At 57.9% G+C, this 57,671-nt stretch carries 50 protein-coding genes and 1 riboswitch (1 of these 51 running past the window's edge); of the genes, 22 read left to right on the top strand and 28 right to left on the bottom strand.

Going from position 1 to position 57,671, the window contains the following annotated elements; genetic code table 11:
* Nucleotides 1-957: the 5' portion of an enoyl-CoA hydratase/isomerase family protein gene (locus QRN55_RS05575; RefSeq protein WP_284775548.1), read on the bottom strand. The gene continues 114 nt to the left of window position 1, outside the view; 957 of the gene's 1,071 nt are visible here — the first part of the coding sequence; it begins with the start codon at nt 955-957; the stop codon falls past the left edge of the window.
* Nucleotides 958-1,237: 280 nt separating this feature from the next.
* On the opposite strand from QRN55_RS05575, the gene QRN55_RS05570 reads away from it, so the two are divergent.
* Nucleotides 1,238-1,474: a DUF2934 domain-containing protein gene (locus QRN55_RS05570; protein WP_111837456.1), complete on the top strand. Its 237-nt coding sequence runs from the start codon at nt 1,238-1,240 to the stop codon at nt 1,472-1,474.
* A gap of 92 nt (nt 1,475-1,566) precedes the next feature.
* Here QRN55_RS05570 and QRN55_RS05565 read toward each other — a convergent pair whose 3' ends face one another.
* Together QRN55_RS05565 and nspC are read right to left on the bottom strand one after the other, a co-directional pair.
* Nucleotides 1,567-2,805, bottom strand: coding sequence for a saccharopine dehydrogenase family protein (locus QRN55_RS05565; RefSeq protein WP_065701582.1), 1,239 nt, complete (start codon nt 2,803-2,805; stop codon nt 1,567-1,569).
* Between the two features lie 93 nt (nt 2,806-2,898).
* The gene (nspC, locus tag QRN55_RS05560) at nt 2,899-3,996 is read right to left on the bottom strand and encodes a carboxynorspermidine decarboxylase (RefSeq protein WP_284775545.1); all 1,098 of its coding nucleotides are present in this window, start codon (nt 3,994-3,996) and stop codon (nt 2,899-2,901) included.
* Nucleotides 3,997-4,346: 350 nt separating this feature from the next.
* Here nspC and QRN55_RS05555 point away from each other — a divergent pair, with 350 nt between their 5' ends.
* The 3 genes from QRN55_RS05555 (at nt 4,347) to galE (ending at nt 6,228) form a co-directional block, all read left to right on the top strand.
* Nucleotides 4,347-4,688, top strand: a complete 342-nt coding sequence (locus QRN55_RS05555) for an ElaB/YgaM/YqjD family protein (protein WP_111838384.1) — start codon at nt 4,347-4,349, stop codon at nt 4,686-4,688.
* 9 nt (nt 4,689-4,697) lie between these two features.
* Nucleotides 4,698-5,117 (top strand): hypothetical protein, encoded by a 420-nt coding sequence (locus tag QRN55_RS05550; RefSeq protein ID WP_284775542.1) that lies wholly within the window; start codon nt 4,698-4,700, stop codon nt 5,115-5,117.
* A 127-nt stretch (nt 5,118-5,244) separates the two neighbouring features.
* On the top strand, nt 5,245-6,228 hold the full coding sequence (gene galE / locus QRN55_RS05545) for a UDP-glucose 4-epimerase GalE (protein WP_284775539.1): 984 nt from the start codon (nt 5,245-5,247) through the stop codon (nt 6,226-6,228).
* A gap of 16 nt (nt 6,229-6,244) precedes the next feature.
* Here galE and QRN55_RS05540 read toward each other — a convergent pair whose 3' ends face one another.
* From QRN55_RS05540 to QRN55_RS05515, 6 genes are read right to left on the bottom strand one after another with little or no spacing between them, the layout of a single operon-like run.
* A complete protein-coding gene (locus QRN55_RS05540) occupies nt 6,245-7,354 on the bottom strand; it encodes a glycoside hydrolase family 88/105 protein (protein ID WP_284775538.1) in 1,110 nt (369 codons plus the stop codon).
* Nucleotides 7,335-8,876, bottom strand: a complete 1,542-nt coding sequence (gene pglA, locus QRN55_RS05535; protein WP_284775536.1) for a polygalacturonase PglA — start codon at nt 8,874-8,876, stop codon at nt 7,335-7,337. The genes QRN55_RS05540 and pglA overlap by 20 nt, the downstream gene beginning before the upstream one ends.
* An 11-nt stretch (nt 8,877-8,887) precedes the next feature.
* A complete protein-coding gene (locus QRN55_RS05530) occupies nt 8,888-10,159 on the bottom strand; it encodes an ABC transporter substrate-binding protein (RefSeq protein WP_284775533.1) in 1,272 nt (423 codons plus the stop codon).
* A 39-nt stretch (nt 10,160-10,198) separates the two neighbouring features.
* Nucleotides 10,199-11,308 carry an ABC transporter ATP-binding protein gene (locus tag QRN55_RS05525; protein WP_284775531.1) on the bottom strand — a complete coding sequence of 370 codons (1,110 nt, stop codon included), beginning with the start codon at nt 11,306-11,308 and terminating at the stop codon, nt 10,199-10,201.
* 5 nt (nt 11,309-11,313) lie between these two features.
* The gene (locus QRN55_RS05520; RefSeq protein WP_284775529.1) at nt 11,314-12,222 is read right to left on the bottom strand and encodes a carbohydrate ABC transporter permease; all 909 of its coding nucleotides are present in this window, start codon (nt 12,220-12,222) and stop codon (nt 11,314-11,316) included.
* A 2-nt stretch (nt 12,223-12,224) separates the two neighbouring features.
* Nucleotides 12,225-13,109: a carbohydrate ABC transporter permease gene (locus QRN55_RS05515; RefSeq protein WP_111837447.1), complete on the bottom strand. Its 885-nt coding sequence runs from the start codon at nt 13,107-13,109 to the stop codon at nt 12,225-12,227.
* Between the two features lie 291 nt (nt 13,110-13,400).
* Between QRN55_RS05515 and QRN55_RS05510 the strand changes: the two genes are divergently transcribed.
* A complete protein-coding gene (locus tag QRN55_RS05510; RefSeq protein WP_284775526.1) occupies nt 13,401-14,351 on the top strand; it encodes an AraC family transcriptional regulator in 951 nt (316 codons plus the stop codon).
* A 96-nt stretch (nt 14,352-14,447) separates the two neighbouring features.
* Here the strand turns inward: QRN55_RS05510 and QRN55_RS05505 are convergent, their stop codons facing one another.
* Nucleotides 14,448-15,005 carry a PRC-barrel domain-containing protein gene (locus QRN55_RS05505; protein WP_284775524.1) on the bottom strand — a complete coding sequence of 186 codons (558 nt, stop codon included), beginning with the start codon at nt 15,003-15,005 and terminating at the stop codon, nt 14,448-14,450.
* A 248-nt stretch (nt 15,006-15,253) separates the two neighbouring features.
* Between QRN55_RS05505 and QRN55_RS05500 the strand changes: the two genes are divergently transcribed.
* Nucleotides 15,254-16,957, top strand: coding sequence for a sensor histidine kinase (locus tag QRN55_RS05500; protein ID WP_284775522.1), 1,704 nt, complete (start codon nt 15,254-15,256; stop codon nt 16,955-16,957).
* A 244-nt stretch (nt 16,958-17,201) separates the two neighbouring features.
* Here the strand turns inward: QRN55_RS05500 and QRN55_RS05495 are convergent, their stop codons facing one another.
* On the bottom strand, nt 17,202-18,194 hold the full coding sequence (locus tag QRN55_RS05495; protein WP_111837443.1) for a sensor histidine kinase: 993 nt from the start codon (nt 18,192-18,194) through the stop codon (nt 17,202-17,204).
* A gap of 112 nt (nt 18,195-18,306) precedes the next feature.
* Complete coding sequence (locus QRN55_RS05490) at nt 18,307-19,101, bottom strand: response regulator (RefSeq protein WP_111837442.1); 795 nt, start codon at nt 19,099-19,101, stop codon at nt 18,307-18,309.
* A 139-nt stretch (nt 19,102-19,240) separates the two neighbouring features.
* Between QRN55_RS05490 and QRN55_RS05485 the strand changes: the two genes are divergently transcribed.
* Together QRN55_RS05485 and QRN55_RS05480 are read left to right on the top strand one after the other, a co-directional pair.
* Entirely contained in the window at nt 19,241-19,441 is a 201-nt protein-coding gene (locus QRN55_RS05485; protein ID WP_111837441.1) for a NepR family anti-sigma factor, read from the top strand.
* Complete coding sequence (locus QRN55_RS05480) at nt 19,441-19,998, top strand: sigma-70 family RNA polymerase sigma factor (RefSeq protein ID WP_111837440.1); 558 nt, start codon at nt 19,441-19,443, stop codon at nt 19,996-19,998. Before QRN55_RS05485 ends, QRN55_RS05480 begins: the two co-directional genes overlap by 1 nt.
* A gap of 57 nt (nt 19,999-20,055) precedes the next feature.
* Here the strand turns inward: QRN55_RS05480 and QRN55_RS05475 are convergent, their stop codons facing one another.
* Nucleotides 20,056-20,526 carry an Lrp/AsnC family transcriptional regulator gene (locus QRN55_RS05475; protein ID WP_111837439.1) on the bottom strand — a complete coding sequence of 157 codons (471 nt, stop codon included), beginning with the start codon at nt 20,524-20,526 and terminating at the stop codon, nt 20,056-20,058.
* Nucleotides 20,527-20,685: 159 nt separating this feature from the next.
* On the opposite strand from QRN55_RS05475, the gene putA reads away from it, so the two are divergent.
* The gene (gene putA, locus QRN55_RS05470; RefSeq protein WP_284775515.1) at nt 20,686-24,360 is read left to right on the top strand and encodes a trifunctional transcriptional regulator/proline dehydrogenase/L-glutamate gamma-semialdehyde dehydrogenase; all 3,675 of its coding nucleotides are present in this window, start codon (nt 20,686-20,688) and stop codon (nt 24,358-24,360) included.
* A gap of 46 nt (nt 24,361-24,406) precedes the next feature.
* Here the strand turns inward: putA and amaB are convergent, their stop codons facing one another.
* Nucleotides 24,407-25,942 (bottom strand): L-piperidine-6-carboxylate dehydrogenase, encoded by a 1,536-nt coding sequence (gene amaB, locus QRN55_RS05465; RefSeq protein ID WP_284775513.1) that lies wholly within the window; start codon nt 25,940-25,942, stop codon nt 24,407-24,409.
* 123 nt (nt 25,943-26,065) lie between these two features.
* On the opposite strand from amaB, the gene QRN55_RS05460 reads away from it, so the two are divergent.
* Nucleotides 26,066-26,968 (top strand): LysR family transcriptional regulator, encoded by a 903-nt coding sequence (locus QRN55_RS05460; RefSeq protein WP_284775511.1) that lies wholly within the window; start codon nt 26,066-26,068, stop codon nt 26,966-26,968.
* Nucleotides 26,969-26,985: 17 nt separating this feature from the next.
* On the opposite strand, the gene QRN55_RS05455 is transcribed toward QRN55_RS05460, so the two are convergent.
* Nucleotides 26,986-28,200, bottom strand: a complete 1,215-nt coding sequence (locus tag QRN55_RS05455; RefSeq protein WP_284775509.1) for an adenylate/guanylate cyclase domain-containing protein — start codon at nt 28,198-28,200, stop codon at nt 26,986-26,988.
* Between the two features lie 234 nt (nt 28,201-28,434).
* Between QRN55_RS05455 and QRN55_RS05450 the strand changes: the two genes are divergently transcribed.
* Both QRN55_RS05450 and QRN55_RS05445 read left to right on the top strand, forming a co-directional pair.
* Nucleotides 28,435-29,742: a UDP-glucose dehydrogenase family protein gene (locus tag QRN55_RS05450; RefSeq protein ID WP_284775508.1), complete on the top strand. Its 1,308-nt coding sequence runs from the start codon at nt 28,435-28,437 to the stop codon at nt 29,740-29,742.
* Nucleotides 29,743-29,755: 13 nt separating this feature from the next.
* Complete coding sequence (locus tag QRN55_RS05445) at nt 29,756-30,772, top strand: NAD-dependent epimerase (protein ID WP_284775506.1); 1,017 nt, start codon at nt 29,756-29,758, stop codon at nt 30,770-30,772.
* 30 nt (nt 30,773-30,802) lie between these two features.
* Here the strand turns inward: QRN55_RS05445 and QRN55_RS05440 are convergent, their stop codons facing one another.
* The 9 genes from QRN55_RS05440 to QRN55_RS05400 all read right to left on the bottom strand — a co-directional run bounded on the left by QRN55_RS05440 (nt 30,803) and on the right by QRN55_RS05400 (nt 40,748).
* Nucleotides 30,803-31,114 carry a hypothetical protein gene (locus QRN55_RS05440; RefSeq protein WP_233122034.1) on the bottom strand — a complete coding sequence of 104 codons (312 nt, stop codon included), beginning with the start codon at nt 31,112-31,114 and terminating at the stop codon, nt 30,803-30,805.
* 179 nt (nt 31,115-31,293) lie between these two features.
* Nucleotides 31,294-31,737, bottom strand: a complete 444-nt coding sequence (locus QRN55_RS05435; protein WP_284775501.1) for a pseudoazurin — start codon at nt 31,735-31,737, stop codon at nt 31,294-31,296.
* Nucleotides 31,734-32,531 (bottom strand): ABC transporter ATP-binding protein, encoded by a 798-nt coding sequence (locus QRN55_RS05430; RefSeq protein WP_284775500.1) that lies wholly within the window; start codon nt 32,529-32,531, stop codon nt 31,734-31,736. Before QRN55_RS05430 ends, QRN55_RS05435 begins: the two co-directional genes overlap by 4 nt.
* On the bottom strand, nt 32,528-33,547 hold the full coding sequence (locus tag QRN55_RS05425) for a FecCD family ABC transporter permease (protein WP_112501039.1): 1,020 nt from the start codon (nt 33,545-33,547) through the stop codon (nt 32,528-32,530). Before QRN55_RS05425 ends, QRN55_RS05430 begins: the two co-directional genes overlap by 4 nt.
* 3 nt (nt 33,548-33,550) lie before the next feature.
* Nucleotides 33,551-34,579 carry an ABC transporter substrate-binding protein gene (locus QRN55_RS05420; RefSeq protein ID WP_502871295.1) on the bottom strand — a complete coding sequence of 343 codons (1,029 nt, stop codon included), beginning with the start codon at nt 34,577-34,579 and terminating at the stop codon, nt 33,551-33,553.
* Between the two features lie 183 nt (nt 34,580-34,762).
* Nucleotides 34,763-34,989: riboswitch (cobalamin riboswitch) on the bottom strand.
* A 146-nt stretch (nt 34,990-35,135) separates the two neighbouring features.
* A complete protein-coding gene (locus QRN55_RS05415) occupies nt 35,136-35,753 on the bottom strand; it encodes a hypothetical protein (protein ID WP_284775495.1) in 618 nt (205 codons plus the stop codon).
* A 156-nt stretch (nt 35,754-35,909) separates the two neighbouring features.
* Nucleotides 35,910-38,249, bottom strand: coding sequence for a glucose/quinate/shikimate family membrane-bound PQQ-dependent dehydrogenase (locus QRN55_RS05410; RefSeq protein WP_284775493.1), 2,340 nt, complete (start codon nt 38,247-38,249; stop codon nt 35,910-35,912).
* Between the two features lie 64 nt (nt 38,250-38,313).
* The gene (locus tag QRN55_RS05405) at nt 38,314-39,255 is read right to left on the bottom strand and encodes an asparaginase (protein ID WP_284776601.1); all 942 of its coding nucleotides are present in this window, start codon (nt 39,253-39,255) and stop codon (nt 38,314-38,316) included.
* Nucleotides 39,256-39,272: 17 nt separating this feature from the next.
* Entirely contained in the window at nt 39,273-40,748 is a 1,476-nt protein-coding gene (locus QRN55_RS05400) for an amino acid permease (protein ID WP_284775491.1), read from the bottom strand.
* Nucleotides 40,749-41,009: 261 nt separating this feature from the next.
* On the opposite strand from QRN55_RS05400, the gene QRN55_RS05395 reads away from it, so the two are divergent.
* Nucleotides 41,010-42,437 carry an aspartate ammonia-lyase gene (locus QRN55_RS05395; RefSeq protein ID WP_284775489.1) on the top strand — a complete coding sequence of 476 codons (1,428 nt, stop codon included), beginning with the start codon at nt 41,010-41,012 and terminating at the stop codon, nt 42,435-42,437.
* Here the strand turns inward: QRN55_RS05395 and QRN55_RS05390 are convergent.
* On the bottom strand, nt 42,434-43,144 hold the full coding sequence (locus tag QRN55_RS05390) for a FadR/GntR family transcriptional regulator (protein ID WP_284775487.1): 711 nt from the start codon (nt 43,142-43,144) through the stop codon (nt 42,434-42,436). The two genes, QRN55_RS05395 and QRN55_RS05390, sit on opposite strands and share 4 nt — an antisense overlap.
* A gap of 150 nt (nt 43,145-43,294) precedes the next feature.
* Between QRN55_RS05390 and QRN55_RS05385 the strand changes: the two genes are divergently transcribed.
* The 9 genes from QRN55_RS05385 to recQ all read left to right on the top strand — a co-directional run bounded on the left by QRN55_RS05385 (nt 43,295) and on the right by recQ (nt 56,050).
* A complete protein-coding gene (locus tag QRN55_RS05385) occupies nt 43,295-43,882 on the top strand; it encodes an ANTAR domain-containing response regulator (protein WP_111838378.1) in 588 nt (195 codons plus the stop codon).
* Between the two features lie 33 nt (nt 43,883-43,915).
* Nucleotides 43,916-45,202 (top strand): CmpA/NrtA family ABC transporter substrate-binding protein, encoded by a 1,287-nt coding sequence (locus QRN55_RS05380; RefSeq protein ID WP_284775486.1) that lies wholly within the window; start codon nt 43,916-43,918, stop codon nt 45,200-45,202.
* Between the two features lie 370 nt (nt 45,203-45,572).
* Entirely contained in the window at nt 45,573-46,871 is a 1,299-nt protein-coding gene (locus QRN55_RS05375; RefSeq protein ID WP_284775484.1) for a CmpA/NrtA family ABC transporter substrate-binding protein, read from the top strand.
* A gap of 19 nt (nt 46,872-46,890) precedes the next feature.
* Nucleotides 46,891-47,787, top strand: coding sequence for a nitrate ABC transporter permease (gene ntrB / locus QRN55_RS05370; protein ID WP_284775483.1), 897 nt, complete (start codon nt 46,891-46,893; stop codon nt 47,785-47,787).
* Nucleotides 47,788-47,800: 13 nt separating this feature from the next.
* The gene (locus QRN55_RS05365) at nt 47,801-48,598 is read left to right on the top strand and encodes an ABC transporter ATP-binding protein (protein ID WP_045228227.1); all 798 of its coding nucleotides are present in this window, start codon (nt 47,801-47,803) and stop codon (nt 48,596-48,598) included.
* Nucleotides 48,599-48,602: 4 nt separating this feature from the next.
* The gene (gene nirB / locus QRN55_RS05360; RefSeq protein WP_284775480.1) at nt 48,603-51,053 is read left to right on the top strand and encodes a nitrite reductase large subunit NirB; all 2,451 of its coding nucleotides are present in this window, start codon (nt 48,603-48,605) and stop codon (nt 51,051-51,053) included.
* A 102-nt stretch (nt 51,054-51,155) separates the two neighbouring features.
* Nucleotides 51,156-51,485 (top strand): nitrite reductase small subunit NirD, encoded by a 330-nt coding sequence (nirD, locus tag QRN55_RS05355; protein ID WP_045228280.1) that lies wholly within the window; start codon nt 51,156-51,158, stop codon nt 51,483-51,485.
* A 2-nt stretch (nt 51,486-51,487) separates the two neighbouring features.
* Nucleotides 51,488-54,145: a nitrate reductase gene (locus QRN55_RS05350; RefSeq protein ID WP_284775478.1), complete on the top strand. Its 2,658-nt coding sequence runs from the start codon at nt 51,488-51,490 to the stop codon at nt 54,143-54,145.
* Between the two features lie 96 nt (nt 54,146-54,241).
* On the top strand, nt 54,242-56,050 hold the full coding sequence (gene recQ, locus QRN55_RS05345; protein WP_284775476.1) for a DNA helicase RecQ: 1,809 nt from the start codon (nt 54,242-54,244) through the stop codon (nt 56,048-56,050).
* Nucleotides 56,051-56,100: 50 nt separating this feature from the next.
* On the opposite strand, the gene QRN55_RS05340 is transcribed toward recQ, so the two are convergent.
* The 3 genes from QRN55_RS05340 to QRN55_RS05330 all read right to left on the bottom strand — a co-directional run.
* Nucleotides 56,101-56,463, bottom strand: coding sequence for a hypothetical protein (locus QRN55_RS05340; RefSeq protein WP_284776600.1), 363 nt, complete (start codon nt 56,461-56,463; stop codon nt 56,101-56,103).
* A 114-nt stretch (nt 56,464-56,577) separates the two neighbouring features.
* The gene (locus QRN55_RS05335) at nt 56,578-56,853 is read right to left on the bottom strand and encodes a BON domain-containing protein (protein ID WP_284775475.1); all 276 of its coding nucleotides are present in this window, start codon (nt 56,851-56,853) and stop codon (nt 56,578-56,580) included.
* 611 nt (nt 56,854-57,464) lie between these two features.
* On the bottom strand, nt 57,465-57,671 hold a 207-nt coding region (locus QRN55_RS05330), incomplete at its 5' end, for a hypothetical protein (RefSeq protein ID WP_284775473.1).

The following is a 57,671-nucleotide window of genomic DNA, read 5'->3' as shown; positions in this document are numbered from 1 at the left end:
GTCGATGAGTGCTGCGCGCACGCCCTCGTAGAAGTCATGATTTCTCAGCACCTCGCAGCCTGCGGCAAACTCCCGCTCCAGACACGCCGTCAGGCTGGCACTCTCCCTCCCCTGCCTCAAAAGCCGAAGTGTCAGGATCAGGCTTGTGGGAGAACGTGTATTTAGAGTTGCAAGCGTTTCCTGCGCAAAGGCGCTGCTGTCGCGCGACAGCGCGTCCAAGATTTCCTGCACCGTGTCGAAGTGAAAGGCGGCATCGATGCCCTGTCTCGCGGCAGCCAGAAATCCAGCCGTTGCGGGCCTGCTGGACATGCTTTCAATGACACCGCCGACATCGGCTGAGAAGGCCACGCCCGACAGGGCTTCTATCAGGTCCGGTAGTCGGTCCGAGGTGATGTGATAGTCGGCAAGACCGGCAAAGATGGCGTCCGCCGCGCCGATTTCCCGCCCCGTCAGTCCCAGCCATGTTCCCGTTTCACCCGGAGCCTTGGGAAGCAGCCATGTGGCGCCGACATCGGGGAAATAGCCGATGGCTGTCTCTGGCATGGCAAGGCGGGTTCGTTCCGTGACGATGCGGTAGCGTCCATGCGCCGATATGCCGACACCGCCGCCCATGACGATGCCATCCATGAAAGCGATGAAGGGTTTGGAATAGCGCGAGATAGCTTCGTTCAGCGGAAACTCGTCGCGCCAGAAGCGGGTGCGGTCCTCCTCGCTTGCCGTGCGGGCATCGAAGATAAGCCGCACATCGCCACCGGCGCAGAGGCCGCGCGGGCCTTCGCCAAAGAGGATGACGCAGACGATGTCCGAGTCGCGCAGGAAGAGATCGAGCCCGGCTTTCATGCCCGCGACCATGGCTTCGTTGAGACTGTTGATCGCCTTGGGCCGGTTCAGGCGGATCAGCCCGACGCTGCCGCGTTTCTCCAGAATAATTTCATCCGTCGCCAGATCGTCCCGCATCATGCCTCCCAACACTCGACTAACGCCAATGTGAGGCTCTCTACGACATCACGCAACATTTATCGCGTCGCAGCGAAACAGGATGCCCGTTTTATCGTTGATTATACGTCGCAAATGACAACCATAGCGTTCTTGCAGTGCAGCAATTTAACTTGACGCAAGAGCTAATATTGGCATGTAATAGTCTGGCAGACTACCGGCGCCGATCCTGTCCAGCGTTCCAGCCGGGACCATACAGACGCAACCCTAGCGGGCGATGACGTAGTAACGGGAGAATGACATGCAGGTTTCACCACAAGACTGGATTAGCAAGAGAGCCTATACCCTTTGGGAGAGCGAAGGCCATCCGCACGGACGCGATGCGGATCACTGGGAACAGGCAAAGAACGAATATGCATTGCTGGAAAATTCCAAGGCCACGAAACCGGCGCACCGGAAGAAATCCGAAGTGAAGGTCGCAAGTCTCGACGAAAAAGCCAAACCAAAGGCACGCGCGCGCAAAAGCGCAACGACGTAAGCATCCTCCCCAGGCGTCGGCGACTGATCACTCAAACTGAACGTAGTAAAAAGCCCCGACAAGCGGGGCTTTTCCAGTCTTTATACAGACGATCAGAACGTCAAAGCGCGGTCGCCGTTCTCATCCTTGATGCGGCTTGGAAGACCGATGCGGTTCAGGATATTCAGGAACGGCTGTGGTGGAAGTTCTTCCACATTGGCCATCTGCTTCACATCCCACTCGCCCGTCGCAATCAGCATGGCGGCGGCAACCGGCGGAACGCCTGCGGTGTAGGAAATGCCCTGTGAGCCGACTTCATTGTACGCGTCCTTGTGGTCCGCCACGTTGTAGATGAAGACCTCGGTTTCCTTGCCGTCCTTGATGCCCTTGACGACATCGCCGATGCAGGTCTTGCCGACGTAATCGGGGGCCAGCGATGATGGATCGGGCAGCACCGCCTTGACGAGCTTGAGCGGAACGACTTCCAGACCTTCTGCCGTCTTAACCGGCTTTTCCGAGAGAAGGCCAAGGTTCTTCAGCACGGTGAAGACGTTGATGTAGTGATCACCAAAGCCCATCCAGAAACGCACATCGGCACCGTCCATGTTCTTGGACAGCGAATGCACTTCGTCGTGTCCTGTCATATAGGCCTTCTGCTTGCCGACGACCGGCAGGTCGAATTCCTGACCGACTTCGAACATCTGGTTCGTCTGCCACTGGTTGTTCTGCCAGGAATAGACGACGCCGGTAAATTCGCGGAAATTGATCTCAGGGTCGAAATTGGTCGAGAACCAGCGACCATGGCTACCGGCATTGATATCGACGATATCGACCGAGGTGACCTTGTCGAAATACTCATCCTTGGCCAGACGCGCATAGGCGTTGACCACGCCCGGATCGAAGCCGACACCGAGAATGGCGGTGACGCCCTTCTCTTTGCACTCGGCGGCACGCTGCCATTCGTAGTTTCCGTACCAGGGCGGGTTTTCGCAAATCTTGGTCGGATCCTCATGGATGGCCGTATCCATATAGGCAACGCCTGTGTCCATGCAGGCACGAAGAACGGACATGTTGACGAAGGCAGAACCGACATTGATGACGATCTGCACGCCGGTTTTCACGATCAAGGCCTTCGTCGCCTCGATATCCATCGCGTCAAGCGCATGGGCTTCAAGCTTTACGTCTGTCTTGAGGCTCTTCTTTTCGCGTACGGACTCGACAATCTTGCGGCACTTTTCCAAAGTTCGCGACGCAATATGAATGTCTCCCAATACATCGCTGTTCTGGGCGCACTTATGCGCCACGACCTGTGCCACGCCACCGGCGCCGATGATGAGAACGTTCTTCTTCATTTCAGGTGATGCCTCCTTTTCCCCGCAGGGATGAGTTTGGTTGATGGACGGAAGCAGACTTTGTTGCCCCCATCCCTTTGTTTCGGTCGTGCTTTACGACAGGCTTTGCTGGAAATCCGCAAAGTCGAATTCGCGGACGGCGCAGACAGTGCCGTCCAGTTCCTTAATGGCGATTGTCGGCATTTTCACGCCGTTGAACCAGTTTTTCTTGACCATGGTGTAACCGGCAGTGTCCTGGAAGGACACGCGGTCACCCACCTTCAGTTCGTTCTCGAAGCGAAACTCGCCGAACACGTCACCCGCCAGGCAGGACTTGCCGCATACCATGTAAGCGTGGTCACCCTCGTTGGGGGCAACCTTTGCCGTTTCGCGGTAGATCAGCAGATCGAGCAAATGCGCTTCGATGGAGCTGTCGACGATGGCAAGATTCTTGCCGTTGAACAGCGTGTCGAGAACGGTCGTCTCCAAGGTCGTGCTTTTGGTGATCGAGGCTTCACCGGGCTCCAGATAGACCTGAACGCCGTATTTTTCAGAGAATTCCTTAAGACGATCGCAGAAGCGATCGACAGGGTAATTGTCACCGGTAAAGTGGATGCCGCCGCCAAGGCTGACCCATTCCGCCCGCGACAGGAGCGTGCCGAAACGCTCTTCGATCTGCCCCAGCATGCGGTCGAAAAGTTCGAAATCGCCGTTTTCGCAGTTGTTGTGGATCATGAAGCCGGAGATGCGATCCATGACCTTCTCAACCTTGGCCACATCCCACTCGCCCAGACGGCTGAACGGGCGTGCCGGATCTGCCAGATCGAAGGTGGACGAACTGACCTGCGGATTGAGGCGAAGACCACGGGTGATATCAGACGCCTTGTCCGCGAAGCGCTCAAGCTGGCCGATGGAGTTGAAGATGATCTTGTCCGCATTCGAGATGACCTCGTCGATCTCGTAATCGGCATAGGCCACGCTGTAGGCGTGCGTTTCGCCGCCGAATTTCTCGCGACCGAGACGCACTTCATAGAGCGACGACGATGTCGTGCCATCCATATATTGCGACATGAAATCGAACACCGACCACGTGGCAAAGCACTTCAATGCCAGAAGCGCCTTGGCACCGGATTTTTCGCGCACATAGGCAATCTTCTCCATGTTGCGCATGAGCTTCGTCTTGTCGATCAGATAATAGGGCGTTTGCAGCATCGTTCGGTCACGTCGTTCTGTAAAGGAAGGGAAGTTCACACGTCTTGTGACGGGCCTTATAGGATGCTTGTGACAGGAAAACAAACCCGCAGCCCAGATTCAGCAAGAGAGTCGTTTTTTCCCCCACCAGACGGCAAAGCTGCGGAACCAAACTCTAATGAAGGCGTTTTGGAACTACGCGTGAGCCGTCACAGGCTCGAAGCGGGAGCAACCGAGGCGACAAGGGGACCGGGCAAAAAGGGTATCTAAGGATAGGCCGAACACTGTTCAGCGTCTTGGACAACTCACACCAGTTCCCCAGCTTCTTAACCAACCGCAATTTTGAAAAACACCTCAGAAAAGGAAATATCATGGCGACGGTTCGCAACGTGGAAGACGAAGTACGTAAGGTAGTGGACAGTGGCGATGCAGCAGAAGTGTCCGCACAGTTGGCTCAGTTGCGTGAAGATCTTGCCAACCTTGCAGGCAGCGTGAAAGCGCTCGGCGCTGGCGTCTCCTCGGAAGTGAAGGCACGCGCATCGCACGTTGCCGACGAAGCCATTGCTGCCGGTGAAGAAACCGTCGACAAGGTTCGTCACGAAATCCAGTCGCTCAACGACAACCTTTCCTATCAGGTTCAGAAGAACCCGCTTCAGGCATTGGGCATCGCGGCAGCCGCGGGTTTCCTGATCGCTATCGTCACACGGCGCTAAGGCAGCACCATGATTCAAGCGCTGCTGCTCTACATCGCAGACACCCAGCGAGAGGGTCAACTCGTCACACGCCGCATCAAGACCAAGGTCCTGCTTTGGAGCCTGGCTGGCGTGTTCTTCGCAATTGCCTTCATCGCGGCACTGATCGGCGGTTCGATCTATCTTGCGAAGGAACTGGGTGCCGGTCCGGCGGCGCTGGTCATTGCGGGCGTTTCGTTCCTGTTGGGCGTTATCATGCTCATCACCCTGGCGATCATGCGCAGGCCACGGGTCTATGCAACGCGCCCGGTTCTGCCCCTCGCGGCTGCACCCATTGCCGCACAGGCGATGATTGGCGGCGCGATTGGAAAACGACCGTTTACCTCGCTTCTGACCGCGATGGCCATTGGCTTCATCGCGACCCGGACGTCGCTGAGAAAAAAGAAATAATGCCATCTGAGAGCCGCCTCTTAAACGAGGCGGCTTTCTTTTTTCATCCACGATAATTTCCTCTGCCCTTCTGCCGACAAAATGTTACGCAGTCTCCCGACACATCTTTAAATGGAGAGATTGCTGGATGCGGAAGAAAGTCCTTGTCGTCGGCGGAGCCGGATATATCGGTTCTCACACCTGCCTGCTGCTGGCGGAACGTGGATATGAGCCTGTCGTTCTCGACAACCTTTCCAATGGCCATGAAGAATTCGTCCGCTGGGGACCTTTCGAGCAGGGTGACATCAGGGACCGCGCTCGCCTCGATGAGGTTTTCGCCAAGCACAAGCCGGAGGCCGTCCTTCACTTCGCAGCGCTGATCGAAGTCGGCGAATCCGTCAAAAACCCCGTTGCGTTCTACGATAACAACGTGACCGGCGCGCTGACGTTGCTGTCCGCTACGATGGATGCAGGCGTGAAGGCTTTCGTCTTTTCCTCGACCTGCGCGACCTACGGCCTGCCGGAACGCGTGCCGCTGGACGAAACCCACCGCCAAGCCCCCATCAACCCCTATGGCCGCACCAAATGGGTGGTCGAGCAGGCGTTGAAAGATTACAGCACATATAAAGACTTGAAGTCGGTCATGCTGCGCTACTTCAACGCCGCAGGTGCCGATTTCGAAGGCCGTATCGGCGAGTGGCATAAGCCCGAAACCCACGCCATTCCGCTGGCCATCGAAGCAGCCCTTGGTCGTCGTGAAGGCTTCAAGGTGTTCGGCACGGACTACGACACGCGCGACGGCACCTGCGTGCGCGACTATATCCATATCCTCGATCTGGCCGACGCCCATGTGCGCGCCGTGGATTACCTGCTTGCGGGTGGCGAAACGGTGGAACTGAACCTCGGCACCGGCACTGGCACGACCGTCAAGGAACTGCTCGACAAAATTTCGGAAGTGTCAGGCCGTCCTTTCCCCGTGGAATATGCGGATCGCCGCGAAGGTGATTCCACGACGCTGGTCGCCAACAACGACAAGGCCCGCGAAGTGCTGGGCTGGGAGCCGCAATACACGCTGGAAGACATCATCCGCTCGGCGTGGCGCTGGCACTCCTCCAGAAACGAAAGCATGTAAGGCGATAGGCGGCGGCTTACTCCGCCGCCTTCACCACCTCTTGGTCGCGCGCCGACCGACGAGTTTCCGCATAGGCCATCATCAAGGGAGCCACGCCTTTGATGTCGTCGTCACGAAGGGTTTCCGACAGGTAGTAACCCACCGTCCCGTCACGATAGACGCCTTCGAAGCCACCGAGACCGGCCACGCAGCAGATGTGGCCCAGCCTCACGCGACCATCAGCATCCCGCGTCATTTCATCGTTGATGAGACCATCCAATGCGCATTGGCCCGTCTCGGCAGAGAGACCGGAAATTCCCAGCCGCGCGCCTTTGAGGAAAAAGTAGGCGAACATGGCGGTCGCAGAACTTTCAGCGTAGTTGCCTTCAACCTCGGGCGCATCCACCACCTGAAGCCAACGGCCATCGGTGGTTTGCAGCGACCGTATTTTTGTAGCCAGTCGCCCCGCGCGTCGTTCGATCTCCGTCCGCTCCGCGCCCTTCGGCAGGGTCTCGATGATATCGACGAAGGCCATGGCAAGCCAGCCGATGGCGCGGCCCCAATGGGCCGGTGAAAGACCACTCGCCGGATCGGCCCAGCCTTGTAGCCTTGATTCGTCATAGCCGTGGCGATAGAGCGAGGATGTTTCGTCATAGGTCAGATCGAGCGCCGTCAGGAACTGCTTGATGGCGTCCTGTTGCAGATCGACCTGACCAGTCGTATCAGCATATTCAAGCTTGAACGGCATCGCCATATAGAGCCCGTCCAGCCAGACCTGATGCGGGTAGCGCAATTTGTGCCAATAGGGCCCGGCCTGTATGCGCGGGTGAAAGCGGAGCTGTTCTGCCAGCGGCCTCGCAGCCTCCAGCCATTTCGCATCTCCGGTCAATCGATGTAGGTAGATCAGCGCCCGACCAGCCAGCACATTGTCGATGTTGAACTCATCGACACGGTAGCCCGCAAGCCGGTTCTGCGCATCCACCTGCCCACCAACGAGCCGCAGCAGATGATCCAGCCAGCGCTGCTCACCCGTCGCTTCGTACAGCGTGATCAGGCCGCGATAGAGACATCCGTCCTCGTAGCACCACGATCCGCCTTTGTAGTACTCGTAATCGCTGCTGTAATCGTCAAAGTAACTGGTCAGCATGGGCTCTGTCATTCTCGGTTGGATCGATGGAAGCGGGATGAAGTCCCGACAGGGTTTTGAATTGCGTGTTTTCGGCGATGATACCGGCATGTCTGAGCGCGGGCAGATCGCTCGCCATTTCGGCCACCTGCGGCTCGGCAGCGGGATCGAAGGTAACGCGGTAATTCTCGATCACCACGTCGCGAATGGGGGATTCCGGCAGGCCGTAAAACACCGCAGCGGCAGTGCCAGCGCCTGACACCTCTACATTGCGCAACGTGAAGCCGGAAAGGCGCGGTGTTTCCGCCGTCACAGGCAAGGGCAGGCGCGACTGGACGACATCGGAGCGGCCATCGGCATCGCAAAAGTAGAAGGCATTGACGGCCACGGGCGTCGCGACATTTTCCATCCGGCAATCGAGAAGGCTGATATCGGTGACCTCTCCGCCACGCCCGCGCCGCGTCTTGATGCGCAAACCGCGATCCGTGCCGATGAAATGGCACCGGCTGATGGTGACATTGGAAACACCGGCGCTCATCTCACTGCCCATGACGACGGCACCATGGCCGCGCTGCATCAGGCAATTGACGATATCGATCCGCTCCGTCTTTCTGTCCGGTCCACCCAGCGGATGTTTCTTGCCAGCCTTGATGGCAATGCAATCATCTCCCACCGAAATGGACAGGCCGACGAGGCGAACGTCGCGGCAGCACTCCGGGTTGAAGCCATCCGTGTTGGGCGAGTCCGGTTCGTTTTCAATGCTGAGGTCAGCGGCAAGAACGTGGTCGCACAACACCGGATGCACCGTCCACGAGGGGGAATTGTGCACCGTAAAACCACTCAACGTCAGATCGCGGCAACCCGATAGGAACAGCGTGCGCGGACGGCGCGCACCGCGCCTGCTGTCCTTGGGCCATGTCCACCAGTCGCCCCGGTCTCCACCCCCATCGACCACGCCTGCGCCTGTGATGGTCAGACCTTCACAATCTATAGCATTGATCACGCTTGCAAAAATCGGTTCTGCCACGCCCTCCCAGGTGCCGAAAACACGCCCGTCACCATGCCGCGCTGGAAAGATAGCAAGATCGCTCCAGTCGGACAGAGCCCACAGCTGCGCATCTTTTTCCAACAGAAGCGTCATGTGGCTTTTGAGATAAAGCGGCCCGGTTTTCCAGATACCGGCTGGAATTCTGAGAGTGCCATTTTCAGGCAAGGTAGCGATGGCACGGGCGATGGCGTCTGCATTGTCAGCGAGGTCGCAGGACGCGCCATGGTCTCGGATATCGATGAGAGCGCTTTCCGCAGATGTCGTGAAGGCAAGCACGCCATCATCGATGACAAGATCGTAACCCGTATCCGGCAAAAGGCCGGACACGGTGAAAACGACCGATAACGTCTTACCGGTCACAACCACGCCGCCATCCCTGCCCGTCACGTGCCAGTCGAGCGGCTGAGACAAAGCGTGGAAATGCCTTTCGGCATGAACGCTGAATGTTGCCGTGCGCGAAGAGGCGGTGATGAGCTGGATGGCGGCATGGGTCATGGGAAGTTTCCTCAGATCCCGGCCAGGGCTTCATCAATGGAAGCGATGATTTCGGCAGCGGTATCCTCGGCGGATTGCTGGCCATAAGCAAAGGCTTCCAGATTGGTATCGAAGGCATCGGTGACACGCGGATGTTCGATCAGCGGCGAGACCTTCGGCCCCTCTGATTCCACCACGACCTTGTAGGATTCAGCTTGCACAGGCTTGATCTTGCCCGCATCCGTCAGCGTTTTGATGGCGATCTTGCTGGAGGGAATGCCACGCGTCGCGCCCAGAATGGCTACCGCTTCTGGATCGTTCAGCAGACAATTGATGACCTGCGCCGCAGCCTTCGGTTCCTTGCTGTTCTTAGAGATCGAAAACAACATGGATGGCTTGCGATAAATGCCTTCGGACTTTCCGCCTTCGGATTTCGGAGAATGCGCTGGCACGAGTTCGAGACCGTTTTCCAGCGGCGCTGCGATCTTGCCGTAGGTGGTGTCCCACTGATAGGTGCTGGCGTAACGGCCATTGGCCCATTTTGGATTTTCAAACAGCGGGCGGTTGCCACCGGCAGACGAGTTCTTCCAGGATTCGATGACGCCCTTGTCCACCATCGACTGGTAGAAACTCAGCGCTTCCGCCAGTTCCGCTTCCGACCATGCCACCTTGTTGGTCTCAGGGTCGATGAAGGTCTTGCCGGTCATCTGCGTGGCACGCAAAATCACCACGATACGGGCATTGAGGCCGTTGCCTTCGGAAGGAGCGGCTTCGAAGGGGTAATAATCATTGCCCAGCTTGGCTTTCAAAACGGGAGCCGCAGCAAACAGCTCGTCCCACGTCTTCGGGATCGCGATGCCCGCCTTTTCGTAGACCGTCTTGTTGTACATGAAGATGCGACCGGTCGTGGACACAGGAATGCCGTTCAGCTTGCCTTTGACGGTGGCGCTTTGAAGATCGACATCGGACCATTGGGTCAGATCGATGACATCCTTGAACTGGTTGAGGTCGGCAAAACCGTCGCCGTTTTTGGAAAACAATGGCAACCATGGCCAGTTGGTCTGCATGATGTCTGGTTCGGTGCGACCAGCAAGCTGCGTGGCGATCTTTTCCTGATGGCCCTGCCAGCCGGTAAATTCCGGCGAAATCGTATGGCCGAACTTGGCGCCGCAGACCTTGAGCGCTTCCTGCGTCGCCAGATGCCTGTCGTCGCTTCCCCACCACGACATGCGCAGATTGGCCGCAGACGCACTGCCAAGGCTGGTCGCAGCCAAAAGAATTGCGGTTATGATTGTACGTTTCATTGTCTTTCCTCCCAAGAATTCAACGTAAATTGTGGTGGCTCACGCCAGACTGATATTTTCACCCGACTGGCGGCTGAACACATGGGCAGACGCCGCATCCGCCGTCAGCCAGACCTGCTCATCGCGCAGTGACTTGCGGTCGTAGGCCTGCGCCGGAACCACTGCGATGACGCGGTTGGCGCCTGCCTGAATGTGCAGATAGACTTCATGCCCCATGAACTCGATATGGCTGATCCGGCCCGAAAGGGCATTCGGCGTGTCTGGCGTGGCAAGGCTGAAGTGCTGCGGGCGGACACCCAGAATGATGTCCTTCGTCGCATCCGCCTTCAGCCGCCCGGTCAGTTCGGGGCCGAGTTGTACCTTCTGCCCGGCAATATTGATGGCACCATCGCTTTCCAGCGTCGCGTCGATGAGGTTCATTTCCGGGCTGCCGATGAAGCCTGCCACGAAGGCGTTGGCCGGTTTGGTGTAGAGCGTGACCGGGTCCGCCACCTGCATGATGTGGCCTTCCTTCATGACGCAGATGCGGTCGCCCATGGTCATGGCTTCGGTCTGGTCATGGGTGACGTAAACGACCGTCGCCTGTTGTCCCTCGGCCTTCAGCCGCTTGTGCAGATCGGTGATGCGCACACGCATGGATGCGCGCAGCTTCGCATCGAGGTTGGAGAGCGGTTCGTCGAACAGGAAGACCTGCGGTTTCTTGATCAGTGCGCGGCCAACGGCCACACGTTGGGCCTGTCCGCCGGAAAGCTGCTTGGGCAGGCGGTCGAGCAGCGCCTGGATTTCCAGCGTCTCGGACACATCCTGCGTGGCCGCCTCGATATCCTGTTTGGAGCGGCGCTTGAGGCGCATGCTGAAGGAGAGGTTCTTGCGCACCTTCATGTGCGGGTAGAGCGCGTAGTTCTGAAACACCATGGAGATACCGCGCTCGCCCGGTGGTTTGTCGTTGACAAGCTCGCCACCGATGCGGATTTCGCCGCCGGTGATGCGCTCCAGCCCGGCGATCATGCGAAGCGTTGTGGACTTGGCGCAGCCGGAGGGTCCGACCAGCACCATGAACTCACCATCCTCGATATCGAGATTGATGCCGTGCACGGCGCGGAAGGACGCATAGTCTTTTTCGAGATTGCGGAGTTGAAGACGTGCCATTGCGATTATCCTTTGATGCCGCCAGCGGAGATGCCGTCGATGAAATATTTCTGCGCCACGAAGAACACGACGAGAGCGGGCGTGATGGCGAGTACCGACATGGCGAGAATGCGGTTCCAGTCGAAGGCTTCCGTCGTGTCGATCGACAGTTTCAGGGCCAGCGAAACCGGGTATTTTTCGATGGACGACAGGTAAATCAGCGGTCCCAGAAAGTCGTTCATGGTCCACATGAACTGGAACAGGCAAACGGAAATCAGCGCGGGCGTGAGAAGCGGCACGACGATGAAGAACAGCGTCTGCATGGTGGAGGCACCATCGACGCGGGCTGCCTCTTCCATGTCACGCGGGATGGCGCGCAGGAACTGCACCAGCATGAAGACGAAGAAGGCATCACCGGCAAAGGCCGAGGGAACCCAGAGCGGCAGATACGTATCCAGCCAGCCGAGATCGCGAAACAGCAGATATTGCGGAATGCGTGTGACGACATTGGGCAGGAGAAGCGTCGCGATCAGCGAGGCGAACAGGATTTTCTTGCCCGGAAATTCGAACCGCGCGAAACCATAGGCAACCGCCGTGCAGGAAATGGCCGTGCCGATCATCTTCGGCAGGACGATCCATAGCGTGTTGAGGAAAAACGTTCCGAATGTATACGGCGTCGATGTCTTCCAGCCCTTTATGTAGCCGTCCAGCGTCGGATTTTCCGGCCAGAAACCGGGATTGTTGAAAATCTCGGAATTGGTCTTAAAGGATGCGCCGATCAGCCAGATCAGCGGATAGAGCATCAGCAGACCGACGGCGGCCAGCAGGAAATAACGGATGGCAGCGCTGATGCGGGCGCGAACCCGCTCCCGGTTACGGGATTGTTCGGCATCCAATGCGGCGGCGTCGATGGTGGAAACAGCGTGATCGACCATGATCAGCTCCTTTTATCGCCAGCGTAGTAAACCCAGTGGCGCGAGGACCAGAAGGCAACGACGGTGAGAACCATGATGATGACGAACAGAACCCATGCGATGGCCGAGGCGTAGCCCATGTCGAACCGCTTGAACGCTTCATCGTAAATATAGAGGGGCAACAGATAGGTGGATTTCAGCGGGCCACCCTGCGTGATGATGTAGGGCCCGTTGAACTCCTGAAATGCCTGAACCATCTGCATGATGAGATTGAAGAAGATGACAGGCGTGATCAGCGGCAGCGTGATGTGGACGAAGGTCTTCCATTTGCCAGCGCCATCGATAGAGGCGGCCTCGTAGAGCGAATTATCGACGCTCTGCAATGCGGCAAGGAAGATGACCATGGCCGAACCGAACTGCCAGATTCGCAGCAGCGTGATGGTGAAGAGCGCATTGGTCGGATCGCCGAACCAGTTGACGCCTTCGAAGCCCAGCAGGGCGAGGCCCATATTGACGAGGCCGGTATCGGCAAAGATGTAGCGCCACAAAACCGCAACGGCGATGGAGCCACCTAGAATGGATGGCACATAATAAGCGGTGCGGAAGAAATTGATGGCCTTCAGCTTGTAGTTCAAAATGACCGCGATGAAGAGCGCGAAAACAAGCTTCAGCGGAACCGTGGTGAACACATAGATCAGCGTCACCCACAGCGACTTGCGGAATGTGCGGTCATTGGTGAAGAGCTTGATGTAGTTCGCAAGACCAGTGAATGTCGGCTGGTCCAGAAGATTGTAGTTGGTAAAACTGAGATAAAGCGACGCCAGAAACGGCAGCGTGGTGAAGATCAAAAGCCCGATGATATAGGGCGATAGATAGAAGAGCCCGAGAAAACGATTATCGCCGCTCATGCACGCACTCCGTCATTCCACGGCGTTGCTACCAGCGATATTTCGGATCGAAGCAGCCCCAGAAGGCCGAGCGAAAGTGCCGCGATGACGAACTCATCACGCTGAAATGGATGTTCTTTATTCTGCATCGTTGCTAATTGAAGAGTTCGGATCGAATGCCTCACCTCTAAGGCAAATCCGCCGAAAACCCCAAATCCTCCCGTTTCCTCACCAGCCTATTCTTTTTCAGGCTCAAGAGATAATATGACTTCTTCAGTGGCATGATGGAAATCGACATTTTCGGGAAAAGAGATGGACAAAATTGAAGGTAACGTTTTTGCCGAGATACCGGTCAACGCGCTTGCACTGACGCTGACGCGTTCAACGATCAAAATGCTGCACGCGCCGACGTGGAGCATCGACAAGACCAACAGCGTCCATGATTTTCTGATCTGCCTGACGGGAAGTGCGGCCTATGAGATTGGCGGCGAAACCATCACGATGGAGCCTGGGACGGCGATGCTGATTCCCGCCAACACGCGCTTCGTCGGGCGTTCCACCTCGGCAGAACTCTACACCGGGATCGCCCAGCATTTCACCCTCGATCTGTTCGGTCGGCTGGACTTCATTTCCCAGATATGTCTGCGAAAAAGCGTGACCCTGCCCCATTGGGATACTCTACAGCCCATGGTGCAGCGTTATCACGACCTTGCACCGCCATCGTCCACCACGCTGATGCAGCACCATCTTCTGATGGTTCTTTTGATGGAGTTTGCCAATGAGGCATTCGTGGAATGGCGAGAGCAATCGGTCGGCAATGTCAGCAATCCAGATGCGCTGTCTCTGGCGATCATGGTGGCCGCCAACCAGATCGCGGTCGACCCTGTCAGCCCGACGGTGGCAGAGCAGGTCATTGCCGCAGCACCCTATAACCCCGATTATTTCAAACGCGAGTTCAAGCGCCAGATAGGCTGGACGCCCGTCAAATTTCAGGAATTCAAACGCATGGAACGGGCAATGGGGCTGCTGGCCAGTGGATGCCACGTCAAGCATGCCGCTGAGCAATCGGGTTATAGCGATGCCTATTACTTCTCGCGAATGTTCAAGCGTTACATCGGGATAAGCCCGGCGGGATACAAGGAAGCCGAGAGGCGCCACCGCGAAGGTGCCTTTCCACGCGGTGAAGAAGACGGCAAGATCGTCTATCCGCTGTCCCGTGCACACTTTTCGTCACCGTTGCCTGATGGGTTGGATGGTGCGTAACGCCCAGTATTTCCAGCCATAAAAAAACACCGGTCCAAATGGACCGGTGTTTCCGCTAAGGCATCATGCCTGTAGCGCCTCTCTCCCAGGAAGAGATTATGGCTTTGGTGCCGTGGTCGTTGTGCCATCGGCAGCCGGTGCAGCAGGCGTTGCCGTGCTGCCGCTTGCCTTGTCCTTCATCGTGACGAATTCTGGCGCAGCCTTCAGGCTATCTGCAGTCTCGGTGGTTGTGAGACGGATCGTGCCGCTCTGCGTGTCACGGGTCACGGTAAGCTTGTCCATGGGAACAGCCACATCCTTGGCACCGATGCCGAGGAAGCCGCCGACACCGACCACAGCAGCGACTATGCCGCCATTTTCCTCAAGAATAAGGTTGGTCACGCTGCCGATGCTTTCATCGGTCGATGTGTAGACGGCGCTGCCAATATAATCGTTGGCGCTGATCTGGGTGCTGCCCTGTTCGGTGAGATATGCACCACCAGCAGCCGGTGTCGTCGTGGTCGTTGCCGCACCCGGTGTTGCTGGCGTAGCCGGGGCGGCTGCGCCGGGTGCTGCCGGTGCGGGCTGCGTTGTACCTTGTGCCATAGCAATGGGTGCGAACGTTGTGGAACCCAAGAGAGCGGCTGTGACGATCGTGGTGAGTGTCTTGTTCATTTCGTACCTTCCTTGTTATGTCAAATTAACCTGCTCGGGACGGCTGAACCGTTTCTGTGTGAGCCTGTTGATTTGCAAACGGCGGGGGGCTGGAAATGGTTCCGCCATTTTTTTAGGCATGTAAGTGCTGTTTCAACAGCTAAAATTGATGGATATTCAGGCACATTCTGGGATTGCGCCGCATGATGCCTTGGGCCATTCTGCTGTCAGCCACGGTGATTTGAACGCCGTCAAAAACGCGCGAAACAATGCAGAACAATATCATTTTCAGATTGAGACAGCGGCTGGCGGGATTTTTTCCAATCGCGCCGATAAGAGTGTATCTCGTTGTAATGACAACGGTTATTACACTTCCGTTGATTATTTTCGTCGGTTATCTGATGTTGAAACTGGAAGCGGACGAGCGCGGCGACCTGCAACGGGAAGCGGTCGAAGATGCACGCGCCATCAGCCGCAATGTCGATCGTCGTTTGCAAGAGATGGCGACCTCTCTCAATCTGCTGTCCCAGTTCCCGGAACTCGAAAATGGTGACCTCGCGGCTTTTCACAACCGTGTGAGTGAGAGCCTTCAAAAGCAGGGCCTCTATGTCATCATCGCGACGTCGGACGGAAAACAGCGTCTCAACAGCCGCGTGTCCTTAGACCACCCGCTCGGCGCCGTGCCACCCCAAATTCGGTTGCCGGAGGCACTGGCTGCTGGAAGGGTCACGGTCTCCAACATCTTTTACGGCAACACTAGTAAGGAATGGGTGTTCAACGTCATGCGTCCCCTGCCGCCTGCGCTATCGGCTGCGGGCGATGCCTTGATCATGACCCAGAACGCGCGCGATCTGATGGGGCTGATCTCAACGGATGGCCTGCCATCGGACTGGGCAATTGCCATTCTGGACGGCGACCGCAATGTGGTTGCGTCCAGCACGCCCCAGACCATTGCAGCCGGGACACCCTTTGCTCACACCGCGGCAACGCAGCAGATGCAGGCGTTCAGCGGCAGCTTCGAGGATGAAAACGGCATTATATATGCCTATTCGCAACTGCCCGGCTGGTCATGGAAGGCCGTGATCTGGGGCCCGGCCGACAACAGCCAGTCGGCTCTGGCCAGCACCTGGCGCAAGATGATGATCGGCAGTTTCGCCCTTCTCATCATTGCGATCGCCGGTGCCTATCTGGTCGGCAGGCAGCTTCGTGGTTCGATCCGGCAGTTGGTGGATATGGCGCGGCGGATCGGCGAAGGCGAAATCGTCGCTCCCATCGACACCAAGATCACCGAGGCCAACCAAGTGGCGATCGCGCTGTCCAACGCATCCTTCGACCGCAGCCAAGCCGAAGACCGCACGCATCTGATTTTGCATGAACTCGTTCACCGTACCAAGAACATGCTGACGCTGGTTCAGGCCATGATGCGCCAGCTGGCGCGCGAAAACACCACCGTCGAGGAGTTCCAGAAGGAAGTGGACCACCGGCTTCGCGGTCTGGGCATGTCGATCAGCGCGCTGTCAGATGTGCAGTGGCAAGGACTGCCGATGCGCAAGCTGATCGAGACACATCTCGACGTGTTCGGCAGCGTCGCCGATCAGGTCAAATTGACCGGCGACGATTTTATGCTGTCGCCGGAGGCAGCGCAAAATCTCGGGCTCATCGTCCATGAACTCGCCACCAACTCGATCAAATACGGAGCGCTCTCCGTTCCCTCAGCCAAGGTTGAATTGTCGTGGAAACGTGATGCCGACGCCGATCAAGACCTGATGACGATCGACTGGAACGAGGTAGGCGGGCCGCCTGCTACCCCTCCCACCCGAAATGGCTTTGGTACAACGATCACCAAACGTCACGCCGAGGGCGCCTTTTCAGCAACGATTACAACGGACTATGCGCAGACAGGCTTTCGTTGGACATTGGTTGCACCGGCTCATAATTTCATTTCTCAAAAAAATGCGCCCGCACTGGATTAATTTTCAAATTGTTGGAACCAACAGCGTGGAGCCGCGTTTTTATGGCAAGCCAAGCCACTCCCCGTCCCCGCCTGAGGCTTGGCGCATGCAGGTTTTGCCCCTGAAAACCTGCCATAAACAGCACGGCTCTACGGAGCCGTGCTTTTTTGTTTGATGCTCATCATCCGAAAAAATTCCAGACCGCATCGCCCTCACCCGCGTGACTGCGGGTTGGTGCGATATCGCTAAGATCGGGAATGAGGGATCAGGTTGGAAGGGGCGCCGGAAATCTCAGGAAATAATCGATGTTGTCTGAAGATACCGAGTAGGTGGCCTCGCCGCCCAGTGCTGCTGGCACGACCTTCTCCAGAACGACGCTACCGAAGTGGCTGCGCTTGTCCTCGGCTGAAGACAGCGATGCGCCACTGCCACCGAGCGGTTCCGTCCAGCGAACCTCGAAGAACTCTCCGTCCTTGCGACAATCGAGCGTCAGCGGCAGATGGCGAGAGAGGTTTCCGCCATGACTGACCGTGTTTACCACCAGTTCATGAAAGGCGAGCCCCACATAAAGCGCGCCGTTCGGATTAAGGAGTAGGTTGTCCCCCTTCATCTGTATCAGGTGCGGGTATTCCGGTAGGTACATATCGGCCTGCTGCTTCAACAGATCGAAGATTTCAGCACCACGCCAGTCCGAATCCGTGATCAGATCCTGCGACTGGGCAAGCGCGTGTAGCCTGCCGCGAAACTTCCGCAGAAAATCTTCCTTGGTGAAGCTAAAGCGGGCCGTCTGGGCCGACAGGCTTTGAATGATGGCGAGAAGATTTTTCGAGCGGTGGCTGACTTCGCGCAGCAGTGAGCGCAACAGTTGCTCACGGCGTCTTTCGACGGAGATTTCTCTGATGGTCGTCTTGAGAACGCGTTGCCCGGACATGTTGACGGTGGAATAGACGTGGAACTGGAAGGTCCGGTCCTTGCCTGCACTGACTTCAAGCATTCCACGACTGCCTGCGGATGTCAGGTCTTTCTTCAGGTCGGACAGTCTTGCCGAAAGGTCAGGGCCAAACATCGAAAGATCGGTTGGGTCCTCGCCTGTTTCACCAGGGAGGCTCCACACGTCGGGCAGATTCGCGATGAAGATATATTCCTTGTCACGGTCTTGGAGCATGACCGTCTCGTCAGAGTCGAGAAGGGCGAGCACGAGTGAATCGTGCAGGTCGCCCTCGTCTCTCCCAGCATTATGCCACGCCAGCCGATGCAATATGGTCTCCTAACGGGGAACGGCGGTTAAGGTCGCGATGTCCGGAACAACATGCAGACCTCAACGCCGGCTACCAACCCGAGTTCCAAAGTCTCTCAAAGTTCAGTGTTGTTTATGCAGCGACACGTGAACTTTCATTGAAGAACAGCGCCTGGCTGATAAGCGCCTTGACCATGTCCGGGTTGAATGGCTTGGTCACGAGGAAGGTTGGCTCAGGACGTTCACCGGTCAACAGACGCTCCGGGAATGCCGTGATGAAAATGACCGGAAGGGTGGTCATCTGAAGGATTTCCTTCATCGCTTCCAGACCGGAACTGCCATCGGCAAGCTGGATATCCGCGAGGATCATCTTAGGCTGTGTGCGGTGGAATAGTTCCAGTGCTTCCTTGTGGGTGCGCGCAATACCGGTGACGTTGTGGCCGAGATCGGTCACCATCTGCTCGATATCCATCGCGATCAGAGGCTCGTCCTCGATGATCATGATATCGGTCGCAACCTGGCGGGCGATTTCGGATGCCGCTTCATCAATCAGCTTGCTGACCTGAGATTCAGGAACGCGCAGGATTTCGGCGACTTCAGCGAGGGAGAATTCTTCGACCGTGGTCAGAAGGAATGCCTGACGCGGAACAGCCGGGACGGCGGAAAGATTAGCGGATGCGCGCTTTTCCCAGCCGGTGAGGTTTTCATCCGTCTTGATGTTGATCGTGACGGAACTAAAGATCGAAACGAACAATTGGTACAGCGAGACGCGGTCACTGCTGGTCTGCGGAAAAATGCTGACATCGGCGATAAGCGCTTCAAGGCTTGCGGCAACATAGGCGTCACCTGTAGATTGTGAACCGCAGACAGCACGCGCAAACCTGCGGAGATAAGGCAGATGCGCTGCGATGCGTGTAGAAACTGACATGGAATTCTCCCCTGTACATGCGGCTTGCAACGCAAACCTAATCGAAAAAACGTGGCATTCAAAAAAAAGTTCCAACAGAACGGAACAATTTTTTCAGCCATGCATTGATGTCGAGGTCACCAAAGGAATACCGGAAATCATGAACATGTTTCAATCGGATCAGGATCCGTCTGAAAAGGGAACGTCACCGACAGTTCCCGACTCAGGCAGAGCGGTCATCTCTCGCAAATTACGAGAACTATACGACGCAGTTCAAGACGAGGGCATCCCCGACAAATTCCTCGATCTTCTTGAAAAGCTCGACGAAGCTGAAAATAACGCAAAGGCTTCGAGGCGATAATGGTCACAGAACCGAGCAAGAACGAGCACAATTTCAAGCGCGAGATGCTGGCCGCTTTGCCAAATCTACGCGCCTTCGCCATCTCTCTGATCAGATCCCGTGACCGCGCCGACGACCTCGTGCAGGATACGATCATGAAGGCATGGGCGAAGCAGGAAAGCTACCAACCCGGCACCAATATGCGTGCCTGGCTCGTGACGATCCTTCGCAACGAGTTTTACAGCCAGATCAGAAAATCGGGTCGTGAGGTTCAGGATACAGACGGCGCTTACACATCGCGCCTTTCCGTGCCTCCAGAACAGCATGGTTCTGTCGACCTGCAGGACTTCAGGCAAGCACTGGCAAAGTTGCCGGAAGATCAGCGCGAAGCGATCCTGCTGATCGGCGCATCCGGTTTTGCCTATGAGGAAGCCGCAGAGATTTGCGGATGCCCTGTCGGCACGATCAAGAGCCGCGTCAGCCGCGCCCGCCTTCGCCTTCAGGAGTTGTTGGGCATCGAGAACGAAAACGAGTTTGGTCCAGATGCGCAAATGACAGCTGCTGCTGCCGTTCGCTAAGACCAGACGATCTGTAAAAACTGAAAAACGGCGCGACTTTCAAAGTCGCGCCGTTTTTCATATGCCGACATCCTTGACCGATTGCATCACCACGAATGTCGAGGTGTTGGCAACACACGGCAGGCTGGAAATTTTCTCGCCCAGCACCCGCCGGTATTTGCGAATATCGGTGGTGCGGACCTTCAAGAGATAGTCGAACGCACCGGCGATCATGTGGCACTCCTCCACTTCCCTGATCTTGCGCACAGCCGTGTTGAAATCCTCCAGTGCCTTTTCCCGCGTATCAGATAATTTGACTTCGGTGAAAGCGATATGCTCCAGCCCCAGCTTGGCGGGGTTGAGCGTTGCGCGGAAGCCGAGAATATAGCCCTCCTCCACCAGCCGTTTCAGGCGCGTCTGACATGGCGTCTTGGAAAGGCCGACCTGGCTGGAAAGCTGCGCCATGGACATGCGCCCATCCTCGCTCAACACCTCCAATATCTTCAAATCGAAGTGATCCAGATCGCCTGTTTCAAGAAGTTTTACCATTCGATAATCCGCTTTTATCTGCCAATATAAGTTCATTCAGACTGATATATCCTCGAAATAAGTCCATATCAATTTCTTCGACAATGATATTCTGGCTTTGGTGGAAGAGCGGTCGCCAGCAATGTCGAGCGTCCAGATATGTTCAAGGGAAACGGACCGATGACGGGACTTGCAGCAGTAACCGAAAACGACAGCGCGCAGATCATTTTCGGCGATTTTGCGCCGCCAGTGAGTCCGCAACCGCCGTTGCGCAAAGCCATTACTGCGGCTTACCGCCGGTCCGAACCGGAATGCATTGGTGCATTGTTGCCCGATGCAACCGTCACACCTGAACAGGCGACGACGATCCGCGCAACGGCCCGCAAGCTGGTCTCCGCACTGCGCTCGAAAGCCAAGGGGACCGGTGTCGAAGGACTGGTGCAGGAATATTCGCTCTCCAGCCAGGAAGGCGTGGCGCTGATGTGCCTTGCCGAAGCGCTGCTGCGCATCCCCGATGCGGCCACCCGCGATGCGCTGATCCGTGACAAGATCGCAACCGGCGACTGGAGATCACATCTGGGCGGCGGTCGTTCTTTGTTCGTCAACGCTGCGACCTGGGGTCTCGTCATCACCGGGAAGCTGACTTCTACCGTCAACGACAAAGGCTTGTCTGCTGCACTGACGAAGCTGATTTCGCGCGCAGGCGAACCCGTCATCCGCCGGGGCGTCGATATGGCCATGCGCATGATGGGCGAGCAGTTTGTAACCGGCCAGACCATTGGCGAGGCCATTAATCGCTCGAAAGCGCTCGAGGCGCAGGGGTTTCAGTATTCCTACGACATGTTGGGTGAAGCTGCGACCACGGCTAAGGATGCAGAGCGTTATTACCGTGACTACGAACAGGCGATCCATGCCATCGGCAAGGCATCGGCTGGTCGTGGCGTCTATGGCGGCCCTGGTATTTCCATCAAGCTGTCTGCGCTCCATCCCCGCTATGTCCGCGGGCAGGCCGAGCGTGTCATGGGCGAGCTTCTGCCGCGCGTGAAGGCGCTGATGATGCTGGCAAAAGGCTACGACATCGGTCTTAACATCGATGCCGAGGAAGCCGACCGGCTGGAACTGTCGCTCGACCTTCTGGAAGCCGTTGCGCTGGACCCAGATCTCGGCACATGGCAGGGCCTTGGCTTCGTGGTGCAGGCCTATAGCCGCCGCTGCCCCTTCGTTCTAGATTACATCATCGATCTCGCCCGCCGCTCCAACCGCCGCATCATGGTGCGTCTGGTTAAGGGCGCCTATTGGGATGCCGAAATCAAGCGGGCGCAGCAGGATGGTTTGGAAGACTTTCCCGTTTTCACCCGCAAGGTCCACACGGATGTGTCCTACATTGCCTGTGCGCGAAAACTTCTGGGTGCCCGCGACGTGATCTTCCCGCAATTTGCGACCCACAATGCACAGTCCCTCGCCACGATCTATCATCTGGCGGGGCCTGACTTCAAAATCGGTGATTACGAATTCCAGTGCCTGCATGGCATGGGCGAGCCGCTCTACAGCGAAGTCGTGGGCAGACGAAAGCTTGACCGACCCTGCCGCTTTTACGCGCCAGTCGGGACGCATGAAACATTGCTGGCCTATCTCGTGCGTCGCCTGCTGGAAAACGGTGCGAATTCCTCCTTCGTCAACCGCATCGCAGACCCCGATGTGGCGATCGACAGCCTGCTGGAAGACCCTGTTGCCGTCGTTTCTGCCATGCAAGTCGTCGGCGCACAGCATGAGAAAATCGCAAAGCCTGCCGATCTCTATGGCGAACGCCGCAATTCCAGCGGACTCGACCTTGCCAATGAAGACACACTTGCCGCATTGAGCGAAGCTCTGTCCGCAAGTGCACAGATGGACTGGAAAGCAGCACCACCACATGCCAGCGGCTCCACCCGCGCCGTCGTCAATCCCGGTGATCACAATGATCTGGTCGGTTTCGTCATCGAACCGCATGAAGAGGACGTGACGGCTGCGCTGAAGGCTGCAGCGCAATCGACATGGCCGCAGACCAACATAGAGCAACGTGCAGCCTACCTGGAAAAAGCGGCCGATCTGATGCAGGCGAAATTGCCCGTACTGCTGGGTCTCATCATGCGCGAGGCGGGAAAATCTGCGCCGAACGCCATTGCCGAGGTGCGCGAAGCCATCGATTTTCTGCGCTATTACGCGCAGGAGGCACGCAGGATGTTCGGGCCCGACCAGCAGGCGCTCGGCCCCGTCGTCTGCATCAGCCCATGGAATTTTCCGCTGGCGATCTTCATTGGACAGGTCGCCGCCGCACTGGTGGCGGGCAACCCGGTTCTGGCAAAGCCCGCCGAGGAAACGCCACTGATTGCCGCTGAAGGCGTGCGTCTGTTGCACGAGGCAGGCGTGCCCGCAGATGCACTGCAGCTTCTTCCCGGTGATGGCAACACAGGCGCGCTGCTGGTGGGCGCCGAGGAAACAGCCGGTGTGATGTTTACAGGCTCCACCGAGGTTGCGCGCCTGATCCAGAAGCAGTTGAGCAAGAGAGTTCTTGGCAACGGCCAGCCCATTCCGCTGATTGCGGAAACGGGTGGACAGAACGCCATGATCGTCGATTCCTCGGCCCTTGCCGAACAGGTGGTGGCGGACGTTATCGCTTCGGCCTTCGATAGCGCCGGTCAGCGCTGCTCGGCGCTACGCGTTCTCTGCCTTCAGGATGACGTGGCTGAGAGAACCCTGACGATGCTGAAAGGCGCGCTGCATGAACTGCGTATCGGCAGGACAGACCGCCTGTCCGTGGATGTCGGCCCCGTCATTACGCAGGAAGCCAAGGACAACATCGAAAAGCACATCGAAGCCATGCGTGCACTCGGCAACCGGATCGAGCAGATCAAGCTGACTGGCGAAACCGGTAAGGGTACCTTCGTTCCACCGACGATCATCGAGCTGAAATCACTGTCCGACCTCAAGCATGAGGTCTTCGGACCCGTGCTGCACGTCATCCGCTTCAAGCGCGAAAAGCTCGACAGGCTGATCGATGACATCAACGCCACGGGTTACGGCCTGACATTCGGTCTGCACACCCGTCTCGATACGACGATTGCCCATGTACTGTCGCGCGTGAAGGCGGGCAATCTGTACGTCAACCGCAACATCATCGGCGCAGTCGTCGGCGTTCAGCCATTCGGCGGCCGCGGCCTTTCGGGCACCGGACCCAAGGCAGGCGGTCCGCTGTATCTCGGTCGTTTGACGAGAAAAGCGCCGCTGGGCGATCACGGCGTTGCGCAACACGATCCCGCCATAGAGCCGCTTGCCGCATGGCTTGAGGGCAAGGGCGAGACTGGCGCCGCAGAAATCGCGCGCATATCGGCGAGACTTTCGAACCTCGGTTATGAAACGGAACTGCCCGGACCGGTCGGCGAACGCAACCTCTATGCGCTTCATCCGCGTGGCACTGTTCTTCTCGTGCCGCAGACCATCAAGGGGTTGTTGACCCAGCTTGCCGCAGCACTTTCCACCGGAAATAGCGTGGTGATCGACAGGGCATCCGGCTTGGAAGATCAGATGAGCGGTCTGCCATCCGCAATCGCTACGCGCATTGCATGGTCAGACGATTGGGCGGCATCGGGGCCCTATGCGGGCGCACTGGTGGAAGGTGATGCGGAGCGTGTGCGGGAGGTGAATGCGCTCGTGGCCGGTCTATCGGGACCGCTCGTTCTGGTTCAGGCGGCTTCGAACGAAGCCTTCGCGGAGGCCAAACAGCCCTATAATCTCAACTGGCTGTTGGAAGAAGTATCCGTCAGCGTCAACACCACGGCAGCGGGCGGCAATGCCAGCCTGATGTCCATCGGCTAAAACCATCGGCTGGCGAGACATCCTCGCCAGCCGATCTTTTCTCTGATTATTCGATATCGAAGGTCACGCCCTGCGCAAGCGGCAGCGCCTTGGAATAATTCACCGTATTGGTGGCGCGGCGCATATAGGCCTTCCAAGCGTCAGAGCCGGATTCACGACCGCCGCCGGTTTCCTTCTCACCACCGAACGCACCACCAATTTCCGCACCCGATGTGCCGATGTTGACATTGGCGATACCGCAATCGGAACCATCAGCCGCGAGGAAGCGCTCGGCCTCCTGAAGGTCGCCGGTGAAGATAGAGGATGAAAGGCCAGCGGCGACGGCATTATGGTCTGCGACGGCCTGATCGAAATCGCTATATTTCATCACATAGAGAATGGGTGCAAAGGTTTCTTCTAGGACAGGACCTGCCTGCTTCGGCATTTCGACCAATGCTGGCTTCACATAATAGGCCGTGTCCTTGCCAGCTTCGGCAACGCGCTCGCCACCGGCGACGACGCCACCGTGAGCCTTGGCCTCTTCCAATGCCTTCTGCATGCCATCGAAAGCCGCCTTATCGACCAGCGGGCCAACGAGTGCCGAAGTCTCAAGCGGATTGCCGATCGAAACGGAGGCATAGGCCTTCTTCAGGCGCGGAACGAGCTGGTCATAGACGCTGTCATGCACGAAGAGGCGGCGAAGCGTGGTGCAACGCTGACCGGCAGTGCCCATGGCACCGAAGGCGATGGCGCGCAGGGCCATGTCGAGATCGGCAGACGGGCAGACGATACCGGCATTGTTGCCGCCGAGTTCCAGAATGGAGCGAGCAAAACGCTTGGCCAGGCGCGGACCAACATCACGACCCATGCGGGTCGAGCCGGTGGCGGAAACGAGCGGCACCTTGGGATGATCGACCAGCGCTTCACCCACGGTACGGTCACCGATGATGACCTGGCTCAGGCTCTCAGGCGCATCTGCAAAGCGGGTAATGGCACGCTCAAAAATGCCCTGCACCGCAAGTGCCGTCAGCGGTGTCTTTTCCGATGGCTTCCAGACGACCGAGTTGCCGCACACGATGGCAAGGGCAGCATTCCACGCCCAAACGGCAACGGGAAAGTTGAAGGCGGAGATGACGCCGACGACACCCAGGGGATGCCAGGTTTCCATCATGCGGTGGCCCGGACGTTCTGTGGCAATCGTCAGACCGTAAAGCTGGCGCGACAGACCGACTGCGAAATCGCAGATGTCGATCATTTCCTGCACTTCGCCGAGACCTTCCGAGGTGATCTTACCGGCTTCCAACGACACGAGGCGACCAAGGTCATCTTTCGAGGCGCGCAACTCTTCACCCAGCAGGCGCACGAGTTCGCCACGCTTCGGCGCGGGAACGAGACGCCAGACCTTGAAGGCGTCATGGGCCTTCTCGACCACCGCAGCGACATCGCCAGCCGAAACGGTCTGCAAATCGGCAACCTTCTCACCGCTGACAGGGCTGAAAGACGCCATGTCGCCGCCTTGATAAAGCTTTTGCGAAACGCCCATCTTCGCCAGAAGCGCTGCGGCTTCCTTCACGACATCGACTGTGGTTGCTGCTGTGGTCATGGCAATGGCTCCGTGGTTTCTGAAAGGCTGGTAAAATAGCCGTTTCATTCTCTTTCACGATCATATACGGCTTCTAGAGGCCTTTTCCAATGAGGAAAGCACGTAGGTTGATGCGAGAGCGGAATGGACACACGCAGACGGCTCGTCCCTGACATCGTCACTTTGCAGGCTTTCGAATGCGCTGCGAGGCACGGCAACTTCACGCGCGCTGCCGAAGAACTCAACCTGACGCAAAGCGCCGTCAGCCGTCAGATCAGTGATCTGGAAGCGCAGACCGGCATGCTGCTGTTCGAACGTATTCGTCGCCGAGTGGTGCTGTCGGAGGCTGGCCGCAAGTTTTTGCCCGACGTTCAAAGGCTGCTGCACCAGTCCGAGCAACTGATGGTGCGCGCGGTGACCGCCGGTGCGTCCAGCACGTCACTGTCCATCGCGACACTGCCCACCTTCGGCAGCCGGTGGCTGACGCCTCGTCTGCACAAGTTCATGGCCAGCAGACCGGAAACGGTTCTGACCGTGGGGTCACGCTCCCAGCCGTTCGATTTCGACGAGGAAGGCTTCGACATCGCCATTCACTACGGCCAGCCGGTCTGGGCCCATGGCACCTGCACCTTCCTCTGCAATGAGGTCATCGTGCCGGTTGCAAGCCCGGCGCTGCTGTCCACGCGTGCGGTAAAACATCAGGCCGATATGCTCGACGGGCCGCTTCTGCATGTCAGCACGCGCCCCAAACTGTGGACGGAGTGGTTCGAGATGAACGGGCTCGCCTCCGACCAGGCTTATCGCGGAAGCCGGTTCGACCAATTTTCCATGCTGATCGAAGCGGCCACCAGTGGCCTTGGCTTTGCACTTTTGCCTCGATACCTGATCGAAACAGAGCTGAAATCAGGGCTTTTGCAGGTCATCTTCGACGTGCCGCTGCAGACCGAAAACAGCTACTACATCGCCCTGCCCGAGGGCAGGCAGGACAATGCGCTCGCCCGCGCCTTTCAGAACTGGCTTCTGGAGCAGGTCGGAACACCGCTTTAACAACGGCGCGTCACATGTCAGCACATTTCCGGGTCGATGGTGTAGAGTTCGTGGGCTCTGGCAAATCCGCGCAATGCAAACCGCCCGATCGATACCATCAAACCGCGCATATCCTCTGGGCACATGGCGGTGAACTCACGTGACATAACGGTGTCCCGGTCCACCGATCCGCAAAGACCGCTGATACGGCTGACCATGTTGACGGCGGGGCCAACCACGGTGAAATCCAGCCGGTTACGGCTACCGATATTGCCATAGAAAACCTCACCGACGTGAAGGCCGAGATAGACATCGGTCGTCGGCAATCCTTCCATCCTGCGGCGATGGTTGAGAACTGTGAGGTTGGTTCGCATGGTGATTTCTGCCGCCAGCGCCAAGGCACAGCCTGATCGCTGATCGGCATCGCGAAAGATCGCCAGCACGCCATCGCCGATCAGCTTCAACACGCTGCCACCATGGGCATGGACCGCGTCGATGACCAGACCGGCATAGTCGTTGAGAAACGGAATGATCTGATCCGGTTCGGCCCGGTCTGAAATACCTGTGAAATCGCGCAGGTCCGAAAACCAGAGGACGGCATCGATCTTCTCGACCTCGCCACGGGTGATCGTGCCGCTCATGACCTTGCGACCAGCATCGCGGCCCAGATAGAGATCGCTGATGGTGCCGATGATGCGGACACAACAGGCCGCTTTGAAGGCTAGCGCCAGCGTCGGCAGAAGCATGCGCAAGGCCGCAAGCTCGTCGTCGTGAAAGCCTTCGGGATGGCGCGTCAGCCACTGCGAATAAAAGGCGTTCATTTCGCCAATACTGCCGCGATCCGTAAACCGGTGGATCGTCGCCAGATAGTCCGTGTGCCCGGCATCGCGCAGTTCGGCAAGTTTTGGAAACGTCATCTCCTCGCCGAGGTAAAACCGGTGCCGTGCCTCATGCGCATCCTCCTTGATGAGGTGGAAGAAGACAGAGCTTTCCCAGGCCTCCCGCGCCTTGCCGTCATCGGTGAAATCATAAACGCTAGAGGATTCGAACGCGTCATGGCTATCCCAGCGAAAGGCATGGCCTTCAAAATCGGGGTGCAGCGTGTCCATGAGGATGAGTGCCGACGAAATCGAAATGCCCGCCGTATTGCACCGCTCGCAAAAGCCAGACAGCATCGCTTCCTCGCCCAGCCCCTCATAGCCCTGCTGCGACAGCCAGAGTGAAATTTCCGAAAGGCTGGATTGCTGGATCATGGATGCGGGTTTTCCCTGAAATACGCAGCAGAAGATATATCAGATCAACGCATCACAAGCCCTGCGGTGCCTTGGTATCAGCGTCGTTTACAACAATTTCTTGAAATCGTCCGTTGAAAACCGGCTGCACGCTTGGCCCCGACACAGAAGGCGGATAAACAGCTACGCAAATTGCTGTCTGACGCGCAGTGCGGTTGCATACATCCGCCTGCCCTCGTGCCGAAAGGTTTTTCAATGCGTATTGTCATGATTGGTTCTGGTTACGTCGGACTGGTTTCAGGTGCCTGTTTTGCCGATTTCGGTCATGACGTCATCTGCGTCGACAAGATGCCCGAAAAGATCGAGGCGCTGAAAAACGGCCAGATACCGATTTTCGAGCCCGGCCTGGATGCCATCGTCGCCAGCAACGCCAAAGCGGGCCGTCTGTCGTTCACGACCGAACTGAAAAGTGCCGTCGCCGATGCTGACGTGGTGTTCATTGCGGTCGGCACGCCATCGCGCCGTGGCGATGGCCATGCGGATTTGGGCTATGTCTATGCTGCCGCAAAGGAAATCGCGGCTGCCGTCACCGGTTTTACCGTCATCGTCACCAAGTCCACCGTGCCGGTCGGCACCGGTGACGAGGTCGAGCGCATCATCCGCGAGGAAAACCCGAGCGCCGATATTGCCGTGGTCTCCAACCCGGAATTCCTGCGCGAAGGTGCCGCCATCGACGACTTCAAACGCCCTGACCGCATCGTCGTCGGCCTGTCCGACGAACGCGCCCGGCCTGTGATGACCGAGGTCTATCGCCCGCTCTACCTCAACCAGTCGCCGCTGCTGTTTACCACCCGCCGCACGTCGGAACTGATCAAATACGCCGCCAACGCCTTCCTTGCCATGAAGATCACCTTCATCAACGAAATGGCTGATCTCTGTGAAAAAGTCGGTGGCGATATTCAGGATGTGTCGCGCGGCATCGGTCTCGATGGCCGCATCGGTGCAAAGTTTCTGCATGCCGGTCCCGGTTACGGCGGCTCTTGCTTCCCCAAGGACACGTTGGCGCTGGCCAAGACCGCACAGGATTATGATAGTCCCGTTCGTCTGATCGAAACGACCATTGCCGTCAATGATACACGCAAGCGCGCCATGGGTCGCAAAGTGATCGCTGCAGTCGGCGGTGACATCAGAGGCAAGAAGGTTGCGGTTCTCGGCCTCACCTTCAAGCCGAACACCGACGACATGCGCGACAGCCCGGCCATTGCCGTTGTCCAGACCCTGCAGGATGCGGGCGCCAAAGTGACGGGTTACGATCCAGAAGGCATGGCCAATGCCCGGCCTTTGATGGAAGGCATCGAATATGCTGCCGGTCCCTATGAGGCGGCGCAGGATGCGGATGCTGTCGTCATCGTCACGGAATGGAACCAGTTCCGCGCGCTCGACCTCGACCGTTTGAAATCGATCATGACATCACCTGTCCTCGTTGACCTGCGCAATATTTACCGCCCGGACGAGGTAACCGCGCACGGCTTCACCTATGCCGGCATCGGCCGTCCATCGTAAGCGAGGCGAAAACATGCGATATCTGATCACCGGAACGGCGGGTTTCATCGGTTTCCATCTGGCAAAGCGTTTGCTGGATGACGGCCATTTCGTGGTCGGCTTCGATGGCATGACGCAATATTACGATGTTGCGCTGAAGGAAAAACGCCACGCCATTCTGGCTCGCTCCAACGGTTTCAAGGCGCAAATCGGCATGCTGGAAGATGCCGACGCACTGAATCGTGCCGCTGATCTGGCCGAGCCGGAAGTGATCATCCACCTCGCCGCGCAGGCGGGCGTTCGCTACAGCATCGATTGCCCGAAGGATTATGTCAGCTCCAACCTCATCGGCTCCTGGAATATTCTGGAGCTGGCGAAGAACTTGCAGCCCAAGCACCTGCTGCTTGCCTCGACATCCTCGATCTATGGCTCGAATGAAAAGGTGCCCTTCGCCGAAAGCGACCGCGCCGACGAGCCGATGACGATTTACGCTGCCACCAAGAAATCCATGGAACTGATGGCGCATAGCTACGCGCATCTGCACAAGGTGCCGACGACAGCCTTCCGCTTTTTCACAGTCTATGGCCCGTGGGGTCGCCCTGACATGGCACTGTTCAAATTCGTGGATGCGATCTTGAAGGGCCAGCCCATCGACATCTACGGCGAAGGCAAGATGAGCCGTGATTTCACCTATATCGATGATCTGGTCGAAGGCATCGTCAGGCTCAGCCATATCGAGCCATCAGAAGACAATCGCGTCACGGCTGAAGGCGTGACCGACACGCTGTCGAAGCACGCGCCATTTCGAGTGGTCAACATCGGTGGCGGACAACCGGTGGAGTTGATGCGCTTTGTCGAGACCGTCGAAAACGTTCTCGGCCAGAAGGCCACCCGCAACATGCTGCCGATGCAGCAGGGCGACGTACCACGCACCTTTGCTTCGCCAGACCTGCTGCGCGCGCTGACCGGCTACGCACCGGAGATCAATATCGAAACCGGCGTTGCCGCCTTCGTGGACTGGTATCGCAACTGGCAATCCGGCAAGGCCTGATCTCTCAGGCTGCCGGATTTCCGAGTGTCTTTAACTGTTTGCCTCTTCGCCCTCACCAGCCTGCAACAGGCGGGTCAGTTCGGCACAATTCGGGTCGTTTGCATCGAGCAACTGTACCGGTGACGTCCAGCCGAGCGTATAACCAGCCGCCGTCGCGATCGCCCATGACGGGTCTTCGCCAGCGCGCTGCAGCAGCTTTGGCCCCTGCGCCGAGATACATTGCTGGGATTGCTGGATGGATTGCGCAGACGCATTGGCGCCTTGCATACGCTCCTGCACATCGGCCTGAATGGGGTTGAGGACGAAAAGCGTGATGAACCATGCGGCAATATCGGAAAGCATAAAAACCTCTGCACTCGGCGAAGATGTCGGGAAAGGTCCGACATCGTGAAAGCGCCGAGACTTTCACCAGAGGGGCCCGGACCAGCGGGTTGATCCAGATGTGGGAGCGGTTCTGCCCAATTCAAGAGACACGCAACCGATTTCAGCCGCGCGCCCTGCTCTCTAGCGAATTGAGGGTCTCACGGCTTCGTTGCGGCGTCGATCAGCGCATCGAAACGCGGCTTGGCGCGCGCAGGATGAGCAACGGATCTATAGCTCTCCGGCAAAGCCGCATCGCCGACCTTGATCAGCATCACCATGCCCATGCCGTAGTGCGGAGAGCATTTGATGCCGTAATAGCCCTCATGGTCGAAGCTGACCTCCAGCTCTTCGTTGATCTTGCCCTTGAAGCCCTGGGCATCCTCGGGAACCATGCCATCAATGGTCGCGGCATTGTGGCTCTTGTGGGTAGCGATGAACTTGACCTTGTCGCCCGGTTTCAGGTGGAGAAAATCCGGCTCGAACACCATCGAACCCTTCTGCCCCTGATTGAGCATCTTCACCTCGAAGGTTTCGGCAAAAGACGGCGTACCCACAAGAAAGCAGAGCAACAGCGTGGCAAGGAAAATTCTGCGTCCGTTCATGATGCGGTCCTTGGAATGGCGTTGGTGGCATCGCGTGGAGGCCGGTACCGGATATGGCAGCTATCGTCGCCCTCCCGTTCCACATCCACCTCCACGCCGAAGACATCGGCGATCAGATCAGCGGTAAAAACGGTGCAGGGGCGGCCCAGCGCAACGAGCTGCCCGCCCTTCATCACGGCGACGCGGTCGCAGAACATGGCGGCGTGATTGAGGTCGTGGAGAGCAGCGGCAACCGTCAAGCGCTGCTTGCGCACCAGATGCAGCAAGGCGATCTGGTGGCCGATATCCAGATGGTTCGTCGGTTCATCCAGCAGCAGAATGTCTGGCTTTTGCGCCAGCGCCCTGGCGATGTGCAGCCGTTGCCGCTCCCCGCCAGACAAGGTGTGCCACATGCGCTTGGCGAGATGCTGCGCATCGACATCCACCAATGCCTGATCGACAATGGCATCATCGGCAGCGGACCACGGCGACAACGCTCCAATATGAGGTGTGCGACCGAGCTCCACGGCCTGACGGGCATCGATCCGCTCCTGCGTTTCCGCCTGCTGCTCGACCAACGCAATGTGCCGCGCGATATCGCGCCGGTTGAGGCTGTGAATAGGCTTACCGTCCAACGAAACATCGCCGGAACGCGGCTTCTTCAGGCCGCAGAGCAGCGACATCAGGCTCGTCTTGCCAGAACCGTTCGGCCCGACGATCCCCAGAAATTCGCCCGGAATGACGTCAAGACTGACATTCCTGACGATTTCAGTGCCACCGGCAGCCCAGCAAAGGTTTCGTGCCGAAAGCATCATAACGCGCTCCTTCGATGCAAAAGAATGAGCGCGAAAGCAGGGGCGCCGAACAGCGCGGTAATGACCCCGATCGGCAGCACCTGCCCGGTGATCAGCGTCCGCGACACGATGTCAGCCGCGATCATGAAGACAGCACCGATCAATGCAGCAGCGGGCAGCAAGCGTGTGTGGCGTATACCCACGATCATGCGCGCCGCATGCGGGATGACAAGCCCGATAAAGCCGATGGAGCCGACGATACTGACCATGACGGCGGTCATCAACGCGGATATTCCGGCGAGCACGACGTAAACGCGACGAACCGGAATGCCGAGCGATGCGGCAGATTGGGAACCGAATGTGAAAGCATCCAGTGCCCGCGCATGCCACAGACATGTGGCAAAACCGGCAATCGCAACCGGTAGGGCCAGCGATACATCTGTCCAACGCACACCGGAGAGATTGCCGAGCAACCAGAACATGATCCCACGCGCCTGCTCTGCGTTCGCCGCTTTCGTGACGATGAAGGACGTCAAGGCATTGAAAAGCTGCGACCCCGCCACGCCAGCCAGAATGATCGCACTGTTCCCCCGACCCGCCCGCATTGCCAGAAGGCTGACAAGGGTAAATGCAAGAAGCGCACCCAAAAATGCGCCGAGCGGCATGGTGAGCAGACCCGCGCCAAAACCCATGATGGCGACCCCGACCGCGCCCATGGATGCACCTGCCGAAATGCCCAGAATATAGGGGTCCGCCAAGGGATTCCGCAAAAGCGACTGAAGCACGACGCCCGAGACGGCAAGCGCTGCACCACAACAGGCGGCGACAACCGCCCTGCTGAGACGATAGTTCCAGATGACACCCTCATCGATGGCATCCAGTGGATAGCCCGCGTGGAACAGGCGGTTGGCAACCGTCTTGGCGACGACATCCATGGGAATGGATGTCTCGCCGATGGCCGCTCCAAGCCAGAGCGCCAGAAGCAGACACCCGACCGCGATCAACGCGGCACGGGTGAAGATGAAAAAGCCACCCATGGTTTACTTGGCAAGTCCGAGCTGGACGACAGCATCGGCCAGAACTTCGATACCCTCGATAGTGCGGATCGTCGGGTTCATGGCTTGGGCGTCCATTTCAACCACATGACCCTGTTTAACCGCTGGCATGAGGCTCGTCACCGGGTCTTCTTTTAGGAACTTCTCCTTCACCGCAACGTCATCGGCGGGGAAGCGTCTGCGGTCCATCTTCCCCGCCACGATCAGTGTCGGCTGCGACTTGGCTATGGTTTCCCAGCCAACCGTCGGCCACTCCTCTTCGCTATCGATGACGTTGTTGATGCCCAGCGCCGACATGATGTAACCCGGCGCACCGTTCTTACCGGCGACATAGGGATCGATATCCAGCTCTGCACTGGAGAACCAGAACACGGCTGAGAGCTTGCCATCCGCAGTCGCGATTTTCTTGCGGGCAGCAGCCTCGCGGGCCTTCAGGTCGGCGACCAGCGCTTCACCCTTGTCCTGAACATTGAAAATCTGCGCCAGTTCGGTCACTTCCTGATAGATCAGGTCCATGGTGAAGACGCTATGGCGAACACCGTCTCCGCCACCGGAATTGTCCTTGCCGACGCAATCGGCTGGCGATGTGTAGACGGGGATTTTCAGCTCTTCGAACTGCTCGGGCTTGGCAACGATGCCTTCGGGGCCGACATGCCATTGAAACTGTGCCGTCACCAGATCCGGCTTGACGGCCAGAACGCTTTCGAAGCTCGGATCGTTATCGGCGAGACGCTTGACCTTGGCATTTGCCTCTTCATAGCCGTTTAGCACGGGTCCGATCCACACGGCGGTGCCGACGACCTTGTCGGACAGGCCGAGCAAATACAGGATTTCCGTGGTGCTCTGCCCGAGCGACGCCGTGCGCTGAGGTGCCTGCGTGAAGGTCACATCCCGCCCGCAATTCTTAAGCGTCAGCGGATATTGCGTTTCGGAAGCGAAGGATGGCGTGGCCATCATGGCTGCAACCGTGGCAAAGGCGGCAGCGTAGAACGTGTGTCTGAAATGGAGTGTCATGTCCGATAGTCCCCGATCGTCATTGGCGGCCAGAAGGCGCGACCCTGTGAGTATGATGGATCTTCAGCCCGCGCGTGCACGCATGGGGACAATCTGAAACCGGGACATGGCAGATGGAATAAGGCGCTGGGCGCTTGATGCAATCACGACGTCTCCTGTTCCGGGCATCCCCGCCCGTGACCTTGGAATGAAGTTTAGACGGCAGGTCTCCTGGCTCACGAATTTGCGTCTTCACCCACCTTCCCGCGATGTTGCATCGCAGTGGCTTGACGCCTGGAAAAGCGTCAAAGGGTTGGACAATTCGCTCACAGTTGCGGGGGCAGCCACGGCATCGGACACAACACGTCCTCACCGTATTCCCTATTATTCCTCACGATTGCTCGCTTGGAACCGTCACAACCAGATAGACTCATTCAGCACATGCCGTCAAGCAGAGCTTTTGTAATGTTATTACATATCAATGCAAGTGCTTTGTGTATGACCATAAAAAATGGCCGAGAGCATTGTCTCGGCCATTTCCAAACTGCGGCATCCATTTTCTACGATGTCAAACGCGTTACATCGGCGGAACGACACCATTGGTGCCGACCACGACCCGGCCACTCGACAGAGCGCCATCCGTTGCCTTTTCGGACGGGACGAACACTGTCGCACCGGCTTTGATATCGGAGACGGTCGCAGGCGCGAATGTGACGACCGGCGTGCCGTCCGGTATCGAAATCTTCTTTTCGTTGCCCTTATAGGCAACAGTCAAGGTGCGGCCATCGACCGATTTGACGGCGTCGGCAACGGTCGCGTTGGTCATGGTGCTGCTCGGCTTCAGGTCCCAGGCATAACTGCCTTCGCCAGTGCCTTTCATGGCTGCGGGGAAAATCAGCACTTCGAGTGCGCCGTCTCCGCCACTTGCTGTAGGCAGGGAAGCGATGCCGACGTAATCGCCCGGCTTGATGTCATCGACGGATGCCTTGGCGACGCTTGAAACCTGCCAGCCGTCTTTGAGCATGATCTTGGCATTGGCACCCTCACGGGTTTTGACCGACAAAGTCGTACCATCGAGGCTTTCGACTGTGCCGCGCACGCGCACCGCATCTGCGGCCTGTGCCGCGAGGCAGGTTGCGATGGTCAGCACGGTGCTCGTAATCGCTATCGTACAAGTCTTGGAAAAGGATCGCATCTTGGTTTCCTTCAGGCCCAGTCGTCTCAAACCGCCGGTGGGTATGGGCTAAATCCACCAGTGTCATCTTGAGACAGCCCGAAGAATCACGTGCTCGATTCAGGTGTCAAAAGCAACGAAGCCGCCAAACAAGTTTGGCGGCTTCGTTAGGGCACATCAAGGCAGCGTGTAGGCGATCACGTAGTCACCGGGTTTGGTACCGACCGAGCCGTGACCACCCGCCACCATCACCACATACTGCTTGCCGTCATCCATGGCATAGGTCATCGGCGTTGCCTGACCGCCAGCAGGAAGACGTGCTTCCCACAGTTGCTTGCCGGAGGTGAGATCGTAAGCACGCAGATAGTTGTCGACAGCGGCACCCAAGAACGCCACCCCACCCTTGGTGATCATCGGGCCACCGATACCGGGAACGCCGACCTTGAAGGGCAGTGGCAACGGCGTCATGTCATAGACGGTGCCGTTCTTGTGCTTGTAGGCGACATCGCCGGTGCGCAGATCGGCGCCTGCGACGTAACCCCATGGTGGCGCCTGGCAGGGAACGCCGAGCGGTCCGAGGAACGGTCCCATCAACACGCCATAGGGCGCGCCATCGTTACGGTTGAGACCCTGCTCGCTGCCCTTTTCATCCTGCCCCTTCGGCGGAACCTGCGCGCGGGGCACGAGCTGCGATGTGAAAGCCAGATAGGTCGGCATGCCGAACATGACCTGACGCTCTGGATCGACAGCGACGCTACCCCAGTTGAAGGTCCCGAAATTACCAGGATAGATCAACGAACCGTTCACCGATGGTGGTGTGTAGCGGCCTTCGTAGTTCAACTGATGAAACTTGATGCGGCAGGCCAGCTGATCGAACATGGAGACGCCCCACATGTTCTTTTCCTGAAGCATATCAGGCTTGAAGGACAGGGCGGATGTCGGCTGTGTCGGCGCACTGAAATCCTCGGGGATGGCACCGTCAGGTGCCTTTTCTTCGGTCACAGCAAGGATCGGCTCACCACTGCGGCGATCCAGAACATAAATATCGCCCTGCTTGGTTGGACCGACCAGCGCCGGAACCGTCTGCCCATCCTTCTTGGTGATATCCAGAAGAACCGGCTGCGCGGGAACATCCATGTCCCAAAGGTCGTGGTGGACGGTCTGGCGGACCCATTTGTCCTGCCCGGTGTTCACATCCAAAGCCACGATGGAAGAGGAATATTTCTCTACACTCTCGCTCCGACCCATGCCGAGTTGATCCGGAACTTGATTTCCCAGGGGGATGTAGACGAGCCCAAGCGCTTCATCGACGCTGAATACTGACCAGCTGTTGGGAGAGTTGGTCGTATAGGTCTGACCCGGCTGAAGCGGTTGGGTCTGCGACGGGTTTCCAGAATCCCAGTTCCAGACCAAGGCACCGGTATTCACGTCAAACGCCCTGATGACACCGGATTGCTCCTGCGTCGAATAGTTGTCGTTGACGGCACCGCCGATGATGATCTTGTTGCCCGCAATGGCAGGTGGGGATGTGGAATAGTAGTAACCGGCAGGATTATATTTCATGCCAGCTTCAAGATGCAGCGTACCCTGGTCGGCAAACGAGGTGCAGACCTGTCCGGTCCCAGCATCGAGCGCGATCAGGCGTGCATCCGATGTCGGAAGGTAAACACGGGCGGCACAGGCAGCGCCAGCCTGTGCGGTTGGATCGGCATAGTATGTCACGCCACGGCATGTCTGGTGCTGGCGATCAGGGTTCATGCCAGCATTAGGATCGTACTTCCACTTTTCCTTGCCGGTCGCCGCATCAATGGCAATTGCCCAATTGTGCGGGGTGCAAAGATAAAGCGAATTGCCGACCTTGAGCGGCGTCACCTGGTAGGTGGTTTCACCGACATCTTCAGGCTTCTTTACGTCGCCGGTCTGGTAACGCCAGGCTTCCTTCAGCCCGCCAACATTGGTGGCATTGATCTGCGCCAAAGGCGAATAACGCTGGCCATATGACGTGCGTCCATACTGGTGCCATTCATTATCCGGCACGTCATTGCCATAGGATGGCGACGCCGTGACGATCTCCTCGGGAAGATTGCCTTCGAGATCATTCGGGTTCTGCGTCATCGCAAATGCCGCAGCACCCACGGAAACGAGAACGGCCGTCAGAAGTGGAACGGCGTTGGCGCCATAGGAAATGCCGGTCGGGCTGGTAAAGCCGAGCGGCTTCCTGATCCAAGGCATCAACAGCCACATGCCGACGACGATGATGAAGCCACCGCGTGGTCCAAGCTGCCACCAGTCGAAACCGACTTCCCATAGTGCCCACAAAAGCGTGGCTACGACGAAAGCGGCATAAAAATGTAATGCCGCCTTATTTCTCTGAAACAACAGAACAGCGGTTACCACAAATGCGATACCTGCCAATGCGTAATAAAAGCTTCCGCCCAGCATAACGAGCTGCGAACCAAAGCCGAAAATTGCAAGTCCAATAAGCGTCAGGACGACTGCAGTTGATGTCACTGCCATAAAAAGCCCCCGGTGGTCTCCCAGCCGGTGAAACGGGATCAGGTCACAAAAGTTCCTGAAAAAATCACGCTTTCGCCATTTTTCGGAAATCGTTGAAAGCGTCGGTCATTTCATCGTGCGTTTTGCGTGAGGCGATCAGTGCAGCCAGCAAGATGCGCGCCTGTCCCGCCCGCAGGCTGCGAGAATGAATGGCACCGGCTGCGCCCAGATCGTGCCCGCCGCCGCCACCGCCATAACCAGCGAGCAATTGCCCCACCGGCACACGGCTGGAAACGATTACAGGGACGTCTGCATTCTTGCACCTTTTTACCGCCTCAACGATGCGCGTATTGGCGTTGCCCGAACCGAGTGCGGCCAGCACGATGCCCTTTGCGCCTGCGCTCAGACTGGCATCGATATGGGTCGCGTCGCAACCGGGATAGATCGCCACGATGTCAACCCGCGTATCAGCCACATCCGCGGTGAATTGCGGGCTTTGCGGACAGTCGCAGTGGCCGGAGAGATCGAAGGCATCCGGCTCATCGGACGAGCGCTTGTAAAGGCTCCATGCGGGCAACAGACGGCCAGCGAAACAGAGCAGAACGCCCTTGTCGCGGTTGGATTGATCACTGGCAGCCGCAATGGCATCGGCAAGATTGGCCGGGCCGTCGGTGCGCGGATGATCTGCGGTGAATTGCGCACCGGTGAAGATCACAGGTTTGGACAGGTTATGCTGGAGATGCACCAGAAGTGCGCTCTCCTCCATGGCATCGGTGCCATGGAGAATGACGATGCCCGCAACGTCAGGATCGGCCAGTTCCCGGCCCACGGCATCACTGATTTGCTGCATGTCGGCGATGGTGAGGCTGGACGAATCCTTGGCCATGAGTTCAACGGGCTTGATCGCCACCGTCTCGTCGCACACGCCGGAAATCAGTGTTTCGCCGCTGAGCGATGGTTTTGCGGCACCGCTCTCGTCGCGTTTGCTGGCGATTGTACCGCCGGTGGCGATGACGGCCACCAGCATTTTGGATGTCACACTCTTCACGTCTGTCCCCGCGCAACCGCGCTTTTCGCCGCATCGGCTTTGGCCAGTTCGTGGATACGGTGGCGCAACATGTACCAGCCCGCAACCAGCGCCGGGGCAATGATGATGAGCGAACCGACCGTCCACGTCCCGGCAGGATAATCCAGTGCCATCAGCACCAGCACAGCGAAGAGGAAGACAAGCGTCAATATGCCTGTATAAGGCGCGCCGAACATTCTGAAATCAGGACGGTTCATTTCCCCCCGCCGCGACAGATGCCACAGCTTGAGCTGACATAACACGATGACACCCCACGCGCAAATGATGCCCAGCGCCGAAAGGTTCAGTGCGATCTCGAAGGCCGCAGCCGGAACGACGGCGTTGAGAATGACGCCGATTACGGTAACGACTGCCGTAACGGCGATGCCACCATAGGGCACGCCCGCCTTGTTCATCTTGGCCAATGCCGCCGGTGCCGACCCCGAAACCGCCATGGAATGCAGGATGCGGCCAGTCGAATACAGGCCCGCATTCAGCGATGACAGAACCGCTGTCAACACGACGAGGTTCATGATGATATCGGCACCTTCGATACCGATCGAGCCGAAGAAGGTCACGAAAGGGCTCTCGCCGCCCTTATAAGCCGTGTAGGGCAACAGCAGCGACAGCAGCAGCACAGAGCCGACATAAAACACCAGAAGGCGGAACACCACGGTGCGGATGGCGCCCGGAATGACCTTGCGCGGATCTTCTGTTTCCCCTGCCGTCGTGCCGATCAACTCGATCGAGGCGTAGGCAAACAGCACCCCCTGAATGATGATAAACGCAGGCAATATGCCGTTGGGGAAAAAGCCGCCATTGTCGGTAATCAGGCTGAAGCCCGTGACATGGCCTTCGATCGGCGTTCCGAAAATGACGAAGTAGATGCCGACGACGAGGAATGTTGCGAGCGCAATGACCTTGATCAGGCTGAACCAGAACTCAAGTTCCCCGAACACCTTTACCGACAGCATGTTCATGCCTAGTACGATGACGAGCGCGCCGAGTGCAAAGACCCATTGGTCGACGCCCTGCAACCAGGGCACATATTGTTTGAAGAAATTCATGTAGATGGCGACAGCCGTCACATCGGCCACCGAAGTCATGGCCCAGTTCAGCCAGTACATCCAGCCAACGGCGAAGGCCATTTTCTCCCCGTAGAATTCGCGGGCGTAGGACACGAAGGAGCCGGAAGACGGGCGATGCATGATCAGTTCGCCGAGCGCCCGCAGCACCAGAAATGCGAAAAAGCCGCAGATGGCATAGACAAAGATCAAGGCCGGGCCGGCAACGGCCATGCGCCCACCGGCACCCAAAAACAGGCCGGTTCCGATGGCACCGCCAATCGCGATCATCTGGATTTGACGCGGTTTCAGCGCCTTGTGGTAACCCAGATCTTCCTGAATTTCGACCCGACCTTTTTGGTCGGTATGATTGGAATTGTTCACTGACATCGCCCCTCCCTAGAGCTTCTCGCCGCCACAGAATCTGCTCCGTAAATGGGAACGATCTAGCCTCCCCGGAACCGGCGGCATGAGTATCACAGCGCTTGGAAAACAAGCGACTTCTGTAATGCTGTAAGACAGATTAAATTTCAATACTGGCGTTCCCGCATCCCGTCAACCCACAATTACGGCCGTTGACGGAGCGCCAACACAGGCGTAAGCCTTTCTAAATCTGTCAAGCAGCATTACAGATATCTGGAGGAAATTGCGATGCGTAAGGAATACGATCTGCTGGGTGCGAAGGACATTCCATCTGAAGCCTATTGGGGTGTGCATACGGCGCGCGCGGCAGAGAATTTTCAAATCACCGGAACGACCATCGGTCGCTACAGCTACATCATTCGCGGGCTGGCCTTCGTGAAAGAAGCCGCAGCACGCGCCAACAGTGAGCTCGGCCTACTGGATACGGACAGGTTGAATGCCATCGTGCAGGCTTGCCGGGAAATTCGCGACGGCGCCTTGCATGAGCAATTCATCGTCGATGTCATTCAGGGTGGTGCAGGCACCTCCACCAACATGAACGCAAACGAGGTCATCGCGAACCGTGCTCTTGAAATTCTGGGGCACGCGAAGGGCGACTATGCGCATCTGCACCCGAATGATCATGTCAATCTCAGCCAGTCGACCAATGACGCCTACCCGACAGCAATCAATGTTGCTCTGATCGAGGCCATCGATGAGCTTGCGGCGTCCATGCTGGTCCTTCAGGATGCCTTCGAGCGCAAGGCGAAGGAATTCGATGGCATTCTCAAGGTCGGTCGCACGCAACTTCAGGACGCTGTACCGATGACGCTCGGTCAGGAGTTCCGCACCTTCGCAATCATGCTGGGGGAAGACCGCCTACTGCTGATCGAATCCGCCGCATTGCTGCACGAGATCAATCTGGGCGCCACCGCGATCGGCACACGGCTCAATGCCCCTGCCGGATATGCCGAGGTTGCCTGCAAACATCTAGTGGAACTGACCGGTCGCCCGCTGGTCACTGCTGCCGATCTCATCGAGGCGACGCAGGACCCCGGTGCCTTCGTGCATCTGTCCGGCGTGCTGAAACGGGTTGCCGTCAAACTGTCCAAGACTTGCAACGATCTTCGGCTACTGTCATCGGGCCCTCGCGCAGGCATCGGCGAAATCAACCTGCCGCCGGTTCAGGCCGGGTCCAGCATCATGCCGGGCAAGGTCAATCCGGTCATCCCAGAAGTGGTCAACCAGGTGGCTTTCGCCGTGATCGGCAATGACATTACCATCACCATGGCAGCCGAAGGCGGGCAGCTTCAGTTGAACGCCTTCGAACCCATCATCGTCAAATCCCTCTCCGAAAGCATTTCGCAGCTGAGCGCAGCCTGCCGCACGCTGGCGGACCGGTGCGTCGATGGCATCACTGCCAATATCGACATCATGGCGCAAAGACTTGAGCAGTCCCTCGGCATCGCCACCGCCCTCAACCCGCTGATCGGCTATTACGCCGCAACGCAGGTGGCGCAGGAAGCGCTGGCCTCCGGGCGAACCGTTCCAGAGGTCGTCATGGAGAAAGGCTATGTCACCGCCGAACAACTGATGGAAGCACTGAGACCGGAACGACTGGCAAACCTGCCCGTGCTGGCCGTGACGCCCTCGGAGACTGTCGAGAAGGCGCTTTAACGCGGCTGTTCTTCACCGATGATCGACGTCACCACCTGCTTGACCTGTCCGAGATGCGCTTCCATCGCACTTCGGGCAGTCTCGCCTGAACCGACGGCAATGGCCTCGGCAATCAGCCGATGCTCGACGTTGGAAGCGATGCGGCGATGCGCCATGATGTTGAGCAGTTCCGACTGCTGGCTGAGCGAATCGCGGGCATCCGCAACGACCTTGGCAAACAGCGAGTTGCCGGAGGCCTCTGCGATGGCGCTGTGAAACTCCGAGTCCAGCTTGACCCATTTGTGCGGGTCTTCCTGAACGTCCATCGCGTCGCACAACTTGAGAATACGGGTCATCTGCTCAGCGCTGCGCCGCACGGCCGCCCAACCGGCAGCGGGCACTTCGATGAAGGGCCGGGCCTCGATGAGATCGCGGGCAGAATAACCACGATACGTCAGCTCGCGGCTTGGCTGGTCGGTAACCACGAAGGTTCCGCTGCCGGTGCGGGTCTGGGTCATGCCCAGCGTTTGCAACGACCGCAGTGCCTCGCGAACGATCGGGCGGCTGACGCCATACTTCTCGGCAAGATGCGTTTCTGCTGGCAAACGTGTGCCCACGACCAATCGCCCTGAGACAATGGCCTGTCGCAAATCTTCAAAGACCGATTCCGCCGCACTTTTTCGACTAATCGGATTTGTTTTGGATAAAAAGTCCGCCCCAGCACTCATGTCATGACATTTTCTAAAGCCGGGTTGGTTGTCAAGGCACGGTGAGAGGAGACCAATGTTAAAATGCAAAAGAAGTATTTCGATATGCCTATTTTATAGGCCGGATGAAAAAGATTGCATTTCGTTATGCGCTGCGTCATCTATGCGCTCATGACGATCCGTGATCTGACCATTCTTGTCATTGATGAAAACGCTATTCGCGCCTCCATTATCGAGGAAGGATTGCGAGAGGCGGGGCATGACCGCGTGACTGTCATCCACGAAGTCCATGGCGTAGCACGCATCATCGACACGCTCTGTCCCGACGTCATCGTCATCGACATCGAAAATCCCAACCGGGACATGATGGAACATTTGTTTCAACTGACCCGCACCGTGGGACGACCCATCGCCATGTTCGTGGATCGCTCCGACACAGCCTCCATCGAAGCCGCAGTCGAAGCGGGTGTGTCCGCCTATATTGTCGATGGGCTCAAGAAAGAGCGCGTCAAACCCATCCTCGATATGGCCGTCAGCCGTTTCAACGCCTTCAGCCGCCTGAAACGGGAGCTCGCCGATGCCAAATCTGCACTGGAGGACCGCAAGATCGTCGAGCGCGCCAAGGGCATTTTGATGAAGATGCGCGGCCTGTCCGAAGAGGAAGCTTTTGCACTTTTGCGCCAGACGGCGATGAACGAAAAGAAAAAACTGTCCGAGATCGCGCAAAGCGTGGTCACGGCTGCCGGTTTGCTGATGTGAGCGGCGAGAAGGACAGGAAAGGAAGCATAGGACATGACGACCATCGTCAGCGAGACACCGGAAAGCGGCAGCGCAGACAGCGCGCCAGCTCTGATTGGCAATGACCGCCAACGCATTTTGCGCGCAGGCTTCATTCCGCTTGTCGACGCATCCGTGCTGATCGCCGCTGCGGAATTCGGCTTTGCTGAACGGGAAGGCTTGCAACTCGACCTCGTAAAAGACGTGTCCTGGGCCAATGTACGAGACCGTCTGGCGTTTCGGCAATTCGATATCGCCCACATGCTCTCGCCCATGCCGGTCGCTTCGATGCTGGATCTGGGCTCCAACCCCTCCCCCACCATCACGCCGTTTTCGCTCGGGCGGGGCGGCAATGCGATTACGCTGTCGACACGGCTTTTTGCGCGTATGCGCGAGGTGGCAGGAATTTCAGAAACAGCAAGCGCGTTGGATAATGCCAAGGCACTGAAAACGCTTCTCGATGACATGCGCACACGCGGCGAAACCGCGCCGACCTTCGGTGTGACCTACCCGTTCTCATCGCACAATTACGAATTCCGCTATTGGCTGGCGGCTGGTGGCATCAACCCTGACAAGGACGTGAAACTCGTCGTCGTGCCGCCGCCACTCACCTCCGATGCGCTGGCCGCTGGCGCAATCGACGGCTTTTGCGTCGGCGCACCCTGGAATATGATGGCGATCGAACGCGGCATCGGCCGCATCGTTGCCGCCAAACAGGACATCTGGCCATCGGCACCAGAGAAGGTCGTCGGCATGCGACCGGAATGGGCGGATGCGCAACCCGAAGCCGTTTCGCGTCTTCTGGTGGCACTGGATGCGGCTGCGCGCTGGTGTGACGATAGGGAAAACCACGGCGCTTTGGCCGAGACATTGGCGGATGCGAAATACATCGCCGCTCCCGAGGAGATCATTCGCCAAGTGCTGGCTGGACGCTTCAGTGTCGATGCCCAGGGCAACCAGCGCGTCATTGAGCGCTATTTCACCTTCCATGACAATTTCGCCAATTACCCACGCAAGAGCCAGGCGTTATGGATCTACAGCCAGATGATCCGCTGGGGACAGGCCAACTTCACGCAGGAAGCTGCTCATGCTGCGGCATCGGCCTATCGCAGCGATCTTTACCGCGACGCTCTGGGTACCAACAACGCACCGCCTGAGTCCGATATGCGCATCGAAGGCGATACGGATGGCGACCGCTTTATGGATGGCCATGTCTTCGACCCGGGCATGATTGAGGCCTATGTGAAAGGCTTCGCAGTCAGTGCAGGCAATCTCGGATCGGCCAGCCCCGAAGACGCCTGATTGTAACGCGATGCACAAATGCTGCGCATCGAAAAAGCTTCTCAGACATCAGCTGCGCAAAATATGAGCCGTCAATTTCACGATTAAATTTTGAACAACGCTCTGAAAATTTAGAAATAACGCTTTCATATCAGTTTCTTATTTCCTCATCTAACGAACTGGCACAGCGTTTGCTTTGTATAAAACACTCGGTCAACGGCGATCGAGGATAAAAGCGCTTCACTGCTGCTTACCAACGACACTGACGTCGCAAGGTTTTTGCTGACCGGGACCTCCCTCCCGGCAAACGCAATCTCCGAGCGGCGTTTTTTTATTTTTACTTTTCGCAAACAAGCGCCGGATCGGCGGATCAAAAATGGGGAACATGCGAATGAAACCGACATTCACCGGCAATCTGAGCCGCCGCAGCATGCTGAAGACCACCGCTACCGCCGCCCTGATCACCGCCATGAAATCCGCCTTCCCATCCGGTGCATTTGCGGCAACTGCCGCGCCTGAAGTGACCGGTACGAAACTCGGCTACATCGCGTTGACCGATGCAGCGCCGCTGGTCGTTGCCGCCGAAAAAGGCCTTTTCGCAAAGTATGGCATGCCGGATGTGGAAGTTGCCAAGCAGGCCTCCTGGGGTGCGACCCGCGACAATCTCGTTCTGGGCGGCGCATCCAACGGCATCGATGGCGCGCATATTCTCACCCCCATGCCCTACCTCATGCATACCGGTAAGGTGACGCAGAACAATGTGCCCGTGCCGATGGCGATCCTCGCCCGCCTCAACCTCGACAGCCAGGGCATTTCGGTTGCCAAGGAATATGCCGACACCGGCGTGCAGATCGATGCATCCAAGCTGAAGGCAGCCTTCGAGAAGAAGAAGGCCGAAGGCAAGGAAATCAAGGCGGCCATGACGTTTCCCGGCGGCACGCATGATTTGTGGATCCGCTACTGGCTCGCGGCTGGCGGCATCAACCCGGACAAGGATGTCTCCACCATCGTCGTTCCGCCACCGCAGATGGTTGCCAACATGAAGGTTGGCAACATGGATGTGTTCTGTGTGGGCGAGCCGTGGAACGAGCAGCTGGTCAACCAGGGCATCGGCTTTACAGCCTGCACGACCGGTGAGCTTTGGAAGGGACACCCCGAAAAGGCGCTCGGCATGCGCGCCGACTGGGTGGAAAAAAACCCGAATGCCGCAAAGGCCATCCTCATGGCCGTGATGGAAGCCCAGCAATGGTGCGACAGCATGGACAACAAGGATGAGATGTCGGCCATTCTGGGCAAGCGCCAATGGTTCAACGTTCCGCCAAAGGACGTGCTGGGTCGCCTGAAGGGTGACATCAACTATGGCAATGGCCGCGTGGCCCACGGCACCGATCTGCAGATGAAGTTCTGGAAGGACGGTGCATCCTATCCGTTCCAGAGCCATGACAGCTGGTTCATCGCTGAGAATGTCCGCTGGGGCAAGTTTGCGCCCGATACCGACATCAAGGCGCTGGTCTCCCAGGTCAACCGCGAAGACCTGTGGCGCGAAGCCGCCAAGGAACTGGGTGTGGCCGCAAGCGATATCCCGACCTCCAAATCCCGCGGCAAGGAAACCTTCTTCGATGGCAAGACCTTCGACCCGGAAAACCCATCCGCCTATCTCGACAGCCTCTCGATCAAGGCCGCCTCTTAAAACGCGACAGGATAAGATCATGACCGCAACTGCCCGCAAGACAGACAGCATGGCAACGGCCAGCGCCATCCCGAAGAGCGGCACCGTCATTGCCATGGAACGCCGCCAGGCAAAGGGCTTCAACCCCGGAAAGATTGCGGGCGCGATTGCCCGCAACGTTCTTCCCCCACTTGTCGTGCTGGTTCTGCTGCTCGGCATCTGGCAGGCGCTCTGTTCCACCCCCGGCGCAACGTTGCCTCCACCAAGCCAGGTGTTTCAGGAAAGCTATGACCTGATCGTCTATCCCTTCTTCGTCTATGGTTCGCAGGATATCGGGCTGGGCTGGCGGGTGCTGATTTCGCTGGAGCGTGTGGCCTATGGCTTCGGGCTTGCCGCTGTTGCAGGCGTCATCCTCGGTGCCATCGTCGGTCAGTCCATCTGGGCGATGCGCGGTCTCGACCCGATCTTTCAGGTGCTGCGCACGGTGCCGCCCTTAGCATGGCTGCCGCTGTCGCTGGCCGCCTTTCAGGACAGCAATCCCTCCGCCATTTTCGTGATCTTCATCACATCCATCTGGCCCGTCATCATCAACACCGCCGTTGGCGTGCGCAACATTCCGCAGGATTACCGCAACGTGGCGCAGGTGCTGCGGCTGAACCAGCTGGAGTTCTTCTACAAGATCATGCTGCCATCCGCCGCCCCTTACATCTTCACGGGGTTACGCATCGGTGTCGGCCTGTCGTGGCTTGCCATCGTCGCCGCCGAAATGCTGACCGGTGGCGTCGGCATCGGCTTCTTCATCTGGGATGCGTGGAATTCCTCGCGCCTGCCCGACATCATCGTCGCCCTCGCTTACATCGGCGTCGTCGGCTTCGTGCTGGACAAGCTGGTGGCGGCGCTGGGCAACATCGTCACCCGTGGCGCAGCGGCGAATTGAGGAGGAGATCCATATGAACGCCTATCTCAAGCTCGATAACATCGACAAGTATTTCGACAAGGGCGGCAGCCGCGCCGAGGTGCTGAAGGGCATCAACCTCACCATTGGCAAGGGCGAATTCGTCTCGGTCATCGGCCATTCCGGCTGCGGCAAGTCCACCATGCTGAACCTCATCGCAGGGCTGACCAAGGTTTCCTCCGGAGTCGTCCTACTGGAAAACCGCGAGGTAAACGAACCCGGCCCGGAACGCGCCGTGGTGTTTCAGAACCACAGCCTGCTGCCGTGGCTGAGCGTTTACGAGAACGTAAATCTCGGCGTCGAAAAGGTCTTCCGCTATTCAAAGACCAAGGCAGAGCGGCACGAATGGGTCATGCGCAATCTCGACCTCGTGCAGATGGCCCATGCCAAGGACAAGAAGCCATCGGAAATTTCCGGCGGTATGAAGCAGCGCGTGGGCATTGCCCGTGCGCTGGCGATGGAGCCGAAAATTCTGCTGCTGGACGAGCCCTTCGGCGCGCTGGATGCACTGACCCGCGCCCATTTGCAGGATGCTGTCATGGAAATCCATGCCCGTCTTGGCAACACCATGGTCATGATTACCCATGATGTGGATGAGGCCGTTCTGCTGTCTGATCGCATCGTCATGATGACCAACGGTCCTGCCGCCCATATCGGCGAAATTCTCGATGTGCCGCTGCCAAGGCCGCGCCACCGCATCGAGCTTGCATCCGACCGAACCTACCTCAAATGCCGCGAAGCCGTGTTGAAGTTCCTCTATGAACGTCATCGCTTCGTCGAAGCTGCGGAGTAATCCCATGACAGAAAAACTTGTCATCATCGGAAACGGCATGGCCCCCGGCCGCATGCTGGAAGAACTCTTCGAGAAAACACCGGGCCAATACCAGGTCACGATTTTCAACGCCGAGCCTCGCGTCAATTACGACCGCATCATGCTCTCGCCGGTGCTGTCGGGTGAGAAGTCCTATGAGGACATCATCATCCATGGTGATGGCTGGTATATCCAGCACGGCATTACGCTCTATAAGGGTCACCGCATTGTCAATATCGACCGCGCGGCGAAGACGGTAACGTCAGATCATGGGGTCACCGAAAGCTATGACAAGCTGGTCATCGCCACCGGCTCCGTTCCCTTCATCATTCCCGTTCCCGGCAAGGATCTGCCCGGCGTCATCACCTATCGCGATTTGGATGACGTGGATGCCATGCTGCTGGCGGCGCAATCCCGCGCCAAGGCCGTCGTTATCGGCGGCGGGTTGCTGGGGCTGGAGGCCGCAGCCGGTCTTTCCATGCGCGGCATGGACGTGACCGTGCTGCATGTGATGCCAACGCTGATGGAGCGCCAGCTCGATCCGGCAGCGGGTTACCTCCTGCAAAAAGCGATGGAAGATCGCGGCATCAAGGTCATTACCAAGGCCAATACCAAGCAGATCGTCGGCACCGACAAGGTCGAGGGCATTGAGCTCGACAATGGCACCATCATCCCCGCCACGCTGGTAGTGATGGCGGTTGGTATCAGGCCTAATATCGGCCTTGCGAAGGACGCAGGCCTTGCCGTCAATCGCGGCATCGTCGTGGATGCGGGTATGCGCACATCGGACGGCGATATTCTCTCCGTCGGTGAATGCGCCGAAGTTGATGGTATGGTCTATGGCCTCGTCGCCCCGCTCTATGAAATGGCACGGGTTGCCGCCTCGCATCTGGCGGGTGACACGACACCTGCCTTCGTGCATGCGGACACACCGACGAAGCTCAAGGTTACCGGCATCAACCTCTTCTCCATCGGTGACTTCGCCGATGGCGATGACCGCGAGGAAATCGTGCTGCGCGATGCCACCGCAGGCGTCTACAAGCGCGTGATCCTCAAAGACAACCGCATTATCGGCACGGTCCTCTACGGTGAAACCTCTGACGGAGCCTGGTTCAACGACCTGAAGAAAAAGGGCGTCGACATCTCGACCATGCGCGACACTCTCATTTTCGGCCAGTCCTATCAGGGAGGGTCCCCACTGGACCCTATGGCGGCCGTTGCAGCCTTGCCGGATGATGCGGAAATCTGTGGCTGTAACGGCGTTTGCAAGGGCAAGATCACCTCGACCATCACCGGCAAGGGGCTGACCTCGCTGGACGATGTGCGCGCCCACACCAAGGCCTCGGCATCCTGCGGCTCCTGCACGGGCCTTGTGGAACAGTTGATGACACTGACGCTGGGCGACAGCTACAACCCGGCAGCCGTGCAGCCCATGTGCAACTGCACGGAGCTTGGACACGACGACGTGCGCCGTCTGATCAAGGCCAAGGGTCTGAAAACCATCCCTGCCGTCATGCAGGAACTGGAATGGAAAACCTCCTGTGGCTGCGCCAAATGCCGCCCGGCGCTGAACTACTATCTCGTGTCCGACTGGCCGGATGAATATGCAGACGATTACCAGTCGCGCTATATCAATGAGCGTGTCCACGCCAACATCCAGAAAGACGGCACCTATTCCGTCGTGCCGCGCATGTGGGGTGGCGTGACCAATGCCAACGAATTGCGCGCCATCGCTGACGTTGTCGACAAGTTCGAGATACCCATGGTGAAGGTGACAGGCGGCCAGCGTATCGATCTCTTAGGCATCGAAAAGGAAGACCTGCCCGCCGTCTGGGCCGATCTCGGCAAAGCCGGTTTCATCTCCGGTCAGGCCTATGCCAAGGGCCTTCGCACCGTCAAAACCTGCGTCGGATCGGACTGGTGCCGCTTCGGCACGCAGGATTCGACAGGCTTTGGCATTCGCGTCGAAAAATTCATGTGGGGTTCCTGGACGCCCGCCAAGCTGAAGCTTGCCGTCTCGGGCTGCCCGCGCAACTGCGCAGAAGCAACGTGCAAGGATATCGGCGTGATCTGCGTGGACAGCGGCTATGAAATCCACTTCGCCGGTGCCGCCGGTCTCGACATCAAGGGGACGGAAGTTCTGGGCCTCGTCAAAACCGAGGACGAGGCGCTGGAGCATATAGTGGCGCTGACGCAGATGTACCGCGAACAGGGCCGTTACCTGGAGCGCATCTACAAATGGGCCAAGCGCATCGGTTACGACGAAGTTCGCCGCCAGATCATGGGTGATGCCGAAAAGCGCAAGGCTTACTTCGACCGCTTCGTCTTCAGCCAGAAATTCGCGCAGGTCGATCCCTGGTCGGAGCGCGTATCGGGCGAACACAAGCACGAGTTCAAACCCATGGCGACCATCGGCTTCAACCAAGCCGCAGAGTGACCGACCGCCGCAAGGCGTGACGGACGCTAAGGGCAGTCGGGTGGGCGGAAAGAGGAGTTTCCGCCCACCCGGGATATCATCGACAAGGACAGGATGAACGCAATGAACTGGGTCGATATAGGCGACATCTCCGACATTCCCCTGCGCGGCGCACGCTGCGTGAAAACGCCCTCCGGCAAGATTGCGGTGTTCCGCACGGCGGACAACGATGTCTATGCCATCGAAGACCATTGTCCGCACAAGGGCGGTCCGCTCAGCCAAGGCATTGTCCACGGCGCATCGGTCACATGTCCGCTGCACAACTGGGTCATCTCGCTGGAAACCGGCAAGGCGCTGGGTGCCGACGAAGGCGCGGTGCGCACCATCCCCGTTCGCAACGTAGACGGCAAACTGTCGATATCAATCGAAAGCCTCATGATCGCGGCGGAGTGAGCATGGCACAAGAGGTCAAGACCACCTGCCCCTATTGCGGCGTCGGCTGCGGCGTGATTGCCAGGATCGAAGACGATGGTGCTGTCTCCGTCAAAGGCGATCGCGATCACCCCGCCAATCTGGGACGGCTCTGTTCCAAGGGCTCGGCGCTGGCCGAAACCATCGATCTCGACGGACGCCTGCTCTATCCACAGGTGGATGGCGAGCGGGCAACATGGGAGAGCGCACTTGATCTCGTAGCCTCGAAATTTTCGGACGCCATTGCCGAACACGGACCAGACTCCGTCGCCTTCTACGTCTCCGGCCAATTGCTGACGGAAGATTATTATGTCGCCAACAAGCTGATGAAGGGCTTCATCGGTTCGGCCAATATCGATACCAATTCACGCCTGTGCATGTCCTCCTCCGTTGCAGGCCATCGCCGCGCTTTCGGTTCGGATACGGTGCCGGGTCTCTACGAGGATATATTCGAGGCCGATCTCGTCATTCTCACCGGCTCCAATCTGGCATGGTGCCACCCGGTCATCTACCAGCGTCTCGCCGCTGCCAAGGCCGAGCGCCCGGATATGCGCATCGTCGTCATCGACCCGCGCCGCACCATGAGCTGCGATATCGCCGACATGCATCTGGCCATCCGCCCGGATGGCGATGTGGCGCTGTTTACCGGCCTTCTGGCACATCTCGCCAACGGTCCCGCTATTGACCGTGCCTATGTCGAGAGCTTCACAAACGGATTCGATGCCGCCGTTCAATCCGCTGCGGAATACGGCCTCCCCGAAATTGCAGATGCCACGGGGCTGACCATTGCCGAACTCATCCAGTTCTACGAACTCTTTGAGCGCACGGAAAAGACCGTCACCTGCTACAGCCAGGGCGTCAACCAGTCGGAAAGCGGCACGGACAAGGTCAACGCCATCATCAACTGCCATCTTGCAACCGGCCGCATCGGCAGGCCGGGCATGGGACCGTTTTCACTGACCGGCCAGCCCAACGCCATGGGAGGCCGCGAAGTCGGCGGTCTCGCCAATATGCTGGCGGCCCACATGGCCATCGAAAATGCCGGTGATCGTGACCGCGTCAAGCGTTTCTGGAATTCACCCGTCATTGCCGACAAACCGGGCCTTAAAGCCGTGGACCTGTTTCAGGCTGTGGCCGATGGGAGCATCAAGGCGCTGTGGATCATGGCCACGAACCCCGTGGTCTCCATGGCCGATGCCAGCGCCGTCGAAGCCGCATTGAAAACCTGCCCTTTCGTCGTCGTGTCAGACATGTTCGCGACCACCGACACGGCACAATACTCCCATGTCCTCCTTCCCTCGCTCGGCTGGGGCGAAAAAGACGGAACGGTCACGAACTCGGAACGTCGCATTTCCCGCCAGCGCGGCTACCTTCCCGCACCGGCAGAGGCAACCGCAGACTGGTGGCAATTGGCGCAGGTCGGTCAGCGCATGGGGTTTGCCGAAGCATTTGATTACACCTGCCCAGTCAATATCTTCAAGGAACATGCCAATCTCTCCGCCTTCGAAAATAACGGGTCGCGTGATTTCGATATCGGCGCATATTCCGCACTGACAAAGCCAGCCTATGACGGCCTGTCACCGTTCAACTGGCCGCAGCCATTATCTGGGACCACGCAAACCACACGTTTCTTTGCAGACGGAAAATTCTATCATGCCGATGGCAAGGCCCGCTTCGTCAGCACCGCCCTGCCACAAACATCCCGCATCGACGCTGATTTCCCGTTGACCCTCAACACGGGCCGCATCCGCGACCAGTGGCACACCATGACGCGCACGGGAAAAAGCGCCCGCCTTTCGTCCCACATCGCCGAGCCCTTCGTGGAACTGCATCCGCGCGATGCCATGGAAGCTGGCATCAACAGTGCCGATCTCGTGGAAATCGAAAGCCCGCTCGGCAGGATCATCGTGCGGGCGCTGGTAACGGACCGGCAGGCGCGCGGCAATCTCTTCGTGCCCATGCATTGGAATGACCAGTTTGCCGCCAATGCCCGCGTCGACAGGCTGGTGCCATCCGTAACCGACCCTTTTTCCGGCCAACCGGCATCGAAAAACGTGGCCGTCACCGCGCGCCGCTTTCAGGCGAAAGCCTATGCCTTTGCCGTCACGCAAGCCAAACCGCAAGGTCTCGATTGCGCCTATTGGGCGCTGGCAAAGGCCGATGGCGGCTATCGTCTGGAGATGGCTTTCGAAGACATACCCGACGACTGGAGCGACTGGGCTCGCACCATTTTCGGTATCGATGTCACCATAGAACCCATCGGCTATGCCGATAACAGCACCAGTCAGAGACGGCTCGCATTCTTCGATGGCGACACATTGCTGGCCGCACTTTACGTCGCCGATACCCCTGTTGCAGTCGCCCGCAACTGGGCGATCTCCCAACTTTCCGCACGCCACGAGGATTTGCGAACCCGCTTTTCCCTTGTCGCAGGCCGTCCCGGCGCGGGCAGAGCCGACCCCGGCGCCACCGTCTGCTCCTGCTTCAATGTCGGCGTCAACCAGATTACATCAGCCATCCGCGATGGGCGCAACACCGTCGAAGACATCGGCAAAACCTTGAGCGCTGGCACAAACTGCGGCTCCTGCCGCGCAGAAATCCGCGGTATCATCGAAGGCTGCATGAAGACCGCAGCGGAATAATCCCTATGTCCGCATGAAACGAATGGAATGAAAGGGTTGCGATTATTCTGAATATGGAATGAGGTGCGGCACGACCGAATCTCAAAGAAGATATCCGTGAATACTGATCCATTCCATATTCTGAAAACCATCTACGGCTACGATACTTTCCGTGGCCAGCAGGCAGACATCGTCCAGCATGTCATCGCGGGCAACAACGCCTTCGTGCTGATGCCGACAGGCGGCGGCAAGTCGCTCTGCTACCAGATTCCAGCCCTTTCGCGCGACGGCATGGGCCTTGTCGTCTCGCCACTGATCGCGCTGATGGTCGATCAGGTGGCCGCTTTGCGCCAAGCGGGTGTGAGAGCGGAAGCGCTGAATTCCAACCTCCAGCCGGATGAGCGCCGCGCCCTGTGGGCCGATATCCGTGCGGGTAAAGTCAGCATTCTGTACGCAGCGCCTGAAACCTTGCTGAAGCCTGACGTGCTCGACGCGCTTCAAGACGTGTCGCTATCGCTCATTGCCATCGACGAGGCGCACTGCCTGTCCCAATGGGGCCATGACTTCAGGCCACCCTACCGCCAGCTGGATATGCTGACCGAGCGCTTCCCCGACACACCGCGCATGGCCCTGACAGCGACGGCAGATGAGCCGACCCGCGCCGAAATTCTGGAACATATGCGCATCGACGGCAAGGACGCCTTCATCGCAGGCTTTGACCGTCCCAATATTCGCTACGCCATCATGGAGAAGGACAATCCGCGATCCCAAGTCAAACGTTTCCTGCGGGATCATCAGGATGAGAGCGGCATCATCTACTGCCTATCCAAGCGAAAAACGGAAGAAACCGCCGAATGGCTGCGCTCAGAAGGCTTTGACGCGCTCTCCTACCATGCCGGCATGGCACGCGAAGACCGTGAGGCAAACCAGACCCGCTTTCAGCATGGCGAGGCCATCATCATGGTCGCCACCATCGCGTTTGGCATGGGCATCGACAAGCCGGACGTTCGCTTCGTGGTGCATATCGATCTGCCTAGCAGCATCGAAGCCTATTATCAGGAAACGGGCCGTGCAGGCCGCGATGGTCTGCCGTCCGACGTGATGATGCTCTATGGCTCTGACGACATAGCGTTGCGCAATCGCTTCATCGAAGAATCCGATGCACCGGACCAGCGCAAGCATATGGAGCGGCAAAAGCTGGATGCTCTGCTGGGCTTGGCCGAAACGGCGGGATGCCGCAGACAGGCACTGCTCTCCTATTTCGGAGATACGTGCCAGCCCTGCGGCAACTGCGACACCTGCGCCGAACCACCGGAACTGTTCGACGGCGCCATAGCCGCCCAGAAAATCCTGTCCTGCATCTACAGAACCGGAGAGCGCTTCGGCCAAGCCTATATTATCAGTGTGTTGTTGGGCGCTGACGACGAGCGCATCACCCGCTTCGGTCATGACCAGATAACCACCTACGGAATTGGCAAAGAGCACGACAACCGCACGTGGCGCGCCATTCTGCGCCAGTTGATCGCAGCTAGGCTGATCGAAGTCGATCTCGCGGGACATGGCGGCCTTTCGATATCAGAAACAGGCCGCCAGTTTCTGCGCGAAAAGCCTATGCTGATGTTGCGAAAACCTCAGGCGCCGCGCAAAACCAGCCGCGATCGCAACGCGAGCGGACGACCGGCGGTCAGTCTTCCCGACGAGGATGCAGCTTTGTTCCAGGCCCTGCGCGAGCGCCGAATGGAAATCGCTCGCACCCAGAACCTTCCGCCCTATGTCATTTTCCATGACAAAACCCTGATCGAACTTGCTGGCGCGCGCCCGACATCACGTTCAGAGATGGCAAAGGTACCAGGCGTTGGCGAAGCAAAGCTGGATCGCTACGGCCCCGCCTTTCTGGAGGTGATAGCAAACTTCGAATCTGAATAGAGATCAAACCCGACAACAGCCTAGAGTCGATCTAGGTTTCAGCCCTAAGCTTACGCGTCGACCTTCTCGCTAACATCGTCCAAGAGAAAATGCGCGACGACATATTTCGTTTGAAACGGCACGCCGCTATCGGAAATATCGTCTTCGGTTCCGCCATCGACGGGGTGCCATTTTTGGTAGTGAGGGTTGTTCGTGATGAGAGTAATGGCTTTGCCTGCTAGCTTACCCTGAACCCTGTAGCGCGCCTCAGCCAGTGGCCAAATGCGCTCGTAATCCGTCTGGGTCATCCGCACTTTAAGCGCCATCCGCCTTGTTGGCTCACCAAGTGGGTGGCCTGCGGGATCGTTTGTCGGAACGTTGAGCGTTAGTTCCTCAGCACCATCCAGAATGGAATTGAATTCGTCTGGCCACATCCGTCTCATGAAACGCTCCTCCCAAGCTTCTCTTCGTCAGCAAAGGAAATATAGCGCGTCCCGTTCAGCAAGCAATCCCGATCTTTCCAGATGCGTTGCGCTCGCCTGTCAGGATCATGCCGTTGCCTTATGCGCCACACTCACACGAAAGATAACCTTGTCCGCACCCGCAATATCGTGGGCAATGTTGAGAGCGCGGTAGAAATCAATCTCAGTCTCGACATAACCCGTGATCAACACGCACCGGCCTTCCGACTGCACCGTAATTTCTCGGCCCGAAAAATTCGGAAGGTAGCAAAGCTCCGCCTCAATCGCCGCACAACGTGCAGATGCGCTGCCTCCAAGGCCAAAGCTGAAAGAATTGCTATCGTAGACGCTGTTCAAGAACATGGTGTGCACCCTAGGAAACATGAATGTATGATGAACAAGTATTCACGCACACATCCCGTTCCAACACCCCCCAAGGAAATTCGCCTTATATGAAAGAAAGCCACCAAGCGTGGTGTTTTACGAGGCCAACTCGTCTTTTAGGCGACAAAAGAGCGCTAAGTTGTGGTGGCGATGAGACTAGAGAAGGCAGTTTCTGACATTTTCCGCCACCGACCAACCGATCAAACAGCGCTTCTGCCTTCATATTTATATGTGATGATGTTCCGGGAAACTTTTCTCAACATCGACAACGAAGATGCGAATGTGTAAAATGATTGCGACGTCCGCTGTCCGATCACGGACCGTCTTAGGACTAACGCGTTCCTCCAATCAATCTGACTAAATCTTGCCGTCCGACACCCAGCGGTCGCTAGGACGTCGGTCAACTAATTGATGTGCAAGGCAGCTATCGCGGCGCTGACGACGGTCGTACGCACTCCTGCACGCCGAATACCGCCAGAAACACTCAAACTTTGGTTAGCTGATCCAAAAGGGGATCAAAACGTTTGCCGATAGTTGATCGGTCATCTGACGACTTATCGTCGTCTAGCCTCAATGCGTGCCTTTGAGGGCTACGTCGCCAGTTTGCGGGAATGGCCCATAACACCTTCGCCAGCCGTGTTAGGGCGGGTTCGTTTTTGGAAATCAAATAGAAACTTGAGTTTTTGGCCCACTTTCAGGTAGGATTCGCTGAGGGGCGGCTGATTTTGAGGTATTTTGCTTTTGGTTGCGGGGGCAGGATTTGAACCTGCGGCCTTCAGGTTATGAGCCTGACGAGC

The sequence above is a fragment of the Agrobacterium sp. lyk4-40-TYG-31 genome (genome assembly GCF_030209855.1).
Classification (GTDB): Bacteria; Pseudomonadota; Alphaproteobacteria; order Rhizobiales; family Rhizobiaceae; genus Agrobacterium; species Agrobacterium vaccinii.
Note: the sequence above shows the minus strand (reverse complement) of the source record. Positions and strands in the feature narration are given on the sequence as shown.

Coding starts and splice junctions, on each gene's coding strand:
- nirB (WP_284775480.1), top strand. CDS start 48,603: ATGACAGAAAAACTTGTCATCATCGGAAACGGCATGGCCCCCGGCCGC.
- amaB (WP_284775513.1), bottom strand. CDS start 25,942: ATGACCACAGCAGCAACCACAGTCGATGTCGTGAAGGAAGCCGCAGCG.
- QRN55_RS05510 (WP_284775526.1), top strand. CDS start 13,401: ATGGACAAAATTGAAGGTAACGTTTTTGCCGAGATACCGGTCAACGCG.
- QRN55_RS05460 (WP_284775511.1), top strand. CDS start 26,066: ATGGACACACGCAGACGGCTCGTCCCTGACATCGTCACTTTGCAGGCT.
- QRN55_RS05490 (WP_111837442.1), bottom strand. CDS start 19,101: ATGTCAGTTTCTACACGCATCGCAGCGCATCTGCCTTATCTCCGCAGG.
- QRN55_RS05455 (WP_284775509.1), bottom strand. CDS start 28,200: ATGATCCAGCAATCCAGCCTTTCGGAAATTTCACTCTGGCTGTCGCAG.
- QRN55_RS05515 (WP_111837447.1), bottom strand. CDS start 13,109: ATGAGCGGCGATAATCGTTTTCTCGGGCTCTTCTATCTATCGCCCTAT.
- QRN55_RS05385 (WP_111838378.1), top strand. CDS start 43,295: ATGACGATCCGTGATCTGACCATTCTTGTCATTGATGAAAACGCTATT.
- nspC (WP_284775545.1), bottom strand. CDS start 3,996: ATGCTGCAAACGCCCTATTATCTGATCGACAAGACGAAGCTCATGCGC.
- QRN55_RS05435 (WP_284775501.1), bottom strand. CDS start 31,737: ATGAACGGACGCAGAATTTTCCTTGCCACGCTGTTGCTCTGCTTTCTT.
- QRN55_RS05400 (WP_284775491.1), bottom strand. CDS start 40,748: ATGTCAGTGAACAATTCCAATCATACCGACCAAAAAGGTCGGGTCGAA.
- QRN55_RS05520 (WP_284775529.1), bottom strand. CDS start 12,222: ATGGTCGATCACGCTGTTTCCACCATCGACGCCGCCGCATTGGATGCC.
- QRN55_RS05480 (WP_111837440.1), top strand. CDS start 19,441: ATGGTCACAGAACCGAGCAAGAACGAGCACAATTTCAAGCGCGAGATG.
- QRN55_RS05375 (WP_284775484.1), top strand. CDS start 45,573: ATGAAACCGACATTCACCGGCAATCTGAGCCGCCGCAGCATGCTGAAG.
- QRN55_RS05475 (WP_111837439.1), bottom strand. CDS start 20,526: ATGGTAAAACTTCTTGAAACAGGCGATCTGGATCACTTCGATTTGAAG.
- QRN55_RS05530 (WP_284775533.1), bottom strand. CDS start 10,159: ATGAAACGTACAATCATAACCGCAATTCTTTTGGCTGCGACCAGCCTT.
- QRN55_RS05540 (WP_284775538.1), bottom strand. CDS start 7,354: ATGCTGACCAGTTACTTTGACGATTACAGCAGCGATTACGAGTACTAC.
- QRN55_RS05440 (WP_233122034.1), bottom strand. CDS start 31,114: ATGCTTTCCGATATTGCCGCATGGTTCATCACGCTTTTCGTCCTCAAC.
- QRN55_RS05415 (WP_284775495.1), bottom strand. CDS start 35,753: ATGCGATCCTTTTCCAAGACTTGTACGATAGCGATTACGAGCACCGTG.
- putA (WP_284775515.1), top strand. CDS start 20,686: ATGACGGGACTTGCAGCAGTAACCGAAAACGACAGCGCGCAGATCATT.
- QRN55_RS05335 (WP_284775475.1), bottom strand. CDS start 56,853: ATGTTCTTGAACAGCGTCTACGATAGCAATTCTTTCAGCTTTGGCCTT.
- QRN55_RS05525 (WP_284775531.1), bottom strand. CDS start 11,308: ATGGCACGTCTTCAACTCCGCAATCTCGAAAAAGACTATGCGTCCTTC.
- QRN55_RS05350 (WP_284775478.1), top strand. CDS start 51,488: ATGGCACAAGAGGTCAAGACCACCTGCCCCTATTGCGGCGTCGGCTGC.
- QRN55_RS05410 (WP_284775493.1), bottom strand. CDS start 38,249: ATGGCAGTGACATCAACTGCAGTCGTCCTGACGCTTATTGGACTTGCA.
- QRN55_RS05365 (WP_045228227.1), top strand. CDS start 47,801: ATGAACGCCTATCTCAAGCTCGATAACATCGACAAGTATTTCGACAAG.
- nirD (WP_045228280.1), top strand. CDS start 51,156: ATGAACTGGGTCGATATAGGCGACATCTCCGACATTCCCCTGCGCGGC.
- QRN55_RS05565 (WP_065701582.1), bottom strand. CDS start 2,805: ATGAAGAAGAACGTTCTCATCATCGGCGCCGGTGGCGTGGCACAGGTC.
- QRN55_RS05500 (WP_284775522.1), top strand. CDS start 15,254: ATGCAGAACAATATCATTTTCAGATTGAGACAGCGGCTGGCGGGATTT.
- QRN55_RS05405 (WP_284776601.1), bottom strand. CDS start 39,255: ATGCTGGTGGCCGTCATCGCCACCGGCGGTACAATCGCCAGCAAACGC.
- pglA (WP_284775536.1), bottom strand. CDS start 8,876: ATGACCCATGCCGCCATCCAGCTCATCACCGCCTCTTCGCGCACGGCA.
- QRN55_RS05505 (WP_284775524.1), bottom strand. CDS start 15,005: ATGAACAAGACACTCACCACGATCGTCACAGCCGCTCTCTTGGGTTCC.
- QRN55_RS05425 (WP_112501039.1), bottom strand. CDS start 33,547: ATGGGTGGCTTTTTCATCTTCACCCGTGCCGCGTTGATCGCGGTCGGG.
- QRN55_RS05420 (WP_502871295.1), bottom strand. CDS start 34,579: ATGACACTCCATTTCAGACACACGTTCTACGCTGCCGCCTTTGCCACG.
- QRN55_RS05395 (WP_284775489.1), top strand. CDS start 41,010: ATGCGTAAGGAATACGATCTGCTGGGTGCGAAGGACATTCCATCTGAA.
- QRN55_RS05485 (WP_111837441.1), top strand. CDS start 19,241: ATGAACATGTTTCAATCGGATCAGGATCCGTCTGAAAAGGGAACGTCA.
- QRN55_RS05380 (WP_284775486.1), top strand. CDS start 43,916: ATGACGACCATCGTCAGCGAGACACCGGAAAGCGGCAGCGCAGACAGC.
- QRN55_RS05555 (WP_111838384.1), top strand. CDS start 4,347: ATGGCGACGGTTCGCAACGTGGAAGACGAAGTACGTAAGGTAGTGGAC.
- QRN55_RS05390 (WP_284775487.1), bottom strand. CDS start 43,144: ATGAGTGCTGGGGCGGACTTTTTATCCAAAACAAATCCGATTAGTCGA.
- galE (WP_284775539.1), top strand. CDS start 5,245: ATGCGGAAGAAAGTCCTTGTCGTCGGCGGAGCCGGATATATCGGTTCT.
- QRN55_RS05340 (WP_284776600.1), bottom strand. CDS start 56,463: ATGTGGCCAGACGAATTCAATTCCATTCTGGATGGTGCTGAGGAACTA.
- QRN55_RS05445 (WP_284775506.1), top strand. CDS start 29,756: ATGCGATATCTGATCACCGGAACGGCGGGTTTCATCGGTTTCCATCTG.
- ntrB (WP_284775483.1), top strand. CDS start 46,891: ATGACCGCAACTGCCCGCAAGACAGACAGCATGGCAACGGCCAGCGCC.
- QRN55_RS05570 (WP_111837456.1), top strand. CDS start 1,238: ATGCAGGTTTCACCACAAGACTGGATTAGCAAGAGAGCCTATACCCTT.
- QRN55_RS05430 (WP_284775500.1), bottom strand. CDS start 32,531: ATGATGCTTTCGGCACGAAACCTTTGCTGGGCTGCCGGTGGCACTGAA.
- QRN55_RS05550 (WP_284775542.1), top strand. CDS start 4,698: ATGATTCAAGCGCTGCTGCTCTACATCGCAGACACCCAGCGAGAGGGT.
- QRN55_RS05450 (WP_284775508.1), top strand. CDS start 28,435: ATGCGTATTGTCATGATTGGTTCTGGTTACGTCGGACTGGTTTCAGGT.